Origin of the sequence: Acinetobacter colistiniresistens, from assembly GCF_024582815.1 — a bacterium.
Lineage (GTDB): Bacteria > Pseudomonadota > Gammaproteobacteria > Pseudomonadales > Moraxellaceae > Acinetobacter.
In genome coordinates, this window is record NZ_CP102099.1 from 3,803,913 (window position 1) to 3,861,583 (window position 57,671).

Sequence of the window (57,671 nt, forward strand, 5' to 3'; positions counted from 1 at the left end):
CAAGTCTTGACGTACATATTCACCCAGTTCGAAATCCGGGGTCAACTGAATGGCAGTCGTTGGACATGCTTCTTCACACATACCGCAGAAAATACAGCGTGAGAAGTTGATACGGAAAAATTCTGGATACCAACGTCCATCTTCTTTTTCCGCTTTCTGTAATGAAATACAGCCAACAGGACAAGCAACCGCACACAGGTTACATGCCACACAGCGCTCTTCACCATCCGGGTCACGTGTTAATACGATACGACCACGATAGCGTGGAGGTGCAATTTGTTCACCTGGTACTTCTGGATATAAGATCGTGTCACGTTTACGTGTGACATGGCTGAACACCATCCATAACGAACGTACAATCGATCCAAAGCCAGCTAGAATTTTATACATTTTGTACTCCCTGCTGTCCTAGGCCTGATTCATCAGAATCACAGCACCAGTCACTAACAAGTTGACCAACGCCAATGGCAAACAAACTTTCCAACCAAAGTTCATCACTTGGTCATAACGAGGACGCATTAACGAACCACGTGCCAAGACAAACATCATTACAAAGAATGCTGTTTTAATCACGAACCAGAATAATGGTGGAACAAATGGAATTTCCAAGTTGAATGGTGCAAGCCATCCGCCGAAGAATAAGGTGACGATCAAGGCAGAGATCAATACCACGTTGACATATTCCGCAACGAAGAACATCCCCCACTTCATACCACCATATTCGACATGGTAACCTTCGGCCAATTCTTGCTCAGCTTCTGGTTGGTCAAATGGATGACGATGCGTAACGGCAACACCCGCAACCACAAAGATCAAGAAACCTAAGAATTGAGGAATGATGAACCACATATCACGTTGTGCTTCAACGATTTCACGAAGGTTGAATGAGCCTGCAATTGCAACCACACCCATCAACGAGATACCCAAGAACACTTCATAAGAAATGGTTTGAGCGGCAGAACGAAGACCACCAAGTAATGAGTATTTGTTGTTAGACGCCCAGCCACCAAATAACACTGCATAGACTGCAATACCCGCCATTGCCATAAAGAACAATAGACCGATACTCATATCCGCAACGCCCAGTGTAGGGCTTACTGGAATGACCATAAACGAAAGTACCGCAGTTGCCATCGCAACGGCTGGTGCTAAACGGAACGTGAGCTTATCAGCAAACTTTGGTGTCCAGTCTTCTTTGAACATGATCTTGAGCATGTCGGCAACAATCTGGAACATACCGCCAGGACCAACACGGTTTGGACCGTAACGATCTTGCCATAATGCCAAGAGACGACGCTCAATAAATGACATTAACGCAGCAACCAAAACCACCACCAGCAAGATCACCACGGCTTGAATCACTGAATAAGCGATTGGCCAGTTCTCAGCCCAAAGTGGCGTTTGACGTATAATTTCTTGATTCATGAATTACACTCCTACCGCCACAGACACAGGCTCTGCCAATGAAACTGTTGGTGCTAGACCAATTGGATAACCAATATAGCCTGTTGGTAAATATTCAATCACTTGTACAGGTAAGCTGATGCTAGTTTCGCCCGCTTGCACGGTAATACGCTGACCATCCTGAACATTTAAGCGAGTCGCATCTTGCTCACCCACCGCAAACATCGCTTCAGGAATGCGAGATTCCATTGCAGGTGTTTTGATAGTGAATTCACCAGAACCAAAGATATGGTGCATTGGCACAAGACGGAAACTTTCAGGGTTCACCACCACAGCGGTTGGTGCAACATAGCTACGTGCAGGACGTTTAGCTAAACGATCAAATAGACGGATACCTGAATCACCACCTTTTAAGTGACCACCCACTTCATCTTGGTATTTGTTCCAAGCTTGTGGTGAGTTCCAGCCCGCAGACCATGCGAAAGGTACCAATGAAGATGCAGTCTGAGTTCCGACATAACCTTCCATCGAGAACGTTAATGCTGAATCCGGATCAGTCGGCTGTTTCGGTTCGTGAATCGATAACGGCGCACGAATTGCAGTACGACCTGAATAACGACGTGGTTCACGTGCAATCTTCAAGCCATGGATACGGTAACCCGCATCTGGTGCAACATCTTCGATTGCTGCAAGTACTGGTACATTCTTCACGATGTCTTCAATCACATCATCCAGCAATGTCCAGTCTACTGCTTTGCCTTTGAGACCTGTCTCAATGGCATGTAACCAGCGCCAAGATTCTTTGATCGCATATTCTGGCGTGTAGTAGCTTGGGTCATACACTTGGTAGAAACGTTGTGCACGGCCTTCTTGACTCACGACAGTACCATCACCTTCGGCAAAACTCGCTGCTGAAAGTACGATATCTGCAAGTTTCAAGGTTTCAGTTTCGCTATGATCCAATACAATCACAGTTTCAGCTTTATCCAGTGCAGCTTTGACTTGTGCCACTGGTAAACGACGGGTTAAGTCATTTTCAACCACAACCACAGTATCAAAGTCTTTTGCAAATGCTTGTTCTAGACTTAAGCCACCGAACAATGCCAAGCCCATTGAGTTCACTTCAGGAACAGTCAATGACAAGCCTGCATTTGCACCGAGGTTCTGCGCAACTTGTGCCGCAGCTTCCATGATGGCAGGATCTTGTAAGCTGGTGCCCGAAATAATCAATGGCTTTTTCGCAGCTTTCAAATTATCCGCAATGGTTTGCGCAAATGCTTTGGCATCATCCGCTAAACCAGACAGCGCTTCGCCTTTCACCGCAGCAGCAACTGCAAAACCTAAACGTGCGATATCATTTGGTGATGCAACCACTTCACCTGTTGCCACATCCGCTAAACGCGTTTGCGTTGCAGCAAGGATATAGATTGGTGATTTTGCATCTTGACCAATACGTTGTACCGGTTCAGCCAACCAGTCTGGCGTACGTGTTGCAGCAGCCATTTCTTTAGCTTTGTTTTTCGCAGCTTGGCGAACAGATAAAGCCATACGTGGCGCAGTTTGTGTTAAGTCTTCACCCAAGATCAATACCGCATCATAGCTTTCAATTTCACGCATGTTCGGGTTATAGATACCCTGTGTTTGCATGATTGATGCGGCTAACTCAACCAAGTTCTGCTCTTTTTGAGACATCCCTGTTGAGTAGTTGTCTTGTCCAACCAATTCACGCAGTGCGTAGTTTGATTCCAAGCTTGCGCGTGGAGAACCAATTCCTAACACTTTTTTGCCTTTCAGCTGTGCAATCACTTGATCAAGCGCCTGATCAACGCTTACGGTTGCAACAGTTTCACCATTGCGGAACTGTGGTTGACGTGGACGATCTTCACGATTGACATAGCCTGTACCGAAACGACCTTTATCACACAGGAAGTATTGGTTCACAGAACCATTGAAACGGTTTTCAACACGACGGATTTCGCCATAACGCTCACCCGGAGAGATGTTACAACCTGAAGAACAGCCGAAACATACGCTTGGCGCATATTGCATGTCCCATTTACGGTTATAGCGTGCTGAATGGGTCTTGTCGGTAAATACACCTGTTGGACACACTTCAGTCAAGTTACCCGAAAATTCAGATTCTAAAGTACCTGATTCTGGACGACCGAAATAAACACGTGACGCATTGGCATAGACACCAAAGTCGGTACCACCAGCATAGTCTTTGTAATAACGCACACAACGATAGCACGCGATACAACGGTTCATCTCATGCGCAATAAACGAACCCAACTCTTGGTTATAGTGAGTCCGTTTAGTAAAGCGATAACGACGACGATCGTGTTGCGTCATCACCGTCATATCTTGTAAATGACAGTGACCACCTTCTTCACAGACTGGACAGTCGTGTGGGTGGTTGGTCATCAAGAATTCAACGATCGACGCACGGAAATCCGTTGCTTCTTTGTCTTCAATCGAAATATAGGTATTGTCGGCAGCAGGTGTCATACATGACATCACCAAGCGTCCACGTGTATCCTCAGGATTTGCATACTGGGTCACCGCACATTGACGACAAGAACCAACAGAACCTAAGGATGGGTGCCAACAAAAATACGGGATGTCGATGCCAAGGCTGAGACATGCTTGAAGCAAGTTTTCTGAGCCGTTAACTTCATACGATTTTCCATCGACATGAATTGTAGCCATAGTCGAATTCCTTAAGCTTGTTCTACGTCTAGAGCTGGAGCATGGGTTTTAACCTTAGCTTCGAACTCGTTACGGAAATATTTAAGTGCGCCCATAAGCGGCTCCATCGCACCTGGTGCGTGAGCACAGAAAGTTTTACCGATCCATAATTTACGCGTCAGTTCTTGTAAATGATCGATATCTTCTTTCTTACCTTCGCCTGCTTCCAGTGCTTTAAGCGCTTTCACTGCCCAAGGTAAACCATCACGGCATGGTGTACAGAAACCACATGATTCACGCGCAAAGAATTCTTCTAAATTACGTGTTGCAGAAACCATACATTGGGTTTCATCCACCACCATGAGTAAACACGTTCCCAAACGAGAACCTGCTTTCATGATCGTTTCTGAATCCATTGGCAAATCAATGTGTTCGGCAGCCAAGAAGTCGGTTGATGCACCACCTGGTAACCATGCTTTCAGGGTTAGACCGTCGCGCATACCACCCGCATGCTCTTCAATCACTTCACGCGCAGTTGTACCAAATGGTAGTTCCCAAAGGCCCGGGAATTTAACTTTGCCTGATGCACCATAAATCTTGGTGCCTGGATCTTTTGATTTACCCGCAGACAGGTTGATATACCACTCTGGGCCACGCAACATGATCGCTGGCAAGTTATTGTAGGTTTCAACGTTGTTGACAATCGTTGGACGACCCCATGCCCCTGCTACTTGCGGGAATGGCGGTTTGGTACGCGGATTGGCGCGGCGACCTTCAAGCGAGTTGATCAATGCAGTTTCTTCACCACAGATATAACGACCTGCGCCTGTGTGAACGTGCATATCAAAGTTCCAGCCTGTTCCAAGGATGTTGTCACCCAAGTAACCTTTGGCACGGATTTGCTCTAATGCTTCATTTAAGTATTGAGCCGCTTCAACATATTCACCACGGATGAAGATATAACCTTGAGTTGCTTCTAAGGTGTAACCTGCAATCAACATGCCTTCGATCAATTGATGAGGAAGTTTTTCCATCAACAAACGGTCTTTAAAGGTACCTGGTTCCATTTCATCGGCATTACAGATCAAATAGCGTGGCCCGCCATCATTTGGCGCCATCAATGACCATTTAATCCCTGCTGGGAAACCTGCACCACCACGACCTTTAACAGTCGCAGCTTTAATGACTTCAAGTACATCTTTTGGTGGCATGCTCAAGGCTTTTTTAAAGCCAGCATAGCCTTCTAGTGCTTCGTACTCATCTGCCGCACGAACAAATTCTTGTTTGCTCAAACGCCAAGTCAATGGATGCGTTTCTGGGTTACCGTCGCCATAGATTGGTTTTGGTTCAGTATTCATACATACTTCTCCAATAACTGTTTAACCGATGAAACGTCCACGAGACCGTGAGTATCTTCATCAATCATTAAAGTTGGACCTTTATCGCAGTTGCCTAAACAGCAAATTGGGAGCAAGGTAAAACGACCATCTGCGGTGGTTTGTCCATACTGGATACCCAACTCGCGCTGGAACGCTTCTGCCAAAGTTTCTGCACCCATCAAGAAGCATGCAATTGAGTCACACAATAGAATCACATGACGGCCAACAGGTTGACGGTAGATACGGTTATAGAAAGTTGCAACACCTTCCAGATCCGCTACGCTCATGGTCAATAGCTGTGCAATCGCATTCATCTGTGCATCATCTACCCAGCCATTACGGCGTTGTACACACTTCAAGGCATCCAAAGATGCTGCACGTGGGTACGGGTAATGACCAATGTGATGTTCGATGTCATGAATTTCGTCCGCAGTCAAAATCCCTTCAACATTCACACGTGGTTTTTTATCAGTCAAAATCATCATAATCGTTTACCCCTAGCGATCCACGTCAGCCATAACCACGTCAATGGTTGCCAAATAAATGATCAGGTCAGAAACCAAACTGCCATTAATCACTGAAGGCATTTGCTGTAAATGCGTGAACGTTGGTGTACGAATACGGGTACGGTAACTCATGGTTGACTTGTCAGAAGTGAGGTAATAGGTACTCGCACCCTTCACGACTTCAGTCATAAATGAAGACTCGCCCGCTGGCATTACAGGACCCCAAGATACGCTTAAGAAGTGCGTAATCAAGGTTTCAATATCTTGTAATGTCTTATCTTTCGGTGGTGGAACAGCCAATGGATGATCCGCTTTATATGGACCAGATGGCATGTTGTCCAAGCACTGCTGAATGATTTTCAATGATTCAGTAATTTCACGGAAGTGAACCAGTACACGTGCATAGGCATCGCCTTCGTATTCCACTGGAATATCAAAGTCGAAGTTTTCATAACCACTGTATGGACGATATTTACGCACGTCGAAATCAATACCCGTTGCACGTAAACCTGTCCCTGTCACACCCCAAGCCAATGCAGATTTCGCATCGTATTGCGCAACGTTGCGGGTACGACCGATAAAGACTGAGTTTTTAAGCGCAGCAGTGTAGTACTCGTTCAAACGCTTCGGCATCCACTCTAGCAATTCTTTAACAAGTTTTTGCCAGTTGTTTGGAAGGTCATGTGCTGTACCGCCGATACGGAACCATGCTGGATGCATACGGTAACCGGTAATCGCTTCAACGATGTCATAGACTTTTTGACGGTCTGCGAACATATAGAATACAGGGGTCATACCGCCCGCATCCTGAATCGCGGTACCACAGAATAATAAGTGGTTATTGATACGGAATAACTCGTTCAACATCACACGAATCACTTGTGCACGCTCAGGGACTTTAATCCCTGCCATTTGCTCAACAGCCATCACATATGGCATGTTTTGCGCACAACCACCCAAGTAATCGACACGATCGGTATACGGAATGAATGAATGCCAGGTTTGACGTTCAGCCATCTTTTCCACACCACGGTGGTGATAACCGATATCAGGCACACAGTCTTTGACTTCTTCACCGTCCAATTGTAAAACCACACGGAACGCACCATGCGCAGATGGATGGTTAGGACCCAAGTTCAGGAACATGAAGTCTTCGTCATCATTACCGCGTTTTAGCCCCCAGTCTTCTGGCACAAAGCGTAAGTGTTCTTGTTCGAAATCTTGCTTCGCTTGGTCTTGCATGTACGGGGTATATTCTGTCGCACGGGCAGAATATTCTTTACGCAATGGATGACCTTCCCAATACGTCGGCAACAAGATACGACGGAGCATTGGGTGCCCTGCGAAATCGATACCAAACATATCGTAAGCTTCACGCTCGTACCAGTTGGCATTTGGCCAGATATTGGTTGCGGTTGGGATGCTTAAATCATTTTCATTCAATGCAACTTTAATACGAATATCACTATTACGCTCAAGCGATAACAAGTGATAGAACACAGTAAAGTCAGATGCTGGCAAACCGTCACGGTGAACACGTAAACGCTCATCGACCGCAGACAAGTCAAACAACATTACATAAGGACGTTCCACTTTACGGAGGAACATAAGGACTTCTTGCACGCGTGCGCGCTCAACCCAGACTGTTGGAAACTCTTCAAAAGTCGCCTGCACATAGAAGTTCTCACCAAATTTGGTTTTGAGCTCTTCTACGATTGCAAATGCTGGGCGTGAATCAACTGGAGTTGATTCTGGCATAGCAATGTCAGTTTCAGCCATTGGCTTGGCTTCCTATTTAATACAAATTTTGTCAATTTTCCCGACGACCATATTCATCATGGAATATGTCAAAAACTCATCGTTAAAATTATTTAATGTCATCCATAGAGCGTAGGTTTTTCACCGCAATACGTTCCGCATTTTTACGGTCACGTTCTGGCATCATCTTTGGCTTATACACAGGCTGAAGATCATCACCAATAACCGCTGAAAGTGGACGGCGCTCAAGCTGAATTTGGTCTTGCAATAACATCAATGCTTGGATCAATGCTTCTGGACGTGGCGGACAACCTGGGATGTACACATCAACAGGAATAATTTTGTCTACGCCTTGAACCACTGAATAGATGTCGTACATACCACCTGAGTTAGCACAAGCACCCATCGAGATGACCCATTTAGGCTCAAGCATTTGTTCATACAAACGTTGGATTACAGGCGCCATTTTGACAAAGCAAGTCCCTGCAACAATCATCAAATCCGCTTGACGTGGTGAAGCTCGAATCACCTCGGCACCAAAACGTGACAAGTCATGCACACCTGTTAATGTGGTTGCATATTCAACGTAGCAGCATGACGTACCAAAGTTAAATGGCCACAAAGAGTTTTTACGCCCCCAGTTCACGGCTGTATGCAACACATCCTCAAGACGTGTCATCATCACACTTTTATTCACTTCTTCCTCAAGTGGATCAGTGACGATTTGACGATCTTGTAATGGATATTGATCGGCATCCGGATTCGCACGGGTTAAAGTATATTTCATCCCGACTTACTCCTGTTCAAATGATGATGTAGTCGGTGTTTTTGATTTAACACGACCAGAAGACTGTGCTGGAATATGACCAGTAGGATCGACAACTAACTCTTCAATGTTATTGAATCGCGTAATGTCAGCAATATTCATATTTGGCGAACCAATTTTGGTTTTAACACCCGCTGCTTTACGACGATCCGAAGGAGCCCAGTTAAGTGCGCCAGTCGAAAGCTCATAAATCAAACCGATCAATAAAACTAAAATAAACACGGCAGCCGTTGCAAAACCCACCCAGCCGACTTCACGAACCGAAGTTGCCCAAGCGTAGAGATAGAGGGCTTCCAGATCGAAAACCACAAAGAAAATTGCAACTAAATAGAATTTGGCTGACAGGCGGATACGAGCACCGCCCGCACCTACGACACCTGACTCAAACTGCTCTTGCTTTGCACGTCCCCATGCTTTACCCCCGAGGAGTAAGGGAACTGTCAGCATAAAAACGCAAAGAAATGTAACGCCGATCACGAAGGCAATTATTGCCCAATCGTATGGAGTAATGGCACTCATGCGGGGATAACTCCTGGCAGGCCTATTTTTAACAAAGAATGTATGTATTGGCCTTCAAATACACCAAACACAAAATTAATCCCGCCAATTGTACCTGATTTCTAATTTCTCATGCTAGTTGAAGCGCTTTAGTCTTTCGGATGATTTTGTCCTCAAATTTACGGATATATCCAAGATCACGGTTAATTCACCCCTAAAAATCGAATTATCTAATCAAGAAGAGCATATTGATCATTTTTTTCTTTATGGGTGAATCAAAAACATTCGTATTTTAATCAACATGCCCCAATATATTGCTGCACAAACTAAACCATTGCATTGGCGTAGTTTTATGGTGAAATTTTAAACAGAATTTATATAATAGCGCGACCTCATCTCGCCATAGAAACACGTCTCTATGCCTCAAGCCCATGCAGTACTCAAACCACGCTCGCTTTTACAATTATTCGCATTCTTTACTGGGGTAATTCTGCTGTGCTGCCTCATTGGCATCGCCACCAGACACCTGACTTTTCTCGCCTCTTTCTGGCCTGCCAATTCGGTTCTGCTCGGGCTGCTGATTCGCTTTCCACACACCCGCCACCCGATCAGTTTTATTGGTGCAATCGTAGGATATTTGCTGGCGGACACCTTACAAGGGAATGGTAGATCGGTCACCTTTTTTTGCACGACCTTTAATCAGAATAATAAAGCGATCCTTTGACCGACAGTTTCTCAATCCAACCCTTTATCAGCAGATGACATTGATAGAACAGCATCTTGCAACACACACATGGTTTGCAGGAGAAGCTTTCTCAGCTGCCGACATCATGATGGTCTTTTTAGTAGAAGCCCTGTTAAATTTAATTCCAGACAAGCAAAGATTTCCTGCCACTTTAAATTACATGCAGCGTGTTCAGGCATTAGACTCTTTTCAGGCTGCCCAAATTAAAGGTCAGTGGAACAGTACAGAACATCAGGCTTACTGGTCAAAAACATGGGCATAATTGCCCCATGCACCCCCTCCGTTCCTGCCAATGCATCTCGCTATGCAAAAGCAAGTGAACGGGCTTAAAATTTTGCTATAAAAAAAGCCAAGGCAATATCCCCCTGGCTTTTTATTACATCAAAAAGAGCAACTGTCTTTTCATTCTATTTTTTAATCACTTGCTTATAACGCTTGGCAGGCCACGTCATGATAAAACGTGCACCGCCCAAGTTTGGACTTTGATCGACTTGAATGGTGCCACCGAACCAGTACGCAATCCGGCTGACAATTGACAAGCCCAGACCATAACCACCCGAAGCACGGGTACGACTGTCATCTAGACGCGCAAAAGCTTCAAAAATACGACTGCGTTCTTGCTCTGGAATCCCCGGCCCGTCATCTTCGACACAAACATAGGCATTGCCATCAGCATGAATCCCACCGCTGATACGCACCTTATGATCACAGTAACGTACCGCATTGCCGACCAGATTTTGTACCACACGATGCAGGTAACGACGTTCTGCATCTACCTTTAAAGACAACGCTGGTGCAATCAGTTCAATTTCTTTTTGCGTCTTCAGTGCCTCGGTTTCCATCGCCACCTGATCCAGCACCTCGACCAGAACAATGTCTTCAAAATCTAAAGACGGCGTGCCCTGTTCCAGTTTGGCATAGGTCATGATCTCGTCAATCAAGGTATTCAATGCCTCAATATCCTTATCAATCATATCGACCTGTTGAATACGATAATTATAATCGTCTTCCTCTGCCAGCATTTCCATACCAAAACGGATTCGCGCTACTGGCGTTCTCAACTCATGTGACACCGCACGCATCAACTCACGCTGCGCTTCAATCAAACGCTGAATATGATCCGACATGTTGTTATAGCTGGAAGCCAAGTTTGCCATCTCATCGCTTCCCTCAATCGGGACACGCAAGGACAAATCGCCTGATTTCATCTTGTTCAGAGCATAACGAACCTGACGGATTTTTCGCTCCAATGGCAAAATCAGACCGTATACCCCCAAGCTCAACAGGAACAAGCTAAATAAAGTAATGCCTGCAGACAGTTGGAACGGCATCCAGTTAAACATCGGCACAGGCCCTAAAATCAGCACTTGCGCAGGATGGTTCGGCATTGGAGAAACAATCGAAATGGTGGTTCCACGCACCGTTGCACTGTCTTTATACAACAATACACTCTGATCTTGGCGCAAACGACCAATTTGCTCTGAATCCAGATTGATATCTTTAATATCTGCAATTTCAATTGGATAATAAAAATGCTTTTTGATTTTATCTAAGTACTCACGCTCCTGCCCTGGATAGAAAATCAAATAATCCAGTACAAAAATCGGTAGCGCTTTCATCTGGCGTTCGCCAATTTTATCGACTTTGATATACAGGTAATGCTTAGAATCGTCTTTTAAACCGATAATGATATAACCTATACCATTATTGGCATCATAACGAACCACTGATTTTTGTTCTGCGATGCGCTTTTTTTCGGTGCGAGACAGTTCTACCCGTTCTGCATCGACATAGTAGATCGGCAATTCCAGCAAATCAGAAGCATCGGAAATCCAATCTAACTTCTGCTGTTTTTCTGGCTGACGAGATACACCTTCACTAATGACATAGGAAATACCATCAGTAAGAGATTCACGATATTCTTGCGCACGTTGATAGTTAATGATCTGCACCAGCAAATAACAAAATGCGGCAACCACAACGACCAAAACGACCAAACCAGCATAAATACGCAAAAATATGCTGTTTTTCAGTACTCGACTTACCATAGGGTAAATAATTCCAAGCTAGTGAACATCTCCCCTGAACAGCTACGCTGCACAAGGCCCCTTCTATCAAGGGAAAAGCCCCCTAAGATCAGGAGGCTTTAGAGTATTTAGATTCCGTTGGTTTCTTTAACGAATAAATAACCTTTACTACGTACAGTTTTAATACGTTTTGGATTTTCAGGATCATCACCAATTTTTGGACGAATACGAGAAATCCGTACATCGATTGAACGATCTTGACCATCATATTCGATACCGCGTAGGCGCTCGAAAATATCTTCACGAGACAGGATACGACCTGCATTCGAAGCCAATAACCACAACAAATCATATTCAGCGCTAGTGAAGTCAACCAACTCACCATTTAAAGTCACTGAACGACCGCCATTATCAATCACCAGATCATCAAACTCGATACGTTGTGCCACTTCGTCTTCTACGGTTTTGTCAGTGCGACGTAATAAAGCACGAATACGCGCTAGTAACACACGTGGCTGAACAGGTTTAGCCACATAGTCATCGGCACCCATTTCCAAACCAAGCACCTGATCCATATCTTCTGTACGCGCAGTCAGCATCAAGATTGGTTGGTGATAATGTGGACGCACTTCACGACAAACGGTTAAACCATCTGCGCCTGGTAACATGACATCGAGGACAACCAGATCTGGCTGCTCGCTGATAATACGACGAATTGCACGATTACCGTCTGTTTCAACCCCAACTTCCAAACCGTTACGGATCAAATACTCTTGTGTTAAACGTGCTAAGCGCTCATCATCTTCTACGATCAAAATCTTCGGTAACTTTTCTTCTTGGCTCATTTGTTTGCCCCTAAAATCTGAGTGAATCCGCCTATCAAAAACCTGACAGATACATTGGTTTATGTTTTGCAATATACACACGTTTACATTGTAAACAAGTAGGCGTTCACCAAACTGATACACGCCTAGCCCCTTTTGTTATCTTTTTATTAAAATTATGAATTTTAATATATTTTTCAGTTTTGCATGCTTTTTCCGACAGGATGAACATTTAGTATAGATTTTGTGCCAATGTTAAACAATTTGTTTCTTTATTCACCCAAAGCCGTTTAAGTGTCTGTTTTTTGAGTTATCCACAGAGTTATCTATAAGCCTTTTTTCATGGCTTTGTTATGCTATGTCCCTGTGAATTCAGCAGTTAAGACATGAAAAAAAAATTAGTAAAATGTCAAGGATTGATCTGCTGGAAAAAATCCCGTATCTTGTGTTGAAAATAAACTTTAACCACTAAGTATTGTGTTTATCCCTCAAACATCGTGGCATACTTTTTGCTCGATTCAAACGGTCCATGAACATAAAAATAGATGATAATGGAGCTATGCTGACATGAGCATCATCACTTCTACTCCTGGCCAACTTCAGGTCATTAAGCGCACTGGTGAGATTGCGACATTTAATGCCGAGAAAATTTCTGTTGCGATTGGGAAAGCATTTTTAGCTGTTGAAGGTCAACAAGGTACTGACTCTAGTCGTATCCATGACCGTATTACACAACTCACAGAAATGGTAATGAACACGTTTAACCGTCGTTTACCATCTGGTGGTACGATTCATATCGAAGAAATCCAAGACCAAGTTGAATTGGCACTGATGCGTACGGGCGAACAGAAAGTTGCCCGTGCCTATGTGATTTATCGCGACCAACGCGCAAGCGCTCGTCAGCAAACTGGTGCGAACCATCATCCTACCCTGCAAATTACAGATACCAATGGTCAGCTCCAGCCATTGGATTTGGACGCATTAACAGCCACGATTGCAACTGCAAGTGAAGGCTTAGAAGGGATTGATGTTCAAGCGATCGTGGATGAAACCGTTAAGAACCTCTACAACGGCGTAAAAGAAAGCGATATTGCAACCACCATGATGATGGCAACGCGTACCCGTATTGAACAAGAGCCAAACTACACCTATGTGACTGCTCGTTTACTTCGTAACGAATTGGTTAGCACAGGTTTAGAGTTCTTGGGTCTGCCAACAGACACTTTAGAAGGCGATGCTTTAGAAACCTTCTTGAAGAAAGGTATTGAGCTTGATCTGCTTTCTAAAGACCTGCTTGACTTCGACCTTGCGAAATTGGCTGCGGCGATCAAACCAGAACGCTCAAACCAGTTTACTTACTTAGGTCTACAAACTTTATTTGACCGTTACTTCATCCATTCAAATGGCGTGCGTTTTGAATTACCACAATTATTCTTTATGCGTGTATCAATGGGTCTTTCGCTCAATGAAGAAAACAGAGAAGATCGTGCGATCGAGTTCTATGACTTATTGTCTAGCTTCGACTACATGGCATCTACACCTACCCTGTTTAACTCAGGTACTTTGCGTCCGCAATTATCAAGCTGTTACTTGACCACCATTGGTGATGACCTGTACGACATTTATGGCGCAATGCGTGATAACGCAATGTTGTCTAAATGGGCAGGCGGTCTCGGTAATGACTGGACACCAGTACGTGCCTTGAACTCTTATATCAAAGGCACCAACGGTAAATCACAAGGTGTGGTTCCATTCCTTAAAGTTGCCAACGATACTGCCGTTGCGGTGAACCAAGGTGGTAAGCGTAAAGGTGCAGTTTGTGCATACCTGGAAACTTGGCACTTGGATGTTGAAGAATTCCTAGAGCTACGTAAGAACACCGGTGATGACCGTCGTCGTACCCATGACATGAACACAGCGAACTGGGTGCCTGACCTGTTCATGCAACGTGTATTTGAAGATGCTGAGTGGACATTGTTCACGCCTTCTGAAACACCAGACCTGCATGATTTAACGGGTGCTGAATTTGCTGAGCGTTATGCACACTACGAAGCGGTCGCAAAACAAGAAAACATGTTGCACAAGAAAGTCCGTGCGAAAGATTTATGGCGCAAAATGCTTTCGATGTTGTTCGAAACAGGCCATCCGTGGATCACATTCAAAGACGTATGTAACTTACGTTCACCACAACAACACGTGGGTGTGGTTCACTCATCTAACTTGTGTACAGAAATTACCTTAAATACCAACCAAGACGAAATCGCGGTCTGTAACTTAGGTTCGATCAACCTTGTACAACACGTTCAAGGTGGTGTGTTAGATCGTGAGAAGCTTGCCCGTACTGTAAAAACAGCAGTTCGCATGCTCGATAACGTGATCGACATTAACTACTATGCCGTGCCACAAGCGAAGAACTCAAACTTGAAACACCGCCCTGTGGGTATGGGGATCATGGGCTTCCAAGATGCATTGTATGAAATGAATCTTGCTTATGGTTCAGATGCAGCGGTTGATTTCGCTGATGAATCAATGGAAGTGATCAGCTACTACGCAATCGAAACGTCAAGCAACCTTGCAATCGAACGTGGTGCTTACTCAACATTCAAAGGTTCATTGTGGGATCAAGGGATCTTGCCAATCGACTCTTTAGAAATCGTTTCGAAATCACGTCCAGAGCGTATGTTCGAAGTTGATCGTACACAACGTTTAGACTGGGATTCATTACGTACCAAAGTTCAAAAAGACGGTATGCGTAACTCAAATGTGATGGCGATTGCACCGACTGCAACCATCTCTAACATTTGTGGCGTATCTCAATCGATTGAGCCGACGTTCCAGAACTTGTATGTGAAATCAAACCTTTCTGGTGAATTCACCGTGATCAACCCTTACCTCGTTCGTGCATTAAAACAACGTGGTCTGTGGGATACCGTGATGGTCAATGACCTGAAACACTTCGAAGGTTCAGTACAAAAGATTGCGCGTATTCCTGATGAATTAAAAGCAATCTTCGCGACTGCGTTTGAAGTGGATACTCGCTGGATCGTGGATGCTGCATCACGTCGTCAAAAGTGGATCGACCAAGCACAGTCATTGAACCTTTACATCGCTGGCGCGAACGGTAAGAAACTGGACATCACCTATAAGATGGCATGGTTACGTGGTCTTAAGACCACCTATTACCTCCGAGCTTTAGGTGCAACTTCAGCAGAGAAATCAACGATCAATACTGGCGCACTGAATGCAGTTAAACCAGCATCGGTTGAAGCACCTGTAGTTGCAGCACCAGCAGCAGTGGTTGCAGAGAAGAAACCTGAAACTGCGGTTGAAGAAGATGGTTTTACCACTGCGGCTCCAGTGCCAATGGCGTGTTCAATTGACAACCCAGACTGCGAAGCTTGTCAGTAATTTTATTCCTCTCTTAACAAACTCCCTCTCCGTTTAGGAGAGGTGAGGAGCAACTAAAGCTCCGCAAGAGAGGTTCCTATAGAGGCATCGATCATGTTCCATCTCAGTCATAATTATCAATTTGGTGTGATTGTTCTGATTTGTGCCTTTCTAGTGTTTTATATCCCCCTCGTTTACGCGTTTTTTAAAATACGTAGACAACAGCGTAATCAAAATAAGTCTTAGGGATTGTCGGTGCCATTGGTCACTTTTTAAAACTCAATCAATAAAACTTAATTTTGCTTACACAAATTGAGCGTATAGTAGGACATCTCCTTGCTTGAGATGTCTAAATAAAAGATATAAAGCAACGAAGAGAGAATTGATATGTCTATCCTTAGTTGGGACGATTTTGAAGATGATTCGCAAAAACCGACTACACCTGAACACAAGTCTGCGACCATCGACTCGCAAAAAACGACTAATACGCAAGTGGTATCTGATTCAGAGCAATCATCGCCGCGCATGGCAACTGCACAACCCGCTGGAACCAATATCGTGCGATCAACAGATCCCACCGATTCGTTGGCACGAGCATCTGCTGCCTTAGAACACCTCGATGTTGCACCGGGCTTGGAAGAGCTTGAAATGGGTGCACAGCGTGTTCAGGTGGATGATAAAGCAATGATCAACTGCCGCGCAGACTTGAACCAGCTTGTTCCATTTAAATACGAGTGGGCTTGGCAGAAGTATCTTGACGGGTGTGCAAACCACTGGATGCCGCAAGAAGTCAACATGAACCATGATATCGCGCTTTGGAAGTCTGAAAATGGCTTAACTGAAGATGAGCGTACCATCATCATGCGTTCTTTGGGTTTCTTCTCGACTGCAGACTCATTGGTTGCAAACAACTTGGTGTTGGCGATCTACCGTCACATTACCAACCCAGAATGCCGTCAGTACATCTTGCGTCAAGCATTTGAAGAAGCAATTCACACCCATGCTTATCAATACTGTATCGAATCTTTGGGTATGGACGAAGGCGAAGTCTTCAACATGTACCGCGAGATTCCAAGTGTTGCGCGTAAAGCATCATGGGGCTTGAAGTACACTCAATCGTTAAGTGACCCTACTTTCCATACAGGCACACCTGAAAACGACCAACGTTTATTGCGTAACTTGATTGCATTCTATTGTGTTCTTGAAGGGATCTTCTTCTACTGTGGCTTTACTCAAATCTTGAGTATGGGTCGTCGTAACAAGATGAATGGTGTTGCTGAGCAGTTCCAGTATATCTTGCGTGATGAGTCTATGCACTTGAACTTCGGTATCGACATGATCAACCAGATCAAGATCGAGAACCCGCACTTGTGGACTGCTGAGTTCCAAGAAGAAGTGATTCAAATGATTCTTGAAGGCACTATGCTTGAGATCGAATATGCGCGTGACACAATGCCACGTGGTGTATTGGGTATGAATGCAAGCATGATGGAAGAATACTTGAAGTTCATCTGTAACCGTCGTTTAGCGCAGCTTGGTTTACCAGAGCAATTTGCTGGTGTAACGAACCCGTTTGGCTGGATGTCTGAAATGATGGACTTGCGTAAAGAGAAGAACTTCTTTGAAACGCGTGTAACGGATTACCAAACTGGTGGTGCGTTAAGCTGGTAGAATTTAACATTATCCATTGAAATAAAATAAGTAGACATTTGATTGAACTACTTGATCATGGATACCAATATTTCCATTATTGATATCCATGATCTCTCAGCTAGTTTTCTAACAAAACTGTTTTTAAAGCAGTGCTTTACCTAGATCAAGCAAGAAAAACTTTTTTCAGTTCTAGCATTGTTTTAGATATGACCTATGCATGAAAATCCAAAATAACTACCACAAAATGCAAGATAACAATCTTATCATCGGCAGTGTTACATCTACTGCACAGACTACAAGCCCGAGAAAACTCATCAATTTACCCCTCTCCAACCGATCTAGTGCTGGCTGAACAAACTAATCAGCATTAAAGGTTTACCCATAAGCATTGCTCAAAAATATGTATTGAGAAAATAATAGGTTCTCCAAAGAATCTAATTTTAATTCAATTACAGGACACCTAAAAAACAGATAAAACTGTTAAGGCGTGATATCAAATCAGAGCTATCTATTACCGTCCCGATTTAAAATGTTTCTCCGTATCACGCTTGAAACTATCAAACAAAAATAGCTTGTTCGGAAGCTCAATCAGATCAAATAGCATTTTTAAACCTTTGCGTGGCTCAAATGCAAAACGCCAGATGAACTCACAACCCTCTTCAGTTGGCGTGACCTGATAGTCTTCGGCAAACATCGCCAAAAACGGGGTGTTCATTTGCTCAACGTAAAACGCATGGCGGCGATTGGCTTCATCCCAAATGAAAAAACGTTCTCGTAATTTCACGGCGTTGAACACCACACCAACTGCCCTCGTAGTGCCGACTGCAAAGGGACGTTCTGACGTATATTGACCATTCAGCATTTTGCACCACGCCAGAGGACGGTCGGCCGTCAGCCCAGCCCAGACCTGATCAGCATCTACAGGAAGCCTCATCACGTAGCTATAGTGATACGTCGCTGTTTCAAATATTGAATCATCTTGCGGTTTGTTTAAATTAAACCAAAAAGCCATGTCTGCTCCAAAAGGATAAGGGTGATACATTGATAGTGGAGATTCTGCTGCTTCCTCTCTAGCGAGAAAAGCCCATGTATGCCGTTTGTCTTTAGCATGCAGTGCAACTTATAAATCTGGTGCAACTAAATTTGGCAAGTCATGTGACTCTAATGCTTGCCATGGAAAACAGCCCAGTCTGTGACGCAGTTGGTACGCCAAGGTGCCATGAAGATTAGCCGCGTGCCAGCCTAAATGAGTCATCGGCGTGACATCAAAAATCCAGTATTGATCTGGGATTGGATCGATCGGTTTGGGTGTATTCAGCGTGACGTCTGCAGCTACATGCCCCTCACCATCCTCAAAACTGAGTCGTGCGAGAATATGTCCCTCACGATCGCAGATTTGCGATTCACCAATCATTTCGGTTTCCCAGCGGATACCAGGCAGCATCGGAGTGTTACATCGTATCTTGCCGACATGCGCAGCATGAGCAATCGGCACTCCTGTCAATCTTGCAACCTGTCCAGGCAATTCATATTGCTGCCTTTGATAAAGGGCATGTTCACGTCGCATGAGCCAACCTACAGGACCGTGCCAATTAAGAGGCAATGACCACCAGCACATTCCTCCCAGTATCAACTGTACATTTTCGGCACGCACACGTGCTGCAGTGCCGGTACGAGCCCACTCCCAGCCAGACATAAGGCCGACTTTACACCCAAGACTTTGACATGTAACAACGCCATGATCATTGCCACCCACATAAAAATTCTGCTCCCACGCCGTGGGAATATCCTTGTCATGCAAATGCACCAGACCTGTAGGCTCTGCCAGCAGATAAGTCCCGTAGCTATGCTTACCTCGTATAGATAGAAAGCCACCAGCCAAGACAATGCCAAGTTCTCTAGCCAGACGTCGCATGAGTTGAAATGGTCTGCCATCAATAGGCTCAGGCGTTGTACGTAAAATCGGTGAATAGACATTCGGTGAAGTAAATGCTTCAGGTAAGACAATGATTTCGGGGGCGTGCTCACGATAAGCATCACGAATCAGCGCTTCGACACGGAGCAGATTGGCATCCACCTCACCGAGCGTTAAGGTAGGCTGTACAACGGCGATCTTGGTCATGACATGCTCTTCACATTAGATGGGATTTGGGGTGGCAGGCGGAACTCTGAAGGCGTTTTTCCAGTAAGACGTTTGAACGTACGTGCAAAGTTTGCCGAACTACTGAATCCGAGATGCTGCGCAATCTCCGCGATCGGTTTTTGTGAGTGCTCAAGTAATTCTTTCGCATAGGCTACGCAAACCTCATCCATTAGTTGCCGGAATGTTGTACCTTCCTGTGACAATCTACGCACCAATGTCCGATATGACATCTTCAAGCTTTGAGCCACAGATTCAGTATTGATGATTCGCTGTTCATCCAGATTAAGGTGCAGCAATCGCCTGACTTGTAAACTCACGGATTTATTATGATTTCTTTGGAACCTTATACGGAGTTCCTCCACCATCTGACGTTGCAAGGTTTGGTTTTGCGTCAAAAGTGGAGTTTCTAGCAGCGCCCGCGGGATCACAATGCTATTTTTATCGGCCTCATGCTGTACGTATAGATGGAAGAACTCTTCATATAAAGCATCTGGATAGACTGAGACATGCGCAAACTTGACATACACGCCATCCAAGGGTGTGAGTATGAATGGTAAGAAGCTATGCAGAGCACCCATTACCATTTCTGTGAAAAATGCATTCTGCTCGCCAAAATCAGTCACCCGCTCAAAGTTCACATGAACCTGATTGCCAAAATTCTGACGACTGACTTCAAACGCTGGCATCACTAGCGGGAAGAACTCAATTGCAGCATTCAGCGCATCTTCAAGCGTACGTGATGCAAGTGCCAACAAGCCCAGCTTACCATGTGCCGTGACAGGGAAAGCATCAAGGATCTGGAATAAAGCCGGACGATCAGACATGCAGTATTGCTGAGTCAGGGTATAAGCTCGCATAAATTGCTCCCCATCAATCATTCCGCCGTGATTGCGTCGCTCTTCATACCGAACACCGCATTGCCGATGAAAATCCTTTAGATCCTCTTCGTGCGGACAAATGAGTGCCTCGCATACATCCAGATACTGTATAGGAAACTGTAAGGACTTTAACGGTACCATCATGGCGTCAACCTAAGGATACAGATCATCTAAAATTTAACTTAACCCATGCTAGATGGGCTAATCAATGCCCGTATTACTGGCTTTCCAGCGCCAAACTATCTTTCTTGCCAAACTTGGCAAAAATTCGTGCACGAGCCTTGGGGTAAATATTGGCTTTGCTTAGATCACCCTGATAATGATCAACTACGCGCTGATCCATGAGTTTAAACCACCAGACCGGAATAATCGTAGGTAAAAGTAGCCCGGCATAGCCACCAGGAAGCTCTGGGATATTGTTATAATGACGTAAGGTCTGAAAAGGACGTGTGGGATACGCATGATGATCGGAGTGACGTTGGATCTGATACAGCAATAGGTTCGTTATCAAGCTATTATTGTTCCAGCTATGCTGTGGCATAGTGCGCTCATACTGGCCGTTTGGCAGTTTCTGCCGCAACAAGCCATAGTGCTCTACATAGTTGATGGCCTCAAATAAAGTCACACTATATACCGCCTGAGTAATCTGGAATGGAATGACACGACGACCAAACAAGGCAATTAAGCTGGCGTGGAAAGCTGTGGACATGGCCCAACCCTGTAATAGTTCATTCTCCATAGACCACCAGCCTTTGCCTTTTCTTGCCAACCGTGCGCTCTCAATCTGGATAGCCGACTTAACACTACCAATCACTGAGCGCGGCAGAAAGCGCCAGAAAGACTCACCAAGCTGGGCCGAGGCCGCATCTTCTGGGGTCGCAACATGCTTATGATGTCCAAATGGATGCTCTACCCGAAAATGGGTATAGCACGAAGGGGCTAATGCCATGTGAGATAGATGGTGGTATTTTTTCTGCGGCTTATGACATAGCTCATGTGCCGTACCCACTGCAGTACCGTTCACAGCACCTAACGTAGCACCCATCATGATTTGGTCAATCAGCGGAGTACCTTTACGACTGACGGCATAAGCCGCGACCAGTGTAGTCAAATATTGTAATGGAATAAACGCTGCAACAAGCTGCATATAATAAGGGTCTTGCTCCAACGCTTTAATTGCCTCTTGAGGAAACAGGACAGCAAAAAATTGTCGGTAAGCGCCCTGCTCAATTGTTCCGCTATGCACTGCAAGATTATAATTTTACTTTTCCACGTATGCTGGAAACGCCACGTAACAGTACTGAAAATGAAAAGAGCTAAGGCGAATACCTTAGCTCCACAATAACTTAGAACTTACTTCCAAGTTTGACGAATCAAATCTACCGCTTTTTCAGCAATCATAATGGTCGGTGCATTAGTATTGCCATTGACCACGGTTGGCATAATTGAGGCATCAATCACGCGCAGTCCTGCAATGCCATACACTTTTAGCTCAGGATCGACCACCGCCATCTCATCCACACCCATTTTACAACTGCCAACGGGGTGATAGACCGTGTCGACGCGTTGGCGCAAAATCTCACGAATTTCATCATCAGTCTGCACATTCGCTGTAAACATATCTTCTTTAATTTTTTCACTTAAAGCGGGTGCGTTCATTAACTTTTGGGTGACTTTAAAACCATCAACCATATCTTGCAGATCTTGCTCATCCTCAAGGAATTTAAAGTCGATTAATAGTGGATCATCAACATTTTTGCCACTGAGTTTGACCGAACCACGCGCACGCGGATTCAGCAAGCAGACATGGCATGAAATTCCATGTCCCATATGCATGGTTCGCGCATGGTTATCCACCACTGCAATCACAAAATGCAGTTGTAAGTTAGGTTTATCCAACTCAGGGCGACTTTTTAGGAATCCACCACATTCAGCAAAATTGGTCGTAATCAAACCACGACGTTCTTTACGATAACGCCCGATCTGTTTGACCAAATCAATACTGCCCCCAACTGACACCCCAAAGGTTCCTTCCATTTGCTTGGTCTTATAAGCAAAAATAAAGTCAGGATGATCGTGCAGATTTTCACCAACACCTGCTAAATCTTTAATTACAGGAATACCGTGTTTTTCCAGTTCTTGACGTGGACCAATCCCCGACAACATTAAGACTTGTGGCGATTGGAATGCCCCAGCAGACAACAGAACTTCTTTATTGGCACGAACAACCGTGCTTTGTCCGTTGTGTTTATATTCCACCCCGACTGCACGACCATTTTCAATCACGATACGGGCCACTTTAGCTTGAGTAATGACCTGTAAATTCGGGCGTTTACCTAAATAAGGAAACAGGTAACCGCGCGCTGCGCTCCAACGTTCGCCATTTTTTTGTGTGACCTGATAAACCCCTAGCCCTTCTTGTTCTGCGCCATTAAAGTCATCATTGAGTGGATAATTGACCTGCTTCGCAGCTTCAACAAAGGTCTTTTGATATGGATTGTCAGAATGTAATTCACTGACATTCAATGGCCCGTGTTGACCATGATATTCATTACGAATGCGCTCGTTATGCTCTGATTTTATAAAGTATGGCAATACATCCTGATAAGACCATCCTGTATTGCCTAAAGCAGCCCAATGGTCGTAGTCGCTATGATGACCACGGATGTAGACCATCGCATTGATCGCAGAACTACCCCCCAAGCATTTTCCACGAGGTTGATAACCTTTACGCCCATTTAAACCTTTTTGTGGAATGGTTTCTAAAGCCCAGTTATTAATTTTAGTTGGAATACTGATCACAGCTGCTGAAGGTGTATTTACCAACCAGCTATTTCCATCACCACCAGCTTCTAATAAACATACCGAAATATTTGGGTTCTCAGATAATCGCCCAGCCAATACCGAGCCTGCCGAACCACCACCTATAATTACAAAATCAAAAGCTGTTTCTGTCATCGCTATACTCTGTTTTTTCTTTTTAAAAAGTGGAAGCATTATGCCGAATACAACATTTAAATACTGTTGTAGTTGTCTAACCAATTTATTTCATTAAGAGCAACTTAACTGCAACGCAATAAAAGCGCAATAGCCAAATCCAGCAGTCGCGTTGTTGTAAAAAGAGATTCAATTGCAAAACTACTCGGTGGATTCTTTCTCTAATTTTTTCTGTTTCAGATACTCATTTATGGAGTAAATCAAAATTAACAGATAACTGGACAACCTTTTTACGTTTTACTATTGGATTTAACAGTTTTGACTTTATGGGATATACATATTCTGATTATGGAAAGGCAAAGAGAATATTGTTTTTCGAGGTAAAGTAATGAAACATATTTTATGGGTGTTAGCTGGAATTTTTTTAGTTGCAATAATCATTTTTATTGTACCTCAGTTTTTTAGTTTAATTTATACAGGTCAATCGAGATGCCGAGAAGGATGTAGTACTGATTTTCTAATAATTGCAAGAACATTTACTTGGACAAGCCTCTTTTCAGGAGGAATCATCGGATACTTATTCTCATTAAGAAAAGTTGGTTATAAAACAATTTCTTCCTTTATTATTTTAATTATTTTTTATTAGTTTTTCTTTCTTGGTATTCAACTGGTTATGGTTACGGACTGAATTTAAGCTATTAATTAATTGAGATCAAATGATAAAAAGATTCTATACCCTATCTTAGGTCTAATTATTACCATTGTTTTGATGCAATTTTCACATGAAGCTTTTGTTAACTTAGTAAAGCATAAAAGGCCATGTATAGAAGGTTGTAGCGGTTCATTTAAGAACTTTTTAATGATCTATACTTGGTTTTGGTTCATCTTAAGCATGTTGGCTGGTTACCTTATAGCGGCAAGAAAAGCTAGCTATAAATTCATCATGATCTTAGTTCTTATATTTTTAATCTCTACATTTATCGTGAATTGGTACGCCTCGACCTATGGCTACGGACTCAATTTAAGCTATTAAATTCAAAAATCCAGACGTAAAAAAACCGCTAACTTAGCGGTATTTTATCTCATCTTTTAAGATGATGGTCGGAGCAGTAGGATTCGAACCTACGACCCCCTGGTCCCAAACCAGGTGCACTACCAGGCTGTGCTATGCTCCGAAATTGGGGTGAATGACGGGATTCGAACCCGCGACAACTGGAATCACAATCCAGGGCTCTACCAACTGAGCTACATCCACCATCAAAACTTTGATTCTATATACCAAGCTGCCAAAATGGCGCGCCTGACAGGATTCGAACCTGTGACCATCCGCTTAGAAGGCGGATGCTCTATCCAACTGAGCTACAGGCGCATAACGATGATAATACTATCACGATACTTCGCCGATATTTAAAACTATGTTTTTCAACATATTTTAAATGGTCGGAGCAGTAGGATTCGAACCTACGACCCCCTGGTCCCAAACCAGGTGCACTACCAGGCTGTGCTATGCTCCGATTTCTTTTCAGCTTTTACTGTATCGCACATCGTGCGGTACGGTGTGCATTCTAGGCGTGACGCCTTAGAACGTCAACACCTATTTTTCAAAAAACTAATAAATCCTTATCAAATGTATATTTAACAAGCATTTTCAGACATTTTAGCGTTTCAAAGAAGCACTAAAGTTCAACATTCGATCTAAGGGTAATTTCGCGCGTTCAGCTAAGGCTGGATCGACGTGTATTTCTTGATCAGCATGTTGTAATACATGCAAAATACCATCCAGTTCATTCATTGCCATCCACGGGCAATGTGCACATGAACGACAAGTTGCCCCCTCACCTGCAGTTGGTGCTTCAAATAATTCCTTATCTGGCGCTGCTTGCTGCATTTTATAGAAAATGCCCCGATCTGTTGCCACAATCATTTGTTTATGCGGCAAGGTCTGTGCAGCTTTGATCAGTTGTGAAGTACTCCCCACTGCATCTGCAATATCCACCACCGATTCAGGTGACTCAGGATGAACCAATACCGCCGCATCAGGGTAAAGCGCTTTCATTTGCGCAATACCACGCGCACGGAATTCTTCATGCACGATACATGCGCCATCCCACAACAACATTTCAGCACCTGTTTTCTTTTGAATATAACGACCTAAATGCTGATCTGGTGCCCAAATAATTTTTTCACCCAAACTATCTAAATGCTCAATAATCTCAACCGCACAACTTGAAGTCACCACCCAATCGGCACGCGCTTTCACAGCCGCTGAGGTATTGGCATACACCACCACAGTATGATCAGGATGTTGATCGCAGAATGCTGTGAACTCATCCACAGGGCAACCCAAATCGAGTGAACAGGTTGCTTCTAAAGTTGGCATCAATACGGTTTTTTCTGGTGATAAAATTTTAGAGGTTTCCCCCATAAACTTCACCCCAGCAACCACCAAGGTAGTCGCAGGATGATCACGACCAAAACGCGCCATTTCCAATGAATCAGAAACACAACCACCTGTCAGTTCGGCAAGCTCCTGCACTTCAGGATCACAGTAATAGTGAGCCACAAGTACTGCATTACGTTTTTTCAACTCGGCTGCAATTTGGGCAAACTTTTCTTGTTTCACTTCTGGGCTAAGGCGATTGTCCTTTGGCTCGCCCAAACGATCTAAATGCGCCTGCACAATATTTTTGGCTTCGTTCGCAATTAAATTCGCATCATTCATAAAACGTCTTCTCTATCCTGCGTGCTTGCATCACTGCAAACTTTTAACGTGGGTAATGGCGTGATCATTTGGGAAAAATCACCTCATCCACAAACTAGCTTATAAAAAAAGCCCCACTGTGGAGGCTTTATTATAACGCAAATTTATGAGCGATAATCGGCATTAATTTTGACATAGTCATAAGAAAAGTCACAGGTATAGACTTTGTCTTTTGCTGTACCACGACCGAGGTCAATACGAATGCTAATTTCCTTCTCAGCCATGACAGCTGCACCGGCTGCTTCGGTATAGTCTGGGTTTGCACCACCATCTAGGCAAATCTGGACATCACCCAGCCAGACTTGAACCTTGCTGGTATCTAAGTTCGGTACACCCGCTTTACCAATCGCCATCACAATACGACCCCAGTTTGGATCTGAAGCAAATAAAGCTGTTTTAATAAGTGGCGACTCGGCAACACTATAGGCAACATCACAACATTCTTGGGTATTGGCTCCGCCTTCCACCTGAACGGTAATGAACTTGGTTGCACCCTCACCATCACGCACGATCAATTGCGCCAAACGATTCATGATACGTGCAAGCACATCGAGCACTTGTTGATAACGTGCATCGTCTTGGCTCTGGATTTCAGCACCACCAGCCAGACCCGTTGCCACAAAGATACAAGAGTCATTGGTCGAAGTATCACCATCAATGGTAATGCGGTTAAAGGAATGCTCAACCGTAGTTTGCAATAAACGCTGTACCAGTTCAGCACGAATCGGGGCATCGGTTGCCACAAAACTCAGCATGGTCGCCATGTTTGGACGAATCATGCCTGCACCTTTACTAATACCCGTCATGGTATAGGTTACACCATCCAGTTCAAACTGTTCAGATGCACCTTTAGGTGTGGTATCTGTGGTCATGATGCCTGATGCAGCGTCCGCCCAACGATCGGCATTTAAATCATTTAATGCAGGTTGAATGCCTTGCAATAAGCGTTCAATTGGGAGTTGCTCACCAATCACACCAGTTGAAAAGGGTAAAATTTGATTAGCTTGAACACCAGCTAATTCAGCCAACTTGGCACAAGTGGCTTGTGCATTTTGATAACCGACGGTTCCTGTTGCGGCATTAGCATTACCCGTGTTGATGATCAGATAACGTGGTGTGTTCTCGGCCAAATGCTTTTTACTTAATTGAACAGGCGCAGCAGCAAAGGCGCTTTGGGTAAATACCCCTGCAACGTTTGAGCCTTCGGCAAATTCAAAAATGACTAAATCTCGTCGATTTGGATAACGTACATACGCCTCAGTTGAGCCAATTTTTACACCCTGCACCACATGCATAAGTGGCATTGTTACGTCACCAACAGCCATTTTTAAACTTCCATTCAACTTGTTATGAAAGGCTTAAGCTTATTCCAAAAGGCGATTAAAATCGAGTATTAACGACATGGATAATTTATAAATTAAAAGTACTTTCATTGTCTGATTCTAACAAGATATTCATGCAGCAATCGCTATCGTGAGCCGGCATGGATGCCGCCCGTTGGACAGGGGCTACATGGATGTACCCTCTGTCCAACAAAAGATTTTTGTTACTTTTCATCTTTGAAAAGTAAAAGAATGCCTACACAAAATACATCTGATCCATTACAGATTTATGAGGCTATGCAGACTTTGGAATTAAAATTATTTAAGCTTTGTTTTGCTCCAAACTCAGTAAAATCTGCTTCTTATCCAAACCACCTGCAAAACCAACTAATGCGCCACTCGCCCCAATCACCCGATGACAGGGCGCAATAATCGAAATCGGATTCTTACCATTGGCTGCCCCGACTGCACGTACGGCTTTTTCATTACCTAACTGCACGGCAATCTCTTTATAACTGCGTGTTTCCCCATAAGGAATGGTCAATAACGCCTGCCAAACCTGTTGCTGAAATGCGGTACCTTGAAAGTCCAAAGGCAAATCAAATTGCTGGCGTTGCCCTGCAAAATACTGTTCTAATTGTTGTTTAACCTTATGCAGCATTGGATGCTGACGATCTTCTATCAGTTCAGAAAGCCGTACCCGTTTATGGTCTTCATTGTCCCACATCACGGCGACCAACGCCTGATCATGTGCAACCAGTTTTAATGCACCTACAGGAGAATCCATGTACATATACACCAGTTGCATCACACGCTCCTTAGCTCATTAATTTGATGACAGTTTCATTAACATTAGACCCGATACGATCAATACCGCCGCGACCATCCGCATTGCGGTCATTGGTTCATTCAAGACCATGATTCCCACAATAAACGAACCAATCGCACCAATACCTGTCCAAATGGTATATGCCGTGCCAAGCGGGAGTGTCCGCATCGACATCGAAAGTAATACCACACTTAAAATCATGAAAACAATGGTCACAATACTTGGCGTTAACTTGGTAAACCCTTCAGACATCTTCATGGAATATGCCCAAATGACTTCAAAAATACCTGCCAAAATTAAAATTGCCCATGCCATTTTATTACGCTCAACTTTATCGAGTGTCGGGTCGTCCCAACGTGATTTTTTCGAGGGAGGTCGTCCTCCTAGGTGCAGCAGTGTACTGTAAAACATGAAAACTATGTGATTTGTTATGTATCTAAAACGACTAAGATATTGAAACAAAAAACTTTCTATGGAAATGAATCACTGCCAGACAATCTGATCGACCCGCATCAATTCACATGCGCCATTACCCGTATCCTCTCGAGATAAGGAGCTCTTCCAACGCCAGCCATCTTGGGTCTGAATCTCAATCAGAGCCCCTTTTAAATAGACCAAATCATCTTGTTTAATTTTTTTCATTTGTGAGGCAATCGCGGCATTGGCAGGCACCAAATGCATATTGGCGCTATGGGTTGCGATCTGCCGAAGTGGGATTGGAGGTTCGTGATCAATGGACCAACGATACCAACGGTTACTTTGGGAAATATCAATCTGTTTGTAGACCTGAGGATTGGCCATATCACCCCAGCCAACAGCGATATCCATCGGCGAAAACTCAGCTTCACGCCCCAAGTTATAGTCTTCTCTCGACAATACCCGAAATGAACCTTCATAATTTTCTAATGCCACAACTTGCACACCTTGCTGGGTACTAATCTGACTGATATCAGGTGTAGGCTTAATCCATTTTGTCCACAGCATCCAACCGAGTGCAATCACCAGCAAGCCATACATCCATCTTGGCATGTTATTGATCCTGTTTATTGCGTAAAGCTCTTATCCATTGCTTAAATCGCTCGATAGCAGCTGAAAAAAACTGCTGCATCAGACTGAAGACATTTTCATCTTGCTGCTCATATTTATTCTGAACTACATGTTGTTTAGAGGTCGCCAGTTCCATCGGTTCATAATGCGGCATGGTTTGCTGTAATTCTGCCCCCAGATTCAAACCTTGCAGTGCTACTGTTACCTCAGGAATGGCATCTTGATGATAAAGCGCTAAATGACGCGCTTCTAAATCAATACTGTGTTCAATCAATTGATCTGAAAAAGGCAGTAATGCTTTTCTAACACGCAGTACTTCTACAGCACTGCTCATATGGGGAATATAGTAAAAACTGACATGCATACTGCCATCAGCAGGAATCAATTCAAGCTGAGAGGCCGACACACCTGTAACTTTTTCGCGTAAATTGGTCGACGGGTTTGCTTTATCTATTATTGGATTGTGTTGTTGTTCTAAAGCCATTTATGCACCATGAATGACTCAAAAAAGATACTGTCAGTATAAACCAACAGTATCTCGAAAAAATGACATTTTAAACAAAATATCAGAACTTTAGCGACAGACCGGCGCCATAGATCCAACCCGTTTTAGAGTCACTGGCCGTTTGCCAATTGGTCTGCTTACGCCCGTTACTATAAGCATAGCCAACATCAATAAAAGGCATGACGCGGTTCTTGACGATTTCATAGCGGGTTTTGACCCCCACTTCTGCATCGGCAAGACCGGTTTTAGTCGCATACTTGGATTCATCACGCAGTACCCATTCCATTTCCAGATAAGGCTGCATAATCAATTTTTGCGTCAACAACAGATCTCGTTCTGTTTCCAACACAAAGCGCCATTGTTGATTTTGTCCGATATACAGATGCGCATCGGTTTCAAAGAAATACTGGGCCATGCCATGTAAACCGACCACACCCTCAAATTGCTCCTTATCTACTTCACGGTCAGGGTTATATCGGTAATTCACCCCTGCTTGTACATCCCAGAAATCTGCAATGTTTCGACTATATAACGCCGCCAGACTTTGCTCCGATTTTTCTGACTCGGCTTTGGCATAATCGGCAAGGATGAATAATTTATTTTCATCGGTTCCCACCCAAGTTTTTAACTTGGATTTGAGTGTGCCCTGTCCATCCTCATCAAGTAGCCATTGCGTATCTAACTGTGTCGCCTGATAGATTTGCCCACCATGCTCCTTATAATGACCCGCATGCTCATCTTTATTTGGCATCTGTGGAGGAATAGTTGAGCTTTGATGTTGCAAATGATCCATCGCAGAGGTAGCGCTCATGGGCATATTCTGCTGCGCCGGCATATCCATTTGCATCATTTGATCATGTCCTTCATGTGCAAAAGTGAATGCACTTAAAGAAGAAACCAATCCGCCCACCGCCAATAATTGTGTATATCGTTTCATCTTGGAAGATTGCTTAGTGATGTGCATGGCTCGCTCCCTGAGATGATTGAACTGGTGTTGTTTGTGCTGCTTTGTTGTCATCCACATTGGCAACAATTAACTTACTCATCATGCCTGCACTCATGTGATACAACAGATGACAATGGATCGCCCATTCACCGATTTCATCCGCAGTCAATAAAGCCGTAACGGTCTTGCCTGGCGGCACAATCAAGGTATGTTTATTTGGCATATCTTGAGGTGCCTGACCATTTTCCAGCTGCATAAACATGCCATGTAAATGCATCGGATGCGCCATCATACTGTCATTGACAAATTTAAGACGGATACGTTCACCATAACGCACGGTTAAAGGCTTAAAGTCAGGATCACTAAACTTCTTACCATCAATGGTCCAGATATAACGCTCCATGGTACCGCCCAAACGAATCACCACTTCACGTTCTGCTGGGCGACTATAGCTTTCAGGCTGCGGATTTAAGGATTGCAAATCTGCATAACTTAAGGCTTTATGCCCCGTAGGCGTTGCCGCATTGGCCCAGCCCTGTACGGTATCCGTATTTGATGTGTCCTTAGTTGTAGCTGCTTGATGCTGGCTATGATCCATATTGCTCATATCCATTTGAGCATGTGCGCTATGATCCATCGTTGGCTGCGAAGTTGTTGCGGTTTTCGCTTGGTCTTGTGGCGTCTGGTGCTGGCTATGATCCATCTTAGCCATATTCATTGGCTGATCTGAACCATGATTCATTTTGCTCATATCCATCTGACCATGTGCACCGTGATCCATGCCCATATCTTCCATGGTCAACAAGGCACGTGGTCGCGCTTTAGGGATTTGAACTGCTTGGGTGTTGGGTGTCATGTCATTGTGCAATGACGCAATAGCAAAGCCCGTACGATCAATCGACTCCGCTTCGATTTGATAATGGACCTGTTTCGGCTCAACCAATACATCATAAGTTTCGGCTGTTCCAATACGGAATTCATCCACAGGAACAGGTTTCACTGGCTGACCATCGGCACTGACCACGGTCATTTTTAAGTTGGGAATACGTACATCAAAGAAGGACATTGCCGATGCGTTAATAAAACGCAGGCGTACTTTTTCTCCTGCTTTAAAAGCACCGGTCCAGTTTTGCTGTGGGGTCTGACCATTGACCAAGAAGGTATAGCCGTCTACATCTCCTATGTCAGTTTTGGCCATACGCATCTGATTCCATGCGGAACGGTCTTGCCATGTAGCTTTTAAACCTTGCGTTTTAACCTGTTTCCAGACATCACCCAGTGTTTCTCGATGGTTTTGATAGTATTCAGCAGACTTTTTCAAATTCGCCATGATCTTGTCACTTTCCGTTTCATGGAAATCCGACAACATCACCACGTAGTCACGCTCTGCTTGTTCATGTGCAGCAACAGGTTGCTTGCCTTTTGGATAAATCACCAACGCGCCATACAAACCGTCTTGTTCCTGTCCTTTGCTATGTGCGTGATACCAATAGGTGCCGTTTTGACGTACTTTAAAACGATATTCAAAACTGCCATTTGGCTTAATTCCTTGGAAGCCATTAAAACCAGGCACACCATCCATCAAACCTGGGAGTAGCAGTCCATGCCAATGCAAAGAAGTATCTTGATTTTTAAGCTGGTTATGCACATGAATTACCGCTTCATCACCCTCTTCAAACTCTAATAGCGGGGCGATAAATTTACCGTTTACGGTAATGCGTTTGACGGGCTTACCCGTGACATTCACCATCCCTTGATTAATGTTCAGATGATATTCTTTAATTGCAGCCAGACTATAAGGCGCAAACAATAGACTTAAGCTAGCAACAACGCCAGCGTATAGTTTTGAAGACATGATAATTTCCTAATCTGTTAACTTTTCAAATTGCTCTTTTCATGGACAGAAAGAGCCTGTAAAGACAGATTAGGCTTTAGGAGGGCGTAGAATCTCTTGCCAGTAGCCAGCAAGATGTCGAGCTTGATAATCCGTATTGGTACGGGTATTCAGCTCTAAAAAAGGTGTAGCCCCTAAACTTGGGCCCTGCGGATCCAAAGCCAGATTAACGCTTTGACAATGCGAGATACTATTGCAGTCCTGACAATGTTGATTGTTATGTAGTTTCCCATCATGACATTGTGCTGAACGCAATGAATCTGTTTTCGATTGCATATGATGATGTTGATCCATCATTTGCTGATCATGACAAGCCATGCTTGGAATTGAAACTGAGCTGTTTTGATCGGATTGAATCGCTTGAACAGCAGCCACAGCCACGCCACTTCCCCCGATGAAAAATATCATCAGGAATACAAACCACAGACGTTTGTATCGCTTAAGAAGTTGCACTTCATGTTCCTTGTTTCAATGATCAAAAAAGAATTTAGCCTAGCTAGGATAAGTTTTTTTACAGTGATGCACAATCATCTTTGTATTTGAATTTCGATAATTGCAGCGACATCCCACCCTAAACTGCTGCTTTATCAAACGAACTGATCTACGAATAAGCACGAGTAAAAATAAAGCAAAATGAATAAGTTAATGCACAAAAAAAGGACAGAAAACTGTCCTTTTTTGATTGTTTTGCTGTGAATATAAACAACTGAAATCATTTTGTTTATTTTAACAACATCTTATCCACCTGCTTATCAACACGGTTATCCACCGAGTTATAAACAAAGTTATCCACAAGCTTATGTGAATAATAGAATGAAAATACTAAACTTGTGTTGCACCAACTTGAGCCAGTTCTGCACGCATTTTATCAATTACAGTCTTATAGTCAGGTTGACCAAAAATCGCTGAGCCTGCGACAAACATATCTGCACCCGCCTCTGCAATTTCACGAATATTGGCTGGCCCGACACCACCATCGACTTCTAAACGGATATCGCGACCACTGGCATCAATAATCTGACGTGCTTGGCGTAATTTTTCCAACGTCATTGGAATGAATTTTTGCCCGCCAAAACCAGGGTTAACACTCATCAATAAAATTTGATCGACTTTATCCAGCACATAATCAAGATAGTGCAACGGCGTTGCTGGATTGAAAACCAAACCGGCCTTGGCACCACCAGCCTTAATCAACTGCAAAGAACGGTCAATATGATCGGTTGCTTCAGGATGGAAGGTAATAATGTCTGCACCAGCATCCAAGAAATCGCCAATCATACGATCAACAGGAGATACCATCAGATGCACATCAATCGGCGCTTTGATACCATAGTTTTTCAGGGCCTTACATACCCCTGCACCAAAAGTCAGGTTAGGTACATAGTGGTTATCCATCACATCAAAATGTACAACGTCTGCACCTGCAGCTAGCACTTTTTCTACATCTTCACCTAAACGTGCAAAATCAGCAGATAAAATCGAAGGTGCAATTAAATAAGGCTTGGACATGGATGACCTGGCAAACTCTGAGAAAAATGATGCATGCATTATAGCAAACTTAGTCCGCTTAGGTCTGTTACAAAGTCATTATTGCAACCTTGCAACACCACGTTGCATCTAGACAGTTTTTATCTCCTGTTAGCTTTGCTATGTTATTCAATGAAATTTTAGGATAGAAGAGCAATATGAATAGCAGTACCAATATCACTACGACTGAAGGAAAACGGATCAGTAAACGTCTAGTCAATCATTGGAAACATAAGTTTGAAGTCTTGGAAACTGAAACAGATTCAAAAATTTTTATGCCAACCGCGACAGTTACGCTCACGCCACAGGAACAACACTTAACAGTACTGATTGAAAATCAACAAGAAGATGTAGCGCGTCTGGAACAGGTCGTGATTGACCATTTAAATCGTATGGCGCAACAGGAATTTGTAGCGGAATGGCAGCATAGTTAAACGCCGAAAAAGTGTTCAATCAGCTGGCAGATCATTTTCTAATTCGATCTGTCAGCTTAAATTATGTTAATTAAAAATCGTATTTTGTTTTGGATATCATGTATGCCTTAACTAGGGAAAACATATGAACAATAAAATTTCATCCGTGATTTTAATAACGACAATCATCAGCCTAACCATCATCGGTTGTAGTAAAAAACAAGAAAAAACTGAGGCAGCCGAGACAAGTGCCGCGACAACAGAACATCCATCAGCAAAAGCACAGACCAAAGCAGATAGCTTCAACATCAATCAAATTCCGATTTCAAATATTGAACTTGGAGATTTTCCATTTATTCAATTGCCTAAAGGCTATCATTTTGCTCATCAATCCACTGAAAACTTTGCTCAAATGGAGTTCTGGGTCGGGGATCGACTAGAGAAAGTTGAAGGTAAGCTTTTTAATGGACGAATCGATGCTGAAGAGAATAACAAACAGGCCTCCTTGTTAGAGTTACAGCGTAATTTAGAGGCCGTTATTACCCGCTTAGGTGGGAAGAAAATCACTGACCGTAAAATCCCGGCAGAACTCGCCACCCAACTTTCAGAGAAATATGGGGTATCGTATGTAGAGGGCTTAGGTGATATTTATAATAATCCAACACAAAGCTATGTGATTCATCAGAATGATCGAGATATCTGGTTTCAAATCACTCAAAGCGGAAATTCATCGGGTCTATTGGTCTTAGAAACCCGCCCCATAGACATAACGGCACGCCCCCTATCCGCAAGTCAGTTAAAAACAGCCTTGGATCAATATAATAAAGTGGATATACACATCAACTTCGAAACAGACAAAGCTACACTGTTAGCAAACTCAGATGAACAAATCACGCAAATACTGAACTTGTTGAAAAGTGATGACGCCCTCAAGCTTGCAATTAATGGCTATACCGATAACTCAGGTGAATCCGCACATAACTTAAAACTCTCTCAGGCAAGAGCACAAACGGTCGTCAAAGCATTGACGGATGCGGGGATTGATCCATCTCGTTTAAAAGCGCAAGGCTTTGGCGATAGCAAGCCCGTTTCCAAGAATGACTCAGAGGAAGGTAAAGCAAAAAATAGACGCGTCGAGTTAGTAAAATTATAATCTCTAAAAAATTAAGAACCTTTTGGTTCTTAATTTTTCTCTAACTGAATCGCATGAAACTGTAAATGATCGTCGATAAAACTTTGAATGAAATAATAGCCGTGATCATAGCCTTTGTGTTGGCGTAAAGTCAGATGTTGGCCTGCATCCAGACAGGCTTGCTTAAATTTTTCAGGGTTTAATTGCGCATAAAACTGATCATCCAAACCTTGATCAATTAAGATTTCATCGAACACACTGCCTTTTTGCTGCACCAAAGCCGTCGCATCATGGGCAAGCCATTGTTGTTGATCCACACCTAAATATTGTGTAAATGCCTTTTCCCCCCAAGGGCAAATGCTGGGCGCACAGATTGGGGCAAAGGCCGAAACTGATTTAAATTGCTCTGGATATTTAAAAGCCAAAGTCAATGCACCATGCCCACCCATCGAGTGTCCAAAAATACCAATTTGCTTTTCGATCACAGGCAATTGTTGCAAGACCTGTGCATAGAGTTCATCGACCAGATAGGACTCCATTTGATAATGCTCTGCCCAAGGCTGTTGCGTTGCATTGAGATAAAAACCAGCCCCCTGCCCAATATCCCAATGATCACCTTGTGCAACATCGTCACCGCGTGGAGATGTATCTGGCGTAATCAAAATCAGGCTGAGTCGAGCAGCCATCCGTTGTGCATGTGCCTTGATGGCAAAAGTGTCTTCGGTACAGGTCAGCCCCGCAAGATAAAACAAAGCGGAACAAGGCTTGCCTGCTAAAGCAGCGGGTGGTAAATATACCCCGACTTTAGTTGTTCCCTTAAGATGCCGAGACTCAAGTTGATAAATGCGTTGCTCGCCCTCAAAACAACGGTTTTTTTGCAGTAGCTGCATGTTCATCACCCTGTGTTCTCGTTATATCTGTTGATGCGATATTCTGGGCTGGAAATAAATAGGGTTCAAGCTGTGGCAGCATCAACTCCATATTTTTCCCAATTGCCCACTGCGGCTCAGAAGGTTCCACCCCCTGCGCAACTTCCCATTTGGTCACTGTTTGTTTGGCCTGCTCAAATGCGGTTTTCATTGAATATTGTTCGCGCATTGCCAAGTCAAAAAATGCTCGACCGAAATAAGTATAATCCGCTTCGTTGTTACAGCCAAAAGAGGTTTTATCCGCCGCAGAGGCCGTAATAATTAAAGTATCTGGTGACTGTAATGCAGGAATAAAACTCCCTGAATAACAGGCTGAAATCACAATCACACGCCAGCGAATACCCGACTTATCCAGTGTTTCCCTCAACCATTTAGGATCAACTTGATCTAAATCCAAAGGTGCATTTTCAATTTCAAAATGATTCCGCTCACCATGTGAAGTCATGTAAAGAAACAAGACATCACTATCACGATTCATTTGTTGACCAATACGGCGTAAAGCCAATTCCATACTGGTTTTAGATGCAATCGGTACGTCCAAACGTGTTGCTGGATTATTAATCAGCATAATAGAACGTCCAAAGGTGCCAAAACGCGTATCGAACTGTTCTCTTATACGTTCGATTTCAGACTTAAATACATCCACATAACTATCGCCCGCGACCCCCATAAAGTACCAGTGACTTTTGGCAATATCGCCATATTGAATCTGATTCAATGCTTTATCAAGCAAATGACTTTGTGCATAAAATGCATTTTCGGCAAAGCTTGGTGGCGTTTCTTCAACTTTCCAGATTGGCTGATCTTTCACTGAAAGTTGCCAAACTACCATGGTGGCAATGGTGGCGACAAAGACCAAAGCACGTTCCCACCATGGCCAGTTTAAAGCGCGAGAAAACACCCAAATGACTGCCAGACTTTGCCAAACAAACAGCCCAACAAATAAAGGCGGTAAAAAACCGTTATAAATACTGTCAGGAATAAAATTGAGATAGCCGTTTGAGCCAAGATATTGAATGATGCATTGCAACAGCAGAATATTGGTATCCAGTACCAGCCATAACAAGGCTGGCACTAGCATTAAGCGTGGCTGATTCATGCGTTGCGACAGGAAAATACCGACAATCAAGGCAATAAATGGCCAAAGGGCATAACCAATCAGGCCTTGTGTATTAAACTCCCCCATCTGTCCAGCAACCAGCCAGCTATAAAGCGAGTTAGTACAGCCACCTAAAATACCCCAGATAATGAGTTGGGTAATCGAGGGATGGACGACCTGCAAGGAACGACGTGACCCCAGAAACAACCACATGCCAGCAATTTGGTTACTTTTAAAATCATGCCAGATATTAATGGAGGGTTTGAGGTCTATCATAAAATTCTTCGGGAGTTTCTCTTTTCAAGCCTAAACTGAAAATATGCCATTCTAATGATTGAATGCGCAGTACTTTTCCTAAAAGACGCAATGCGTGACTGTAGTGTAAGCTCGACAAGAATTTTTTAGCAATCATGCTTTTGCACTATATCACAAATTTTTACCGAGCATTGACGCAAGCCAAACAATCATTCAATTCCGATTTAAATTTAATCTTTTGGAAAGTAAGCATCGAAACGACAGGCATCACCTAACCATTGATGATCTGGAATTTGATCTGCCAAATAGACTGCGTGACGTGGACGTTTCACTATGACACGCTTCGCAATCTGTGTTGCTAAATGTAGCAATTGATCACCTAAATCCATTTCCCCATCTTCAGGCAACAACATATGCAATAATTGCATTTGTTTTTTGACTTGTGCCTGTTTCTTGGCAGCCTGCTGATTCTGATCACGCTGTGGGAACATTGGATCTAAATACACCACATCCACTTGCTCACCATGCTGAACCAGTTGCTGTAAATACGTGTTGGAGTCCGCATAAATCAACGTTATCCGCTGCATAAAGCTTTGCAAAAAAGGATCTTGTTCAGCACTTGCTTTGCTATATTCCAATAGCACAAACAAGATTGGATGACGTTCAACCAAACGAACATCAGCACCTAAATAAGCCATGAGTAAACTGTCATGGCCTAAACCGGCGGTCGCATCAATCAACGTTGGTTTTTCCCCCAACTGGCATGCGCGTGCAATCATTTCAGATTTTAGGCTGGCTCTTTTCAGACGAGCAATTTCTGCACGCCAATCCGGCTGCATTTTCATCCCATTGGCGGCAAGGCTGAGACCATCCTCGTCAAGAACCAGTGCCATGTCAGGATTCAAGCGTAAAAAACGGGCATTGATTTTTTCAACCACTTGTCCATTGAGCTGCACATTCAGTGCAGCTAAACGGTTCTGTAGTTGTTGAAACGGCTGTTCATATTCCGCTGCATACCAACACCCCATCTGCATTACCAATGCACCCAACCTGTCCACCATGTCACGAGAATAAATAAACCAAAGATAATGCGATAATAAGCAAATGCAGTGAAGTCGTGTTTAGACACATAACGGATCAACGCACGGATCACTATCAATGCTGAAATAAAAGCAACGATAATTCCAACGCCTAATACCAGCATGTCATTGCTATGCAACTCATGACGCATCTTGTACATATCCAGTAAGCCTGCACCCATCAGTACTGGAATTCCTAAAAAGAAGGAAAACTCTGCAGCTGCTTTACGTGATACGCCTAAGAATAATGAGCCAATAATGGTCGAACCAGAACGAGACGTTCCTGGAAATAAAGCCAAGCACTGGATCAAACCAATTAAAGTAGCTTGTTTAAAACTCAGATCATCAACTTCTTGCGTAACAATCTGATGTGGACGGCGTTCCGCCCATAAAATAATAAAGCCACCCACAATCAAGGCAATCGCAACTGTAATCGCATTAAATAAATAAGCCTTGACCACATCACCGAAGGTCAGCCCAATAATCACAATCGGGATTGAAGCAATAATCAAGTTAAGACTTAAACGGCGTCCTTGTTCCTGCCCCGTCAGCGCACCAATGAGTGCACCCCACAATTTACCCCAATATTCATAAATTACGGCAGCAATCGCACCAATCTGTACTGCGACCGCGAACATATCTCGTTTTTCAACCGTCCAGAAATCTAGTAACTGGCCTGTTAAAATCAGGTGCCCTGTACTCGAAATGGGGAGGAATTCGGTAATCCCTTCCACCAATCCCATAATTGCTGCTTTAAATAGCAATAAAAGATCCATAATTAACCTTAATTCGATTTACCTTGTTCGGGAATTTTTTTCCAAGCATCATCACGTAAATACACTGGCAATGCCTGTTCAGCATCCACCCATTTTTGTTGTGCAGCATAAACTCGAGCAATTGCAGCAATATCTTGTGCCGTTGCCTTGATACTCACATTTGTGGATTGATGATCAGAAATCTCTTCTAAGTTTATTTCGGTGGGCTGAATTAATTCTGAACCCGAGCCAATGGCTATAAATTTACAATAGGCACTAGCCTGTTCATAATTCAACAATTTCTCATCATCAATAGCCTGCATGATGCCCTGTGCATCCAGACTAAAATTCGCAATATAAACTTCTTGCATACGTGCATCGAGTACCGCCGTTACTTGCGCTAAGCCCTTAAGACGATAAGCCGCCTGCGCCAATGCCTGTAAACTAGAAACAGGAATCACAGGTAAATCCTGAGACCATGCGAGGGCCTGTGCCACCGCTGCATTAATGCGTACTCCGCTAAATGAACCAGGACCCCGGCTAAATGCAATCGCAGTTAAATCGGCCAGCTCAGTTCCAGTTTGCAATAAGGCTTGTTCAGTTAAAGGCAAAATGGTTTGGGTTTGTGCTTTGGTTCGCTCATCCAATTGAAAATAGAGTTCTTCATTATCATGGATGAATGAAACAGAACACTGCTCATTTGCAGTTTCCAATGCCAGCAACTTCATGCAAAAACCTTAGAGAAAAAGAGATAAAAAACATCGCGTATCATACTCCACTCAAACGCGATAGGCGAGTTATTGTCTTTTTATCGCCATAAAAAAGCCAAGTATAAACTTGGCTTCTTCAACTGCAATGATTAGAACTGGAACGGCTCTAAATCTAAGAATTTTTTATAATGTTCTGCATAATGTAAGGCACTGAAACGTAATCGTGCAGCGCCCTGCTCATCTAAGGTTTTCACCACTTTACCAGGTGAACCCATGACCACCGAATTATCTGGAATAATTTTTCCTTCAGGAATTAATGCATTAGCGCCAATAATACAGTTTTTCCCAATCACGGCATGATTCAGAATTACTGCATTCATACCAATCAGTGAATTATCACCAATGCTACACCCATGCAGCATTACTTTATGGCCAATCGTGACATATTCACCCACATTCAATTCAATGCCTGCATCAGTATGTAACACTGCATTTTCCTGAATATTGGAAAAGTTACCAATACGAATCACACAATTATCAGCACGAACCACAGCACCAAACCAGATGCTGACCTGACGCCCTAATTCCGCTTGGCCAATCACAGTAGCCGTTGGTGCAACCCAACCATCCCAAGGTTCATGTAACGCTTTTGGACTCAATCCCTGATAGGTATACAGCATGATAAATACTCTTAAAGATTAAAACTTAGATAAACCAAAATGTGGTGGATTCACCAAAAACGGCCAGTGTTTTTGATAGCCCAACCCGTATTGGAATAAAGAAATTAGCATGCGGGCCGTCAATCCCCAGACAATTTCACTTTCGACCTGCATACTCGGAAAATAAAGCGACTGTCGAGCTAAACGCACTTCATAAGGCAAAGGTGGAGCATCAATCAGCTCTTGTAAAGGTGCAAAGAAAATTCGGTCAATTTCGGTAGGCTGAGCAATTAAATCCACTTGAGCAGGTATTAATCCCACGATCGGTTTAACAGACAAACCACTGCGGGCACGCTGGATTGGCAAATCGCCCAATAGTTTGACATCAAACGGATTCAGTGCGGTTTCCTCTTGTGCCTCACGTAAGGCGACCACAATATTACTGGTGTCACTCGGGTCTCTTTTCCCACCAGGAAAAGAGACCTCACCCGCATGTTGAGATAATTGCATCGAACGGCGTGTCAGTAAAACCTTCGGCTGGGGCTCGTGGGTAATCGCAATCAAAACAGCGGCATCTGCCTGCTGGATTCGTTTGGAAAAACGCAACCGTTGTTGTAAAAGCTGTATTAACGATGGTTCTTCCATATGACTCATCTCTTTTTCTCTTATTCCTTAATCAGCATCATAGCCGAATTTTTAACTGCAATCATAGATCATGATGCGAAGTCATCAAAATTCAGTTATGCTGAGTCATCTCTACGGCTGATGATAATTATGAGCTTTTGCGTTGTATGTGGACATCAAACTGAAGCAAAAATTCCACTAGGTGATCATAAATCACGACTTGTCTGCACTCATTGTGGCAACATTCACTACGAAAACCCAAAAGTGATTTGCGGCGCATTGGCTCTTTGGGATGACAAAGTTTTACTTTGTCGCCGTGCAATTGAACCTCGCTATGGCCTTTGGACCTTGCCCGCAGGTTATATGGAATTATTTGAAACCATGGAACAAGGTGCCGCCCGTGAAACCCGTGAGGAGGCAGAAGCCGAAGTAGAGATCGAACAATTGTACTGTATGTACAATATCCCTCGTATTGGACAGATCTATGTATTATTTAAGGCTCATTTAAAACAAGGTTTATTTGGTGCAGGTGAAGAAAGCATTGAATGCCGTCTATTCGAAGAGTATGAAATCCCATGGACAGAACTGGCCTTCCCAAGTGTGGAGCAGACGCTTCGACATTATTTTGCTGACCGCAAGACCGGACTCTTTCCACCCCATTTAGAAACACTCGGAACCCGACTTGATCATACGGGTTAAAATAAAAAAGACCGCAGATGCGGTCTTTTTTATTGCCTCAATTAAGACTTAATCTTAATGGCATTACATGCTGGAATTTTTTGATCTGCAATACGGATACTGGCGGTTCCTTGATAACCTTTTGCAAATGCACGTTCTTGAGCTGTTGGTTCAACAAATTTGCTCTTATCTGTTCCCTCTTTATCATAAGCATTGATATAAGATGTCATATATAAAGCAGAATTATTCAACCAAGACACCGTATTGTTGGAGAAGTTGGTCAAGTTAATTCCTGTGGCCTGACCATTCAATAAATTATGCACATTGATTTTTGCACCACTAATATTATTTTGGCCATTTAAAGAAGTAAAATTCAAACCAAGTAATACCCCATCAATCGCACCAAATCTTGAATTTGCAAAAATCATCCGTACCGTAATCGATTTATCATTGGCTGAATAAAGTGCTCCACCTGTCGTACCTATCCGATACTGTGTTACACCATATTCATCAAGCAAGCTACCATCTGGTTGTGGCTCTGCTTTGGCGCAGTTTCCAGACATATCCGTTGCTGTTGCATCTTTTTTAATGTCAGTACGAATATCACCATGCTCATCAATCACAATACCTAAATCCACTGGTGCAATAGTCGTATCCTGAAATTTAAAGGTCAGCGTTGCATAGAGAGGGAAAGCATAACGTTGTCCAGACCGAACATTAGCTTCTGTGGTAAAGACATCTTTTGGTAAATAGCTGGCTGGGTTGACCTTAAATACATCCGTTACCCCTTTATAATTCACACCTGCAACATTTTGCTGCCACGCGCCTAGATCTTTTGCATTATTAAATGGATCTGTAGATTTAAATTTCATCAACTGTCGGTAGACCGCTTCGGTACTCGCAATATTGGTACCGTTAATCAATTTCCCTTGCGTCATTAACACGTCTTCAGCTGCATTACTGTTTAATGTGAAGCGTAACGGCTGATTTGGGTTAATTTCCTGATTAATCAAGTTAAACCATTGATTTTGCGCTTTGATTTGCAGCTTGTCAGGTTTAGTCGTACCAAGCAACACTATCGGTGGAGATACAATATTATTGTTAATCACTGGGCTACCACGCCACTGTTGGCCAGAACCAATGATATATCCCTGACGATCAGTCAATAGCTCAAACCGCCCCATCGAGTGTAATAAATTTGCACCTTTACCATCTTTAGTATTAAGACAGTCTGTATACAGGTCTCTATTACATCCAAACAGCCCATCAGGAAATACACCACTTCCCTCATTAGGAACCTCAACAACCGCTCCATTACTTCCTGCTTTAAAAATAGGTAATTCGGCATACCAAACTCCCATATTACTTAAATTCAGTAATTGAGTAACCACTGCAAATGCTTGTTCATCACTGATTTTACTGACATCCAGCCATGGTTTGAGAATCCCCGCATAAGCACCGTTCTTTAATTCTGTAGCACCAATATCGCCACTTATACTAGAAAGTGTATTTTTCTTTTCAGGCGTGAATTCAATCGGTTGTACGTCACCAATCGTATTAGTATCATCAGCAATACTTTGACTCTGGAAAATTTTCACCAAAGCCATCGCTACTCTTATGGTATCGTCGCTCATACTTAAACTAGCAGGTGTTTGGCCTGTCAGTCCCATCGCAAGATCAACAATCCGAATTCGTGCAGGTACTCCAGCCACTTTTGTTTTAGTGATTTTATCTAATTGAATCGTGCCCAAACTGATTTTTCTTGAACTCTCTGCACCCTGTAAATAAAAACTAACAGTATCACCTAATTTACAAGCCCCAGTAACGATGTTGCTATCCAGTTTCGTCGCAAAATGATTGACTTTATCACTGCTACAATCAAAATTTAGACCTGCTACTGGGTAATCCAATACAAATTGCAAGCAGTCTGTTGCACTAATACTGCAACTGGTATTTGAGGTAACGCCTATCGTACCTTTTGTTGGATCTTCGTTGATCTTCGCGCTTTCACTACCACATCCATGTAAAAAAATAGCCAATGCTGAAAAAGCAAATGGTAATAATATCTTTTTGTTCATCATTGATTAATCCTATCCATGCTTACTGTAAAACAGAAATTTTTAACTGTCCTTGATTTGAGAGTTCAGGCTCAGAGACATCAACTGCAGATGCTAACGGTGTCATCATCATGTAATGAGCACCCTGAGGTACTTTTATCACACCTTGAATTGCAGAATGTTGTAATACCGTCGCAACCGTTTTAGTACTCTTAAATCCACTTACGCCTTCTTCAATACAGCCTTTTTCGTCCAAAAATACAACGAGTGGCCAATAATAGACTGGTTTTTCACTGTTTGAAGAATATGAGTCTATCTGCATATATTGAATAGCGGGGTCGATTTTGACCAACTCATATTCAAATTTTTCTTTCAGTGGTTTACGTGGCCAAAGCCCTACATCTTTATTCGGCTTAAGTGTTTTAATCGATTTTTTATAGCCATCAATAAAACAGCGGTCATTCTCAAATGCAGATTTTAAATCTTCACTGGATAAACGCACATAAGTTCCTGCCAATGCAATTGGTGCTGTTGATTGTTGTGAACGATTGAGCAATTTATCCAAGACCGAACGACTCACGCCTTTCTTCCTTTCAATGGTTTCCAAACGGCCAGTACCATCAGGCATGGTATAGAAACGCTTTTTACCATCTAAATTAAACTCTTGGTTTTCTAAATATTCACTATTGACATACTTAACACCATCTACCTGACTAAATCCAGTAGATGAAAGTACCTCATTAGAAGCGCTATGAGTCAAAGCAGCTTTTTCTATAATCGCTGATTTTTTGTCGATTATTGGCTTTTCTATCGTCAAAGTATTTGAAGATGTCTGGGTAGCTTTTGATTTTTCGACAGTCTTCGAAACAACTTTTTCTGAATCCTTGTTGATCACTTTAGCTGGAAGGCTTGATTCTATTTTAGGCTCAGCTATTGTTATTACTGGCTCAGTAACGTCAATCTTTTTAGTTATCTTGGATGGATTCTGGCCTAGATCAGATGACTGAGAAGATTCAATTTTCTTCTGTTGAACCGGTTCAACGGCAGGCTTTACTGTATTTGAATGATCGATAACTGACGCTGGGGCTTTTTCAGTACGAAGTTCCTGCTTCTGCTTATTTGGCTCTAATTCTTTTTTCCCAATTTTCATCGGCACTACCATTGGACGACCATCGGGTCCAATAATCGTATAGAAGCCATCTGCATAAACGCCTGAGACACTTGCCATCATTAAGCAAAATAATGAAATTGCAAGTGTCTGATGTTGAGTACTTTTCTTTTTCATTACCATCTTGTTCTGTAATTAATCCCAAGTAAAGTGACTTTGGTATTTGTTTTCACATTTAAGCCCGCATACGGGTTTAGCAAGAGATTATCTACCCCTGTTTTATTGGATAAACTACTGGTATTTGCCGGAATATCATCACGACTACGCAAGAAACCAATTGATAAATCCAAGTCAGTATCTTGATCGAAACGATAACCGACACCTAAACCAAACAATTGCGCATTGTTAATTGGCACCATCGTATTTCGCTTATCATCTGGAATAGAGCTCGTACGTGGCTCATAGCCCATCCGTAATTTCAGACGGTCTGTTGCCGAGTACTCAAACCCAATTCCCCAACGCCAAGAAGATTGGAATTTTAATGGCAAGGACAATGAACGATCTGTCACATCGGCAGAAAGTAATTTGGCAACTTTTAATAAGGAAATCTGCCGATCAAATTCAAATTTGAATTTATCCCAAGCCGAGAAGTCAGTCCAACCCAAATCAAAGTTCATTTGTAAGTCAGGTAATATTTTATATTTGATCCCTGCTTTGAAATGCTGTGGATACTTAAAATCCATTGCTAATAAGCCAGACTCAACAGCAGGTGCATAACCAGGAAAACCTAAAATTGCAGCGAGAATTTGTCCTGTTGCAGATGAGTTGAGACCTGCAATTAACTCTCGTGGCGCATTCGCGACATTGATGAGATATTTGCCATGCAGACGCATTTTAGCTTCACTTTGATAAACCATACCAAAACTAAAATCATCCGTTGGTTCCCACAGTAAACCCAAGTTATAACTTGGACTTAGAGACTGCTCTAAAGAGACATCTAAAGCACCAACTTTATTGAATGGGTTCATTCCCTCCTTCGCATTACACATACCGAACAGTAAAAGATCGGTAATAATGTCCCCGTTTTGTTTAAATGGCCCACAAACGACTTCATCAACCATGCGAAGAACGCCAATTAATTCATTAGGGAAACGTAAATCTGTTTTCAGCGCAATAGCTTGGTAAGACATCCCGAAAGATGCGCCTAGATATAGATTATCATTCACCTGATAACCAAAAGATGGTGATAAATAAGTAATCCGTTCTAATGCAACCTGTTGTCCCATATAGTTACTCGGGTTACCATCTTCTGCTCCGAATCCAGCGACAAGCGGGGCATATACAGCTGTCGCATACGTCACTTTTGAGCCTGGCGGCTTATAAGAAATACCAGCGGTTGGAGCAACCAAAGGAGAGTTAGGACCTAAATCAACGATTTTCTTTAGAATAGGCACATAAATACTGGCATACTCGACATCACCACTTACAGTACCTTTAAAATTGGTACAAATATTTGAATCAACTTCAGGTCCGTCATTACAAACAAGTGGATCATCAGAATAACCAAAAACGTTATAACCTGCTGGCGCTGAATAATCCCGCTTAATTGCAAAATTAGCGAGAATCCCTTGTACATCTGTTTGTAGTCCATCCAGCTTGGCAAGTGCTGCTGGGTTAAAGTGAACAGCACTAATACCAGGTGGGTCAGCAGTTACGGCATTCCCCAATGCCAAAGAACGTAAATCTACGGATAAATCTTGTCCAAGTTGTGCATGTGTCGCACTTGATAGTCCCGCAAAAAAAATTGCTATCGTTAATGGACATAATCTAAGGCTTTTCACCATTATTATATCTCCTTAACGGACTTTTTTACCAAAACCGATAATATCAAGCGGGAAAGACAAGCCCAGTGATACATCTGGTGCATCTTCAGTTAAACCAATACCAACCGTACCATTGACAATAGTTTCAGGTGAAACACGTACCCCCAAAGCAAATGACAACATGGCACTACTTTGGTCTGCTGATTTATAGCTTTCTCCCTCACTGAAATAGAACTTTGCACCAGTATTAAAGCTTTGTTGATATGACATAGTTAAAGACACGTCATAGTTAAAGGAGTATGCAAATCCGAAAGAAAATCCACCACTAAGCCCAGGATCAAAACTTTCGAGAATACGAGGGCTACCAGTATTTATGTTAGCACCGCGCTGTTGATTTAAACCAGACTCTTTAAAACCATAACTTGTTGAAACTGAAGCAAATAATACAACTGGGTCAATATATTTACGTGTACTTGCCCCAGCACCAACTGAGTAATATCCCTTACCTGTAGATAGTTCATCCATTCCAACATCGTAAGGACTATCCCCCGTTTTGGTCGATAGGCTACCAAATAAGACCAATGGCAAGCGGCCTTGCTTTAATGGAAATGGTTCCCAACGCGCACCAAAATTAATATCCCCAAGACCTGCGGTTGTCTGATCTTTTAATAAGTCTTTTTTGGCAACAAAAGGCAATGATGCAGATAAAGTAACATTGTCTAATAAACCATATTGAACCGTAAAGGTATTGGTCAAGGTATGGTTGGCATCTTCTTCTACCCGTAATCTTGATAATGAACTATTACTATCATTCATTGCCAGATCAAGGCGGCTATCGCGATAATAGGTATAATCCAAGTCATAATAAGATGAAAAAACACCTTTTTTAATTAACGAGTACTGACGTTCATTTGAGGTAAAGACTTCTTGTAAATTTGTTTCTTGGGTTGCATCACTTTCTTTTTTCTGTAATGCATTCGCTGCCTGATCTGCTTGACTATTCCCCGTAACAGCAGCCGTTGCCCCCACTTGAGCTGTTGAGTTTTCAGCAGCAGTATTTTTAGCCTCTGTTGCTGATTCAGACTGCTCAACTTGAGCATCCACAGAGGGCTGTTGCTCTGCTGCATAAAGTGTTGATGTGATTGCACTTAAACTTAAGGCCAACACACTCATATTCATCCATGTACCATTCATTTTACTTTTACATCCTATTACATTAATTTTACTGATTTTTCTAAACTTACTTCCGCTTGTAATATAAGCGCATATAGGTGGTTATCGGCTGATTATAAGTTGCAGATTTTGGATCAGAATCCAACACTCGACGCATGGTTGAAGCTTTATCCGCAATTCGTTCAAATTTCTGTGTAGGAAATTGAATCTCAGCAAGTGCATATCGGTTTACTGTGGCATCCTCAACATGACGCATATCCGCATCTTGTAAAGCCAATAAACTCTTTTGGTATTGCTGAGGAATATCTACAATAAATAAAGTATTGTTATCCCATATTTCTTTAAATCGAGTTTCATCAAAGCTGATATTGCCTAAGGCAGGATCAGCCACATAAACCCTTCCATCTTTATATGCTTTATATACTACAAAATGTTTAAATCCAGCATAAGTAATAGGAACAATCGCTGGCTGTTTTAATGAAATAAGATCAGAAAACTCCCCCCGATATCCACCACTATTAATTCCTAAAGCTGAGACAAAACGTTTCATATCTAACAAGGAGAAACTACGGCGCTCAATAATTCGTTGATATTCCCCATATTGCAGCAGACCACTCATGGTTTGTTGTTCAGTCAGTCGCAAACCACCATAGCCATTTAATAAGGTCGTCAATGCAGCAGATCCACAGCTATAATCATAGGCTTGGCGTACAATCCCACGAAATTGCTCTTCTATTGCTGGTTTAATGACAACCGATTCACGGTGATTACGAGTGAAAGAAGGATAACGAGAGTCCAAGGTTTCTGTGTAATACACAGTCCCCTCTGGTTTTTTTTCTATTTCAAAGGCTTGCGTTGTAAAGTAATACATCAATGCCGAGCCTAAAGCGATCTCTAACATAAGTCTCTTTTTCTAACAATGGCAACACTTGCCTTATTCATTTTATTTTCAGTGTCTACTGACACTACATCCCTGCAAATTGAAGATACCTTTTTTCTAAAAAATACATCTTTTTTTGGTTTTTTGACGAAATGTTATTTTTTTATAATTAGCTCTACGATTAAACAGTTTAACGTTTCAAGCAAACAATTCTATAACAAAGAATTCTTTTCTTCTCTCTTTTAAACACGAGATAAGCATGATATTCTCAGGCAAAAATGATTGAACTATAGGCATAAAATAACAACTGTGGCAGTTAGGTCGATACAGTCTTTATTGGATATATTTTCCTGTATTTTTGAAAAAAACTAAGGTATTAAAAACAAAAAAAGCGCAAAAGCGCTTTTTTTGTTTGAGAACTGATTAGTGACCAGAAATCGTAATTGCTGCACCGTTACCACCAGAATATGTAGTTTTCAAACCTTGAATTTCTACATCACCAATTGAACCTGCATTAGCACTACCTAAATGAACACCTTTGATATAAATATCTGAACCATTTGCTGGAGATTGGCTAACGATTCTTAAGTATCCGTCTTTAGCACCAGCAGTACTTTCACCAACAACACTAACATTCGCTTTAACAGTCATGTCAGTACCACCATTATCAGCAACCTTAATGCTGTCTAAGTGGATTTCACCAGCAAGTGTACTTGCAACACCAGATAAAGTCGTTTGACCAATGGTTGATTTATCTTTGATACCGAGGTTAGTAATTTCCAAACCACCAGTCATGGTCGTATTCAACATGATCATTGCACCTTGAGGAGCAGCACCTAACTGAATATTTGCATCCATCGTACCGGTTTTTAAAGTCAAACCAGATAAGATTTCATTTGCCGTACCAGTCGTACCACGTTGAATATTAGTTGTACCTGCTGTGCCTGAAGCCGCCACTTCAATTTTACCAACATTGATATTCAAACCAGATACTTTCGCTGCCACATTAAGGAACGCACCACCTGTTGCTGTAGTGCCCGCATCTGTATCAATTTTTAAATCAGCTAAATTATGAGAAGGCAATAATGCATCCATATTTGGTGTAATTGCCACGTTGTTTACAACAATCGCACCCGCTGTACCTGTACCACCAGAACCAATAGTACCTGCTGCTGCACCGTTGTTCGCATAACCATCATTATCATGAATTAATAATTTATCGATCGTTACAGATGTAACACCTAGACCAATGTTAATACCATCTTGACCTGTTGCAGCGCTTAGTGCAGCATCATCCATTGACTGCATAGCCATTGCATTTGCGCTAATCGCCATTGAAGAAACTAAAGCTAGTTTAGCAAACATTTTCATTGAGCACTCTCCCAAGAGCATTTATTTTTTGACTTACACTACTCTAAACTGTCCACGGTCGTTTTATTATTAAATGACAACTAGAACTTCCAATCCTTGAGTAGTTCGCTTAGCAATTACTAAATTACCCGTTTGTTATTTTATGTTCAACTCCTGTTAATTGCTTTTTAACTACTACCCGATAAACGGCATATAAAACGCTCAATTCGGCAATTTTCTTTTTTAATCTATAAGCACATGTATAAATTGATAATTTATATATGATCCACATTAACAACAAACATGATGTGTCTTATAACTTCAGTCATCCAGTTCTGATCTTGAGCACAAAACTGTTAACAAAATGGGTTACTACGCTCGGGTTCAATCCACAGCCCATCAACTTTAATCCAAGTATAAATACAATACCCTAACTCTATTGAAACACCATTCACTTTGCACCGAATGACTTGATAAAAGCCAGTCACATTTTTTTGAATGTAGTACAATTCTTCTTTCCAAATGTATATGCAAGTATTTCCGTTTTTATGTCTTATTTTCAACAAAAGCTTAACACGCAACTCACTTCTGCATTTGATCTTCTGTCCCGACTATATGATTTAACCGGATTGGTTTACTTACATGACCAAAATATGCCTGTTATTGCATTTTTACCCAAAGAGTTTTTAGTTTTTCAGCACGCTAGGCTTCAACAATTTCAACAAACACAGATCAATCAATATCAAACCACCTCAATAACTACGTCCCTTTCAAAATTTTCTAAATTTCACCACACCTCATCTTCTAGGAATACTTCTGGATTTCAGGGTGGCTATATTGGTTTCTTTAGTTATGACTATAGCGCAGACCAGTTTGTCAACATTGATATGCATTCACAGCCAAGTTTTTTCTTAGGTCAATATTCTAGCTTTCTAAAATACGAAAATGAGGCTTGGTATTTTTACAGTGATGAAAATCAGGCTAAAAGCATCTACCAATACCTTATTAATTTGATAAACACCTCCAAACAACTGCCCCTGCTTTCTTTAAATAAACTATGTCAGCCGCGCTGGACCAAACAACAATATCGCAGTGCATTTGATCAAGTTCAAGAGTACATCAAGGCAGGAGATTGCTATCAAATTAACTTAACCCAAGAGTTTGTCGCTCAGACACAAGGCTCACTTTTAAGCCGTGCACAAGATTTATGGGATCTGACCCATGCACCTTATGCAGGTTATCTCAAAATAAATGATTTCGAATTACTCAGCTGCTCGCCTGAACTGTTTATTGAGTTTCAAACGAATCGAAAAATAAAAACACGCCCAATTAAGGGAACCATGCCCCGTTTTGCTGATCCTGAGCAAGACAAAATCTCCAAAGATAAACTCAGCCATTCTAAAAAAGACCAAGCTGAAAATGTCATGATTGTAGATCTTCTACGTAATGATTTGAGTGTCTATGCAGAAACAGGATCGGTCAATACCACCAAACTCTTTGAAATTGAGAGTTTTAATCAAGTCCATCACATGGTCAGTGAAATTACCGCGACTTTAAAACCCGAGATTAACCCGATGCAAATGTTGTTATCGGCACTTCCGGGTGGCTCGATTACAGGTGCACCCAAAATCCGGGCGATGCAGATTATCGAAGAACTTGAAGGCGCACCACGTGGTGCCTATTGTGGTAGTTTGGGTTATTTTAATTTTGATGGAACGGGTTGTTGGAATATTTTGATTCGCAGTATTCAGCAATACCAAAATCAATTATCGATGTGGGCTGGTGGTGGGATTACCATCGCCTCTGATGCAGAAGCCGAATATCAAGAATGCTTTGATAAAATTTCTGCCATGCTTGATTTACTCAATACATGGCAGAGTTCTGAACAATAAGGCTCAATACAGATTTACAGAATTTTTGTTTTCAGTGTATCCACCAAACGTTGGTTTTGTTCATCGGTGCCAATCGTAATACGTAAGAATTGATTGATGCGTGGTTTGTTGAAGTAACGAACAATTATGCCCTGTTCACGCAGTTGTTGGGCAAGTTGTGCCGCATCATGTTGTGGATGCGTCGCAAAGATAAAATTGGCTTTGGATGGCAAAACCTCGAAGCCTAAATCTGCAAGACTACTTACCAATTGTTCTCGACTCGCAATTACTTTTTGACATTGCGCTTCAAAATAAGCTTGGTCCTCAAATGATGCGACAGCTGCTGCAATCGCGAAACGATCCATTGGGTAAGAGTTAAAACTATTCTTCACTGCTTCAAGTGCAGCAATCAAATGTGCTTGCGCAATCGCAAAACCAACCCGTAAACCCGCCAATGAACGAGATTTCGATGTCGTTTGACAAACCACCAAGTTTTCGTATCGATTGACCAATTGTACTGCTGATTCTGCACCAAAATCGACGTAGGCTTCATCAATCACTACCACGCGATCAGGATTAGCTTTAAGCACCTGCTCAATCTGCGCTAATCCTAATGCAATACTGGTTGGCGCATTCGGATTAGTAATGATGATCCCACCATTTTCCTGTGCATAATCCGATACATCAATTTCGAACTTGTCATTCAATGGAATCTGCTTGGTTTGCGTTGCAAAAAACTGGCTATAAACAGGATAAAAACTATAGGTAATATCTGGATAAAGAATCGGCTCTTTTTGAATAAAAAAGGCTTTAAAAATATGCGCCAACACCTCATCAGAACCATTGCCCACAAAGACTTGGCTGATATCCACCTGTTGCTGTACTGCAATCGCCTGCTTGAGTGCCGTTGCATCAGGATCTGGATAAAGACGTAGCGCATCTGCTTGATTAGCCAAAACCGCTTCAACCGCTGCCACAACTTTTGGCGATGGTGGATATGGATTTTCGTTGGTATTTAGTTTGAGCAAGTTCTGAATTTTAGGTTGCTCACCCGGCACATAAGGCTCTAATTCACGAACTTCAGGACTCCAAAAACGCATTTGTTCTGTTGTAAACGTCATTGTTCTACTCTCATGTATCCTAAAAAAGGGGCTAACCAGCCCCTATCAATCTTTGAATCAGTTATTGGTAACGATAACGGGCTGAACGTGCATGAGCATCAAGATTTTCTTGTACCGCAAGAACATCCGCTGCCTTTGCCAAGCTCTTCACGCCCTCTTCAGAGCACATAATCAGGCTTGAACGCTTCTGGAAATCATAAACACCAAGTGGTGAAGAAAATCGTGCTGTACCCGATGTCGGCAAAACATGGTTGGGGCCTGCACAATAATCACCAATGGCTTCTGGTGTATAACGTCCCATAAAGATTGCGCCCGCATGACGAATCTCTTGGCTCATTAATTCAGCTTCATCAATGCAAAGTTCTAAGTGCTCTGGTGCAACCTGATTAATCAACTCAATCGCTTCTGCGCGATCTTTGACCAATACCAATGCACCACGATTTTGAATCGACGTTCGTGCAATTTCTGCTTTTGGCAATTCACTTAAATGCTTTTCAATTGCAGCTTCAACTGCATTTAACAGCGTTTCATCTGGGGTAATGAAAATGGCTTGCGCAACGGTGTCATGCTCTGCTTGAGACAAGACATCCATGGCTAACCATTCAGCATTATTTTCACCTTCGGCATAGACTAAAATTTCCGAAGGCCCTGCAATCATATCAATCCCGACCTGTCCAAAAACAGAACGCTTCGCAGCTGCTACAAAGCGGTTACCTGGTCCTGTGATTTTATCGACCGCAGGAATGGTTTCTGTTCCATAAGCCAATGCTGCAACGGCTTGTGCTCCACCAATAGTAAATACACGGCTTACCCCTGCCAAATAGGCAGCAGCTAACACCAATGGATTCAACTCACCATTCGGGGCTGGAACCACCATAATGATTTCAGGAACACCCGCTACATGTGCTGGCAAAGCATTCATTAACACCGATGATGGATATGACGCTAAGCCACCGGGCACATAAATCCCCACGCGATCAAGCGGTGTAACTTTCTGACCTAAGGTATTACCGAGTTCATCCACATATGTCCAGCCTTCTTGCTTTTGTGCTTGGTGGAAAGATCGAATGCGTTTTGCAGCTAATTCCAAAGCTTCACGAATTTCAGTGCTTAAGCCTTCAAATGCAGTTTTCAGTTGGGCTTGGGTCAGTTCTAAATCAGAGAATTGATGCGCTGGATGTCGATCGAACTGCTGCGTTAATTTAAGTACATGTTTATCACCATGCTGACGAACATCAGCAATGATCTGGTCCACAGTTTGTACTAATTGAGGATCATTCACAGTTTCAAATGCTAAGAGTTCAGCAAAAATCTGTTTAAAGTTCTGATCCTGAGTCGATAAACGTCGCATCAATTTACCCACAAGGCGAATAAGAGAGCGCTAAGTTTACTCTTTTTCATCCAATTTGTGGACAAGATAACACCAGCATTTCTAACTGCTTTAATAGGAAAAATCATTTTTAGGCTGAAATATTTTAATTTTTATGTATTTAATCAGGATGATCCCAGTCTCCATCGCGTTGTATCAGCCAATTTAAAGCGCCATGGCGCTCGACAACAACCGAAGCATTTAAATTTTCAGGCGCGTTCTGTTGTTTTAAGCGGGCATCTACACATGCACAATCATAGCGATAGATCAGATCCGCCTGATCTAAAATTTCATCGATACTTCTTAATTCAATTTGCTGCATAAACTCATCAAATGAGCCACACACAGAGACCACTTGCACTGCAAAATCACAATCGGCAATTGTATCTGGATAATGTAGTTCTTTAACAATGCCTAATGCCCAAAGTAACACCCAGTAAGCCTCATATTTCCAAATCATGTTCACAATCTCTTGTTGAGAAGCCTCTTGATTTAAAATATTCCGTTCTTTAGAGGTAAGTTGATCAAATACTTCAAATTTATGTAGTAAATCAACGATAAAGTTTTTAGCTTCCTCATCAAATTGCTGATGATTTAAATCACACGCAATCTGAATCATGATCAAACATGCAATCGCCCGTTTAGCAATAGTTTCAGCGGAACGAGTGATCACTTCATCAACCGATTCAATATGCGGCGACCATTCGATGCAAGGAATAGATTGTGCTTGTAGTTTAAAATAGATTCTTGTTTAGGTTGTAAGGGATTTTTCATGGTTATTACTCGTCTCCAAACCATCAACCCTTCCAATATAAACCCAAATCTTAAAGGCTGGTATTTCCACCTCTCCATAAACTCAAGCGATAAAAAAACCGCTCAGAAGAACGGTTTTTTAATCATCATACAAAATCATGCTGAACGTGATTTCACAGCCTCTTCAAGCTGAGTTAAAATCGGATTTAACACGGCTTGCTTACGCTTAAAGCTGGCTTTATTCACAATCAGGCGTGAAGAAACTTTGCAAATTTCTTCTAATGGCTCTAAACCATTGGCACGTAAAGTATTACCTGTATCGACCACATCGACAATGTAATCACCTAACCCAACCAAAGGGGCAAGCTCCATTGAACCATAAAGCTTAATCACATCCACTTGCTCGCCTAAGCTTGCATAGTATTGGCGCGTTAGATTCACGTACTTGGTTGCAATTTTTAAACGACCTTTCGGACGCTCCATTCCAACTTTACCCGCTGTCATCAACTTACAATTGGCAATTTTTAGGTCAAGCAATTCATAAACATGTTGTGCGCCATGTTCCATCAACACATCTTTACCTGCCACACCAAAATCTGCTGCACCATTTTCGACGTAAGTCGGCACATCAGAAGCACGTAAAATCAAGATACGTACTTTCTTATGTGTGGTCGGAAAAATTAATTTACGTGATTTATCAGGATCTTCCAGTAGGTTGATACCTGCATTTTCAAGTAAGGGTAATGTTTCCTTTAAGATACGACCTTTACTGAGTGCTAAAGTTAAACCATGATCAAAATTGCCCATTACGTCAAAATTTGGATCATCGTTTCTTAAGTCATTCATCCTTTTACTCGCTTAATCTGAGCACCTAAACTTTGCAATTTTTCTTCAATCTGTTCATAGCCACGGTCAATATGGTAGATACGATCAACCAGAGTTTCACCTTCTGCTACTAATGCCGCGAGAACCAATGAGAATGATGCACGTAAATCAGTGGCCATCACAGGTGCTGCCTGAAGCTTTTCAACGCCAGTTACGACCGCATCATGACCTTCCACTTGAATATTTGCACCCATACGTGAAAGTTCTGGGACATGCATAAAACGATTTTCAAAGATTGTTTCTGAAATTGTTGCAAAACCACGACCAATCGCATTGACTGCCATGATTTGCGCTTGCATATCAGTTGGAAATTCAGGATGTGGCAATGTTCTAAAGCTCACTGCTTTTGGACGCTTACCTTGCATATCCAATTCAATCCAGTCATCCCCACGGGTCACTTCTGCACCCATTTCTTCAAACTTATCCAAGACTGCTTCTAGCAATGCTGGGTCCGTATGCGTGGT

49 protein-coding genes, 4 tRNA genes and 4 pseudogenes (2 of these 57 cut by a window edge) are annotated in these 57,671 nt (G+C 42.6%); 10 read left to right on the forward strand and 47 right to left on the reverse strand.

Annotated features, from left to right (window positions below; all coding sequences use genetic code 11):
* The 8 genes from nuoI to ndhC form a co-directional block, all read right to left on the reverse strand.
* Positions 1-390: the 5' portion of an NADH-quinone oxidoreductase subunit NuoI gene (gene nuoI / locus NQU59_RS18255; RefSeq protein WP_005239465.1), read on the reverse strand. 153 nt of this gene lie to the left of the window's left edge; 390 of the gene's 543 nt are visible here — the first part of the coding sequence; its start codon is at positions 388-390; its stop codon lies beyond the left edge, outside the window.
* Positions 391-408: 18 nt separating this feature from the next.
* Positions 409-1,425 carry an NADH-quinone oxidoreductase subunit NuoH gene (gene nuoH / locus NQU59_RS18260; protein ID WP_005151242.1) on the reverse strand — a complete coding sequence of 339 codons (1,017 nt, stop codon included), beginning with the start codon at positions 1,423-1,425 and terminating at the stop codon, positions 409-411.
* A 3-nt stretch (positions 1,426-1,428) separates the two neighbouring features.
* Positions 1,429-4,113 (reverse strand): NADH-quinone oxidoreductase subunit NuoG, encoded by a 2,685-nt coding sequence (nuoG, locus tag NQU59_RS18265; RefSeq protein ID WP_257064391.1) that lies wholly within the window; start codon positions 4,111-4,113, stop codon positions 1,429-1,431.
* Between the two features lie 11 nt (positions 4,114-4,124).
* Complete coding sequence (gene nuoF, locus NQU59_RS18270; protein WP_005239469.1) at positions 4,125-5,450, reverse strand: NADH-quinone oxidoreductase subunit NuoF; 1,326 nt, start codon at positions 5,448-5,450, stop codon at positions 4,125-4,127.
* Positions 5,447-5,956, reverse strand: a complete 510-nt coding sequence (gene nuoE / locus NQU59_RS18275; protein WP_004804770.1) for an NADH-quinone oxidoreductase subunit NuoE — start codon at positions 5,954-5,956, stop codon at positions 5,447-5,449. The genes nuoF and nuoE overlap by 4 nt, the downstream gene beginning before the upstream one ends.
* Positions 5,957-5,968: 12 nt before the next feature.
* On the reverse strand, positions 5,969-7,756 hold the full coding sequence (nuoC, locus tag NQU59_RS18280) for an NADH-quinone oxidoreductase subunit C/D (RefSeq protein WP_004770766.1): 1,788 nt from the start codon (positions 7,754-7,756) through the stop codon (positions 5,969-5,971).
* 88 nt (positions 7,757-7,844) lie between these two features.
* Positions 7,845-8,522 (reverse strand): NuoB/complex I 20 kDa subunit family protein, encoded by a 678-nt coding sequence (locus NQU59_RS18285; RefSeq protein ID WP_004655450.1) that lies wholly within the window; start codon positions 8,520-8,522, stop codon positions 7,845-7,847.
* 6 nt (positions 8,523-8,528) lie between these two features.
* Positions 8,529-9,080, reverse strand: a complete 552-nt coding sequence (gene ndhC / locus NQU59_RS18290; protein ID WP_005239474.1) for an NADH-quinone oxidoreductase subunit A — start codon at positions 9,078-9,080, stop codon at positions 8,529-8,531.
* 397 nt (positions 9,081-9,477) lie between these two features.
* Between ndhC and NQU59_RS18295 the strand changes: the two are divergent.
* Both NQU59_RS18295 and NQU59_RS18300 read left to right on the forward strand, forming a co-directional pair.
* Positions 9,478-9,720 (forward strand): annotated as a pseudogene (locus NQU59_RS18295) (sensor domain-containing diguanylate cyclase); the annotation flags it as partial.
* Between the two features lies 1 nt (position 9,721).
* Positions 9,722-10,066: a glutathione binding-like protein gene (locus NQU59_RS18300; RefSeq protein WP_257064393.1), complete on the forward strand. Its 345-nt coding sequence runs from the start codon at positions 9,722-9,724 to the stop codon at positions 10,064-10,066.
* Positions 10,067-10,211: 145 nt separating this feature from the next.
* Here NQU59_RS18300 and bfmS read toward each other — a convergent pair whose 3' ends face one another.
* Complete coding sequence (bfmS, locus tag NQU59_RS18305; RefSeq protein ID WP_005239483.1) at positions 10,212-11,852, reverse strand: sensor histidine kinase BfmS; 1,641 nt, start codon at positions 11,850-11,852, stop codon at positions 10,212-10,214.
* Between the two features lie 107 nt (positions 11,853-11,959).
* The gene (bfmR, locus tag NQU59_RS18310) at positions 11,960-12,676 is read right to left on the reverse strand and encodes a response regulator transcription factor BfmR (RefSeq protein WP_004655457.1); all 717 of its coding nucleotides are present in this window, start codon (positions 12,674-12,676) and stop codon (positions 11,960-11,962) included.
* Between the two features lie 546 nt (positions 12,677-13,222).
* Here bfmR and NQU59_RS18315 point away from each other — a divergent pair.
* From NQU59_RS18315 to NQU59_RS18325, 3 genes are all read left to right on the forward strand, one after another.
* A complete protein-coding gene (locus NQU59_RS18315; RefSeq protein ID WP_257064396.1) occupies positions 13,223-16,063 on the forward strand; it encodes a ribonucleoside-diphosphate reductase subunit alpha in 2,841 nt (946 codons plus the stop codon).
* 93 nt (positions 16,064-16,156) lie between these two features.
* Positions 16,157-16,288, forward strand: a complete 132-nt coding sequence (locus NQU59_RS18320; RefSeq protein WP_004655460.1) for a hypothetical protein — start codon at positions 16,157-16,159, stop codon at positions 16,286-16,288.
* Positions 16,289-16,429: 141 nt separating this feature from the next.
* Entirely contained in the window at positions 16,430-17,713 is a 1,284-nt protein-coding gene (locus NQU59_RS18325; RefSeq protein WP_257064397.1) for a ribonucleotide-diphosphate reductase subunit beta, read from the forward strand.
* Positions 17,714-18,206: 493 nt separating this feature from the next.
* On the opposite strand, the gene NQU59_RS18330 is transcribed toward NQU59_RS18325, so the two are convergent.
* The 4 genes and pseudogenes from NQU59_RS18330 to NQU59_RS18345 all read right to left on the reverse strand — a co-directional run.
* Positions 18,207-18,707, reverse strand: coding sequence for an SRPBCC family protein (locus NQU59_RS18330; protein WP_257064398.1), 501 nt, complete (start codon positions 18,705-18,707; stop codon positions 18,207-18,209).
* A 108-nt stretch (positions 18,708-18,815) separates the two neighbouring features.
* Positions 18,816-19,817, reverse strand: a complete 1,002-nt coding sequence (locus NQU59_RS18335) for a carbon-nitrogen hydrolase family protein (protein ID WP_257064399.1) — start codon at positions 19,815-19,817, stop codon at positions 18,816-18,818.
* Positions 19,814-20,860 carry a helix-turn-helix transcriptional regulator gene (locus tag NQU59_RS18340; RefSeq protein WP_257064400.1) on the reverse strand — a complete coding sequence of 349 codons (1,047 nt, stop codon included), beginning with the start codon at positions 20,858-20,860 and terminating at the stop codon, positions 19,814-19,816. The genes NQU59_RS18335 and NQU59_RS18340 overlap by 4 nt, the downstream gene beginning before the upstream one ends.
* 73 nt (positions 20,861-20,933) lie before the next feature.
* Positions 20,934-21,899, reverse strand: a pseudogene (locus NQU59_RS18345) (alkane 1-monooxygenase); the annotation flags it as partial.
* Here NQU59_RS18345 and NQU59_RS18350 point away from each other — a divergent pair.
* A pseudogene (locus NQU59_RS18350) lies at positions 21,899-22,036 on the forward strand (NUDIX hydrolase); the annotation flags it as partial. The pseudogenes NQU59_RS18345 and NQU59_RS18350 overlap by 1 nt on opposite strands.
* A gap of 33 nt (positions 22,037-22,069) precedes the next feature.
* On the opposite strand, the gene NQU59_RS18355 reads toward NQU59_RS18350, so the two are convergent.
* The 15 genes from NQU59_RS18355 to rpe all read right to left on the reverse strand — a co-directional run bounded on the left by NQU59_RS18355 (position 22,070) and on the right by rpe (position 34,466).
* On the reverse strand, positions 22,070-23,674 hold the full coding sequence (locus tag NQU59_RS18355) for a GMC family oxidoreductase (protein WP_257064401.1): 1,605 nt from the start codon (positions 23,672-23,674) through the stop codon (positions 22,070-22,072).
* A 1,077-nt stretch (positions 23,675-24,751) separates the two neighbouring features.
* Positions 24,752-24,828, reverse strand: a tRNA-Pro gene (locus NQU59_RS18360).
* Positions 24,829-24,832: 4 nt separating this feature from the next.
* Positions 24,833-24,908 (reverse strand) — tRNA-His (locus NQU59_RS18365).
* A gap of 37 nt (positions 24,909-24,945) precedes the next feature.
* A tRNA-Arg gene (locus NQU59_RS18370) sits at positions 24,946-25,022 on the reverse strand.
* A 68-nt stretch (positions 25,023-25,090) separates the two neighbouring features.
* Positions 25,091-25,167, reverse strand: a tRNA-Pro gene (locus NQU59_RS18375).
* Between the two features lie 143 nt (positions 25,168-25,310).
* On the reverse strand, positions 25,311-26,375 hold the full coding sequence (gene nadA, locus NQU59_RS18380; protein WP_005239526.1) for a quinolinate synthase NadA: 1,065 nt from the start codon (positions 26,373-26,375) through the stop codon (positions 25,311-25,313).
* 143 nt (positions 26,376-26,518) lie between these two features.
* Positions 26,519-27,739 (reverse strand): bifunctional glutamate N-acetyltransferase/amino-acid acetyltransferase ArgJ, encoded by a 1,221-nt coding sequence (gene argJ / locus NQU59_RS18385; protein ID WP_257064403.1) that lies wholly within the window; start codon positions 27,737-27,739, stop codon positions 26,519-26,521.
* Between the two features lie 319 nt (positions 27,740-28,058).
* A complete protein-coding gene (locus NQU59_RS18390) occupies positions 28,059-28,544 on the reverse strand; it encodes a methylated-DNA--[protein]-cysteine S-methyltransferase (RefSeq protein WP_257064404.1) in 486 nt (161 codons plus the stop codon).
* An 18-nt stretch (positions 28,545-28,562) separates the two neighbouring features.
* Positions 28,563-28,880, reverse strand: a complete 318-nt coding sequence (locus tag NQU59_RS18395) for a DMT family transporter (protein ID WP_005272952.1) — start codon at positions 28,878-28,880, stop codon at positions 28,563-28,565.
* A 168-nt stretch (positions 28,881-29,048) separates the two neighbouring features.
* Positions 29,049-29,594, reverse strand: a complete 546-nt coding sequence (locus tag NQU59_RS18400) for a hypothetical protein (protein ID WP_257064405.1) — start codon at positions 29,592-29,594, stop codon at positions 29,049-29,051.
* Between the two features lies 1 nt (position 29,595).
* Positions 29,596-30,096: a cobalt transporter gene (locus NQU59_RS18405; RefSeq protein WP_257064407.1), complete on the reverse strand. Its 501-nt coding sequence runs from the start codon at positions 30,094-30,096 to the stop codon at positions 29,596-29,598.
* Between the two features lie 82 nt (positions 30,097-30,178).
* Entirely contained in the window at positions 30,179-31,081 is a 903-nt protein-coding gene (locus NQU59_RS18410; protein ID WP_257064409.1) for a copper resistance protein B, read from the reverse strand.
* The gene (locus NQU59_RS18415) at positions 31,068-32,918 is read right to left on the reverse strand and encodes a copper resistance system multicopper oxidase (protein ID WP_257064410.1); all 1,851 of its coding nucleotides are present in this window, start codon (positions 32,916-32,918) and stop codon (positions 31,068-31,070) included. Before NQU59_RS18415 ends, NQU59_RS18410 begins: the two co-directional genes overlap by 14 nt.
* 69 nt (positions 32,919-32,987) lie before the next feature.
* A complete protein-coding gene (locus NQU59_RS18420; protein WP_257064412.1) occupies positions 32,988-33,410 on the reverse strand; it encodes a hypothetical protein in 423 nt (140 codons plus the stop codon).
* A 369-nt stretch (positions 33,411-33,779) separates the two neighbouring features.
* Positions 33,780-34,466 carry a ribulose-phosphate 3-epimerase gene (gene rpe, locus NQU59_RS18425; RefSeq protein ID WP_257064413.1) on the reverse strand — a complete coding sequence of 229 codons (687 nt, stop codon included), beginning with the start codon at positions 34,464-34,466 and terminating at the stop codon, positions 33,780-33,782.
* Between the two features lie 176 nt (positions 34,467-34,642).
* Between rpe and NQU59_RS18430 the strand changes: the two genes are divergently transcribed.
* Both NQU59_RS18430 and NQU59_RS18435 read left to right on the forward strand, forming a co-directional pair.
* Positions 34,643-34,918: a DUF2218 domain-containing protein gene (locus NQU59_RS18430; RefSeq protein ID WP_005239538.1), complete on the forward strand. Its 276-nt coding sequence runs from the start codon at positions 34,643-34,645 to the stop codon at positions 34,916-34,918.
* 124 nt (positions 34,919-35,042) lie between these two features.
* Positions 35,043-36,050 (forward strand): OmpA family protein, encoded by a 1,008-nt coding sequence (locus NQU59_RS18435; protein ID WP_005239539.1) that lies wholly within the window; start codon positions 35,043-35,045, stop codon positions 36,048-36,050.
* Positions 36,051-36,079: 29 nt separating this feature from the next.
* Here the strand turns inward: NQU59_RS18435 and fghA are convergent, their stop codons facing one another.
* The 7 genes from fghA to NQU59_RS18470 all read right to left on the reverse strand — a co-directional run bounded on the left by fghA (position 36,080) and on the right by NQU59_RS18470 (position 42,169).
* Positions 36,080-36,919, reverse strand: a complete 840-nt coding sequence (fghA, locus tag NQU59_RS18440; RefSeq protein WP_257064414.1) for an S-formylglutathione hydrolase — start codon at positions 36,917-36,919, stop codon at positions 36,080-36,082.
* Positions 36,888-38,333, reverse strand: coding sequence for a C13 family peptidase (locus tag NQU59_RS18445; RefSeq protein WP_005239541.1), 1,446 nt, complete (start codon positions 38,331-38,333; stop codon positions 36,888-36,890). Before NQU59_RS18445 ends, fghA begins: the two co-directional genes overlap by 32 nt.
* A 209-nt stretch (positions 38,334-38,542) precedes the next feature.
* A complete protein-coding gene (locus NQU59_RS18450; protein WP_043970852.1) occupies positions 38,543-39,346 on the reverse strand; it encodes a class I SAM-dependent methyltransferase in 804 nt (267 codons plus the stop codon).
* Entirely contained in the window at positions 39,346-40,167 is an 822-nt protein-coding gene (locus NQU59_RS18455; RefSeq protein ID WP_005239543.1) for an undecaprenyl-diphosphate phosphatase, read from the reverse strand. The genes NQU59_RS18450 and NQU59_RS18455 overlap by 1 nt, the downstream gene beginning before the upstream one ends.
* A gap of 8 nt (positions 40,168-40,175) precedes the next feature.
* On the reverse strand, positions 40,176-40,874 hold the full coding sequence (gene tsaB / locus NQU59_RS18460; protein WP_005239545.1) for a tRNA (adenosine(37)-N6)-threonylcarbamoyltransferase complex dimerization subunit type 1 TsaB: 699 nt from the start codon (positions 40,872-40,874) through the stop codon (positions 40,176-40,178).
* A gap of 131 nt (positions 40,875-41,005) precedes the next feature.
* Positions 41,006-41,533, reverse strand: coding sequence for a gamma carbonic anhydrase family protein (locus tag NQU59_RS18465; RefSeq protein ID WP_168926850.1), 528 nt, complete (start codon positions 41,531-41,533; stop codon positions 41,006-41,008).
* A 21-nt stretch (positions 41,534-41,554) separates the two neighbouring features.
* A complete protein-coding gene (locus NQU59_RS18470) occupies positions 41,555-42,169 on the reverse strand; it encodes a CoA pyrophosphatase (RefSeq protein WP_010590104.1) in 615 nt (204 codons plus the stop codon).
* 120 nt (positions 42,170-42,289) lie between these two features.
* Between NQU59_RS18470 and NQU59_RS18475 the strand changes: the two genes are divergently transcribed.
* A complete protein-coding gene (locus NQU59_RS18475; RefSeq protein ID WP_257064416.1) occupies positions 42,290-42,838 on the forward strand; it encodes an NUDIX hydrolase in 549 nt (182 codons plus the stop codon).
* Positions 42,839-42,879: 41 nt separating this feature from the next.
* On the opposite strand, the gene filF is transcribed toward NQU59_RS18475, so the two are convergent.
* The 6 genes from filF to filA form a co-directional block, all read right to left on the reverse strand.
* Positions 42,880-44,898, reverse strand: coding sequence for a putative pilus system protein FilF (gene filF, locus NQU59_RS18480; protein ID WP_005239551.1), 2,019 nt, complete (start codon positions 44,896-44,898; stop codon positions 42,880-42,882).
* A 19-nt stretch (positions 44,899-44,917) separates the two neighbouring features.
* Complete coding sequence (gene filE / locus NQU59_RS18485; RefSeq protein ID WP_043970858.1) at positions 44,918-46,159, reverse strand: putative pilus assembly protein FilE; 1,242 nt, start codon at positions 46,157-46,159, stop codon at positions 44,918-44,920.
* Entirely contained in the window at positions 46,159-47,823 is a 1,665-nt protein-coding gene (gene filD / locus NQU59_RS18490; RefSeq protein ID WP_010590100.1) for a putative pilus system OmpP1/FadL family transporter FilD, read from the reverse strand. Before filD ends, filE begins: the two co-directional genes overlap by 1 nt.
* 15 nt (positions 47,824-47,838) lie before the next feature.
* Positions 47,839-48,999, reverse strand: a complete 1,161-nt coding sequence (gene filC / locus NQU59_RS18495) for a putative pilus system protein FilC (protein ID WP_043970860.1) — start codon at positions 48,997-48,999, stop codon at positions 47,839-47,841.
* Between the two features lie 46 nt (positions 49,000-49,045).
* Positions 49,046-49,879, reverse strand: a complete 834-nt coding sequence (gene filB / locus NQU59_RS18500; protein ID WP_005239555.1) for a putative pilus system C39 family peptidase FilB — start codon at positions 49,877-49,879, stop codon at positions 49,046-49,048.
* 402 nt (positions 49,880-50,281) lie between these two features.
* Entirely contained in the window at positions 50,282-51,229 is a 948-nt protein-coding gene (gene filA, locus NQU59_RS18505) for a putative pilus system protein FilA (RefSeq protein ID WP_005239556.1), read from the reverse strand.
* 527 nt (positions 51,230-51,756) lie between these two features.
* Between filA and NQU59_RS18510 the strand changes: the two genes are divergently transcribed.
* The gene (locus NQU59_RS18510) at positions 51,757-53,100 is read left to right on the forward strand and encodes an anthranilate synthase component I family protein (RefSeq protein WP_257064419.1); all 1,344 of its coding nucleotides are present in this window, start codon (positions 51,757-51,759) and stop codon (positions 53,098-53,100) included.
* Between the two features lie 14 nt (positions 53,101-53,114).
* On the opposite strand, the gene hisC is transcribed toward NQU59_RS18510, so the two are convergent.
* The 5 genes and pseudogenes from hisC to murA all read right to left on the reverse strand — a co-directional run.
* Positions 53,115-54,200 carry a histidinol-phosphate transaminase gene (hisC, locus tag NQU59_RS18515; protein WP_005239558.1) on the reverse strand — a complete coding sequence of 362 codons (1,086 nt, stop codon included), beginning with the start codon at positions 54,198-54,200 and terminating at the stop codon, positions 53,115-53,117.
* A gap of 61 nt (positions 54,201-54,261) precedes the next feature.
* Positions 54,262-55,551, reverse strand: a complete 1,290-nt coding sequence (gene hisD, locus NQU59_RS18520; protein ID WP_005239559.1) for a histidinol dehydrogenase — start codon at positions 55,549-55,551, stop codon at positions 54,262-54,264.
* 139 nt (positions 55,552-55,690) lie between these two features.
* Positions 55,691-56,343 (reverse strand): annotated as a pseudogene (locus tag NQU59_RS18525) (DUF4272 domain-containing protein).
* A gap of 135 nt (positions 56,344-56,478) precedes the next feature.
* Entirely contained in the window at positions 56,479-57,168 is a 690-nt protein-coding gene (gene hisG, locus NQU59_RS18530) for an ATP phosphoribosyltransferase (protein ID WP_005239568.1), read from the reverse strand.
* A protein-coding gene (gene murA / locus NQU59_RS18535; protein ID WP_005239569.1) for a UDP-N-acetylglucosamine 1-carboxyvinyltransferase crosses the window boundary here: on the reverse strand, positions 57,165-57,671 show its final stretch. It continues 753 nt past the right edge of the window; only the last 507 of its 1,260 coding nucleotides appear in the window; the start codon falls outside the window, past its right edge — the gene reads right to left on this strand; the stop codon is at positions 57,165-57,167. Before murA ends, hisG begins: the two co-directional genes overlap by 4 nt.

Coding starts and splice junctions, on each gene's coding strand:
- NQU59_RS18410 (WP_257064409.1), bottom strand. CDS start 31,081: ATGCACATCACTAAGCAATCTTCCAAGATGAAACGATATACACAATTA.
- argJ (WP_257064403.1), bottom strand. CDS start 27,739: ATGGCTGTTGGTGACGTAACAATGCCACTTATGCATGTGGTGCAGGGT.
- nuoE (WP_004804770.1), bottom strand. CDS start 5,956: ATGATGATTTTGACTGATAAAAAACCACGTGTGAATGTTGAAGGGATT.
- filF (WP_005239551.1), bottom strand. CDS start 44,898: ATGATGAACAAAAAGATATTATTACCATTTGCTTTTTCAGCATTGGCT.
- bfmR (WP_004655457.1), bottom strand. CDS start 12,676: ATGAGCCAAGAAGAAAAGTTACCGAAGATTTTGATCGTAGAAGATGAT.
- NQU59_RS18470 (WP_010590104.1), bottom strand. CDS start 42,169: ATGAGTCATATGGAAGAACCATCGTTAATACAGCTTTTACAACAACGG.
- NQU59_RS18285 (WP_004655450.1), bottom strand. CDS start 8,522: ATGAAATATACTTTAACCCGTGCGAATCCGGATGCCGATCAATATCCA.
- NQU59_RS18455 (WP_005239543.1), bottom strand. CDS start 40,167: ATGGATCTTTTATTGCTATTTAAAGCAGCAATTATGGGATTGGTGGAA.
- NQU59_RS18445 (WP_005239541.1), bottom strand. CDS start 38,333: ATGATAGACCTCAAACCCTCCATTAATATCTGGCATGATTTTAAAAGT.
- NQU59_RS18330 (WP_257064398.1), bottom strand. CDS start 18,707: ATGGCTTTTTGGTTTAATTTAAACAAACCGCAAGATGATTCAATATTT.
- NQU59_RS18335 (WP_257064399.1), bottom strand. CDS start 19,817: ATGACCAAGATCGCCGTTGTACAGCCTACCTTAACGCTCGGTGAGGTG.
- hisG (WP_005239568.1), bottom strand. CDS start 57,168: ATGAATGACTTAAGAAACGATGATCCAAATTTTGACGTAATGGGCAAT.
- tsaB (WP_005239545.1), bottom strand. CDS start 40,874: ATGAAGTTGCTGGCATTGGAAACTGCAAATGAGCAGTGTTCTGTTTCA.
- NQU59_RS18390 (WP_257064404.1), bottom strand. CDS start 28,544: ATGCAACTGGTGTATATGTACATGGATTCTCCTGTAGGTGCATTAAAA.
- NQU59_RS18405 (WP_257064407.1), bottom strand. CDS start 30,096: ATGGCTTTAGAACAACAACACAATCCAATAATAGATAAAGCAAACCCG.
- hisD (WP_005239559.1), bottom strand. CDS start 55,551: ATGCGACGTTTATCGACTCAGGATCAGAACTTTAAACAGATTTTTGCT.
- ndhC (WP_005239474.1), bottom strand. CDS start 9,080: ATGAGTGCCATTACTCCATACGATTGGGCAATAATTGCCTTCGTGATC.
- NQU59_RS18395 (WP_005272952.1), bottom strand. CDS start 28,880: ATGGCATGGGCAATTTTAATTTTGGCAGGTATTTTTGAAGTCATTTGG.
- NQU59_RS18325 (WP_257064397.1), top strand. CDS start 16,430: ATGTCTATCCTTAGTTGGGACGATTTTGAAGATGATTCGCAAAAACCG.
- NQU59_RS18475 (WP_257064416.1), top strand. CDS start 42,290: ATGAGCTTTTGCGTTGTATGTGGACATCAAACTGAAGCAAAAATTCCA.
- filB (WP_005239555.1), bottom strand. CDS start 49,879: ATGTTAGAGATCGCTTTAGGCTCGGCATTGATGTATTACTTTACAACG.
- bfmS (WP_005239483.1), bottom strand. CDS start 11,852: ATGGTAAGTCGAGTACTGAAAAACAGCATATTTTTGCGTATTTATGCT.
- filC (WP_043970860.1), bottom strand. CDS start 48,999: ATGAATGGTACATGGATGAATATGAGTGTGTTGGCCTTAAGTTTAAGT.
- NQU59_RS18450 (WP_043970852.1), bottom strand. CDS start 39,346: ATGCAGATGGGGTGTTGGTATGCAGCGGAATATGAACAGCCGTTTCAA.
- nuoF (WP_005239469.1), bottom strand. CDS start 5,450: ATGAATACTGAACCAAAACCAATCTATGGCGACGGTAACCCAGAAACG.
- filA (WP_005239556.1), bottom strand. CDS start 51,229: ATGAAAATGTTTGCTAAACTAGCTTTAGTTTCTTCAATGGCGATTAGC.
- nuoG (WP_257064391.1), bottom strand. CDS start 4,113: ATGGCTACAATTCATGTCGATGGAAAATCGTATGAAGTTAACGGCTCA.
- NQU59_RS18400 (WP_257064405.1), bottom strand. CDS start 29,594: ATGCCAAGATGGATGTATGGCTTGCTGGTGATTGCACTCGGTTGGATG.
- NQU59_RS18315 (WP_257064396.1), top strand. CDS start 13,223: ATGAGCATCATCACTTCTACTCCTGGCCAACTTCAGGTCATTAAGCGC.
- nuoC (WP_004770766.1), bottom strand. CDS start 7,756: ATGGCTGAAACTGACATTGCTATGCCAGAATCAACTCCAGTTGATTCA.
- NQU59_RS18340 (WP_257064400.1), bottom strand. CDS start 20,860: ATGATGGTACCGTTAAAGTCCTTACAGTTTCCTATACAGTATCTGGAT.
- fghA (WP_257064414.1), bottom strand. CDS start 36,919: ATGCAGCTACTGCAAAAAAACCGTTGTTTTGAGGGCGAGCAACGCATT.
- NQU59_RS18510 (WP_257064419.1), top strand. CDS start 51,757: ATGTCTTATTTTCAACAAAAGCTTAACACGCAACTCACTTCTGCATTT.
- rpe (WP_257064413.1), bottom strand. CDS start 34,466: ATGTCCAAGCCTTATTTAATTGCACCTTCGATTTTATCTGCTGATTTT.
- NQU59_RS18435 (WP_005239539.1), top strand. CDS start 35,043: ATGAACAATAAAATTTCATCCGTGATTTTAATAACGACAATCATCAGC.
- filE (WP_043970858.1), bottom strand. CDS start 46,159: ATGAAAAAGAAAAGTACTCAACATCAGACACTTGCAATTTCATTATTT.
- NQU59_RS18430 (WP_005239538.1), top strand. CDS start 34,643: ATGAATAGCAGTACCAATATCACTACGACTGAAGGAAAACGGATCAGT.
- hisC (WP_005239558.1), bottom strand. CDS start 54,200: ATGACGTTTACAACAGAACAAATGCGTTTTTGGAGTCCTGAAGTTCGT.
- NQU59_RS18415 (WP_257064410.1), bottom strand. CDS start 32,918: ATGTCTTCAAAACTATACGCTGGCGTTGTTGCTAGCTTAAGTCTATTG.
- NQU59_RS18355 (WP_257064401.1), bottom strand. CDS start 23,674: ATGACAGAAACAGCTTTTGATTTTGTAATTATAGGTGGTGGTTCGGCA.
- NQU59_RS18300 (WP_257064393.1), top strand. CDS start 9,722: ATGGTAGATCGGTCACCTTTTTTTGCACGACCTTTAATCAGAATAATA.
- NQU59_RS18320 (WP_004655460.1), top strand. CDS start 16,157: ATGTTCCATCTCAGTCATAATTATCAATTTGGTGTGATTGTTCTGATT.
- nuoH (WP_005151242.1), bottom strand. CDS start 1,425: ATGAATCAAGAAATTATACGTCAAACGCCACTTTGGGCTGAGAACTGG.
- nadA (WP_005239526.1), bottom strand. CDS start 26,375: ATGAATGATGCGAATTTAATTGCGAACGAAGCCAAAAATATTGTGCAG.